Consider the following 51,681-nt stretch of genomic DNA (forward strand, 5'->3'; position numbering starts at 1 on the left):
CCGCCCGTCGGGGGCCTCCATCGGAGCGGGTTAAAAATCCGCGATCCGAAGGCTTCCGGATAACGGCTCCACGCGAAGCGCCTGCACTTCGTCGAAACGGTACACAACATCAAAGCTATTCCGGGCGAGGCCCGGGCGCTTCGCACCCTTCCCACCCATCGCAGCGAAAGCGCGTGGCGGCCAGGCCGTGCGCGCGACCCCCTCAGTCGCTCCGCGACAGCTCCCCCAAAGGGGGAGCATCTGGCGCGGCGTCCATGGATCCTGCCCCTCTGGGGGAGGTGGCCCGGAGGGGGATCGCGGCGTCGGCGGTTCAACCGGCCTTTGTCGCGGTGTCGACCGGGGCGTGATGGTCGGTTTCGTCCGAGCCGTGCGACCACTTTTTGAGGATCGGCGCCAGGGCCAGGAAGCCCAGGCCCATCACCATGGCGATCCCGCCGATCCAGTTGAACACCACCAGCGACCGAGCCAGGGCCGCGCTCGGGTCCAGCACCTGGCCGCCGACCGTCTCGGTGGCCGTCAGGCCGGCGATGAAGCCCCCGACCTTGCCGGCGATCGACACGGCCATGAACCAGACGGCCATGACGAACGACACCATCGCCGCCGGCGACAGCTTGGTCATCTGCGACAGGCCGACCGGCGACAGGCACAGCTCGCCGGTGGTGTGCAGCATGTACATCAAGAGCAGGAAGATCAGCGGCATGCGGAAGGCGCCGTCGACCAGATGCGCGCCCAGCTGCAGCAGCAGGAAGCCGCCGCCGACCTGCAGCAGGGCCAGGCCGAACTTGACCACCGGGTTCGGATCCTTGCCGCGCTGGCCCAGCCAGGTCCACAGGAAGGCGAACACCGGGGCGAAGATCAGCAGCCAGCCGGACCCCAGGGCCTGGGTCTGGGCGGCGTTGAAGCTGGTGTTGATCCAGAAGGTCGAGGCCCTGTCGATCCCCGCGGCCGCCAGCTGTCCGGGCGCGGCCAGGGTGACGGCGCCGCCAAGCAGCCGCACCGGCTCGGCGACCAGGTCGAGGTCGACATTGGTGGCGGCGAACAGGTTCAGCGACGAGCCGGCCTGGTCGAACAGGGTCCAGAAGATCACCGCGCCAAAGATCAGGAACACCGCCAAGCCCAGGCGTTCGCGCTCGACCTTGTCGCACTTGGCGATCATGAACCACAGGATGTAGCCCAGCGAGGCCAGCATGCCGGCGATCAGGGTCCAGTTGACCATCACCGTGTAGCGCACCAGCAGGCACACCGCCGCGACGCCGGCCAGGGACAGGCCGTAGATCAGCCCTTCACGGTTCAGCGGTCCCAGCAGCGGCTGGGCCAGCAGCTTGGCCGCCGGCGGCTCGCCCTTGCCCCTCAGCAGCGGCCGGCCCAGCACGAAGACCACGAAGCCCGCGACCATGCCCAGGCCCGCCAGGCCGAAGCCCGCCCACCAGCCGACTGTCACCCCCAGGAAGCCGCACAGGATCGAGGCCCAGAACGAACCGAGATTGATGCCGTAATAATAGAGCGTGAAACCCGGATCGCGATGGCGATCGCCCGGCGGATAGAGCTGGCCGACGATGGTCGAGATGTTGGGCTTGAGGAAGCCGACGCCGACGATGATCAGGGCCAGGGCGAACCAGAAGACGTTCAGATAGGCCGGGTCCCGACCCGTGACGCCCAGCTGGTACTGGCCCTCGGGCAGCACGGCCGGGATCGGGGCGCCGGCCGGCAGGCCCTGGACGGCGAAGTCGCCGGTCTTGGACGCGGCCACGGCGTAGGGCTTGCCGCCGACGACCAGCCTCGAGACCCGGCCTTCGCCGCGGCCCTCGGACACGAACGCATAGGTGTGGCCGGCGTAGGTCAGGGTCTGGGTGGCTGGCGCGCCCTCGATCGCCATCGTCAGGTGGCCGGCGATCAGCAGGACCGCGCCGAAGATCACCGCCTTGCGGGCGCCCAGATAGCGGTCGGCCAGGAAGCCGCCGATCAGCGGCAGCAGATAGACCAGCGAGGTGTAGGACCCGTAGTGGGCGCTGGCCGTCTTCGGATCGAACAGGAAGTGCTGGGTCAGGTAGAAGATCAGGATGCTGCGCATGCCGTAATAGGAGAAGCGCTCCCACATCTCGGCGAAGAACAGGATCAGCAGCCCCCGGGGGTGGTCCCGCAGCAGCTGGATCAGCACGGGGACGCCGGTCAGCAGCGTGACCAGGGCGCCCATGACGATGACGATGTTCATGGGCGGCCCCCGTGGCGTTCGATCCTGGTCATGTCGGTCTGGCCTCGCGGATCAGTTCGGGGTCAGGTCGATCGTGGTCGGCGCATCCGTCAGGGGCAGGGTGTAGGCTCCCCGTTCCAGGACGCCGCCGGCCGGTCTATAGGGGCGGGCGCCCTTGGTGGTGGCCTTCACCCGCAGCCGGGCCGCCGGGGTGGCCGCGTCGCGCGCCGCCAGGGTCAGGGTCAGCTTGCCGGTGGCGGGGGTGTAAGCGGCGGCGTCGATCTTGCCGGCCTCCAGGGTCAGCCAGGCGCCGATCGGAGCCACGAACAGGCGGGTGCGCGCCCCGTCCTTGGGCTCGATCCGAACGACGCCGTCGCCCTGGCTGACATTGCCGCCGAAGCCCAGCCAGCCGAAGGTCGGATCGTTGACCAGATAGGTCGCCGCCGCATAGGCGTGGCCGAAGAAGCCCATGCCGTAGTCGCCGCTGTAGGGATCCCAGGACATCATGTCGGGCGCCGAGTGGAAGGCGGCCGACGAGAAGCCTTCCTGGTCGATGTTGGTGATCCCGCCCATCAAGCCGCCATAGGCGACGCGCAGCAGGTGCAGGTCGCCGGGATCGGCGCGGTAGGCGTCGAACAGCGGCACGGCGTTCAGGGTCGAGCCGTAGTGATGGATCTGCCGCTCGATGCGCGGAACCTTGCCGCCGTAGAGGAAGTCCCAATAGCGCCGGGCGTTGCCGTTATAGCCCCAGCTGGGGATGGTCGGATCGTAGGCGAGGATCACCTCGCGGGTCTCGTCGGCCTGCTTCTGGTGGCCGAAGAACCGCATCCAGGCATAGACCTCGGCCTGGCCGGTGGAGTCCCAGGCCATTTCGCTGCCGAACGGGTAGGGCAGGGTCTTCCAATGGTCGGCCCGGCTCTTCATCAGAGCCTCCAGCGCATCGGCCTTGTCAGTCAGGCCCTCGCGGCGCAGGTCCTCGAGGATGTCTACGAAGACGTCGCCCTCCATCTGACCGAACTGGGCGTAGTAGGGGGCGTCGCGCATCATCGCCACGGCGGTCATCTGGGCGTGGTCGAGATACCAGCGCCAGTCGTGGGCCTTGACCAGGCCGTCGTGGTTGCGGGCCAGGCGGTAGAGCACCCAGTGGCCGATCGCCACGTGCGGATAGTTGTAGGATCGGCCCAGGTCGTCCGCATCCTTCTTCGACCACGAGGTCCAGGTCTTCCAGTTGGTCTTGGGATCGTAATAGGTCGGCAGCGCGTCGGGGGCGTAGTAGAACAGGCTCTTCTTTACCGCCCCGGCGTGCTCGCCCTCGGCGACCTGCAGCCCGCCGACGATGGTCTCGTCGACCACCCGCTCCAGCCTGGCCACCTCGCCGGCGTCGGGATTGTCCAACTGCTTCATCATCGCCGCGACCCAGCTGCCCGCGCCGCCTTCGTCGCTCATGCCGGAGATCCAGACCCGCGGATCCTGGGTGACGATCCTGTCGGCCTGGCGGTCGTAGGTGAGGATGCCTGGCGAGCGGTGGAACGGATCGGACGGGTCCTCAAACCACTGCCGGGTCGTCGAGAACCGGCCCAGGTCGGCCATGGCCTGCTCGAGCGGCTTGGTGATGAAGTAGGAGACGGTCTGGACGCTGTCGTCGGCATAGGTGATCGACAAGGTCGCCCGGCCCCATCCCGTCGCCCGGACGGCGTAGCGCGACCAGCCGGTCCCCGACTTCACCGGCGTGGCGGTCAACGCTCCGGCCGGATAGCTCTCGATCCGGGCCACCGGCTTGGGCGACTTCAGGAACAGCGTGGCGTCCTGGTCGGTGGGCACGACATAGCCGGGGATGCCGACGGCGACCGGACGGCCGTTGGCGGTCAAGGTGTCCTCAATGGCTCGGATCGACGGCGCGGTGACCAGGCGAACGCCGATCGTGCGGCTGGCTCCGGGAGCCAGGGAGAAACTGGTGGGCGTGTTCCACTGTTCGCCGGCGGTCTTCCAGTCCTGCTCGGCGAAGCCCTTGCTGGCGATCGTCCAGTCGTAGAAGCCCTCCGAGGTCTGGCCGCGCGCGCTGCGGTCGGTGAAGATGTCGCCGGGCCTGGCGCCGTGGCCGGCCTGCTGGATCGGCCGATAGGCCTCCAGCGGCGTCGCCTTCTCGGGCAGCACCAGCAGGGCGGGACCCTTGCCGTTCAGGCGGGTCACCTGCAGGTAGCCGGCGTCGCGGCCGATATAGGGATCCACGAAGCTGGCCTGGGCGTGGGCCTCCTCCAGCGAGCGGTCGGTGATGATGTTGTCGAACACCATCGGCAGGCCCAGTCCGCCGACCTCGACGGCCTGCCTGGACGTGTTGGTCAGGACGAAACGCAGGGCCAGCGCCCCGCCCTCGGCGACCCAGCGGCGCTCGACGCGAAGCGGCGAATCCGGATCCAGGGACGCGGTGATGTCGGCCGCCGCCAGGGTCGCGCCGCCGGCCGCCAGCCGGCGGATGGGCTTGCGCTGGCGGGCCGAACTGAAGTCGCGCCAGGCGCCGCCCTCGGTGCGCAGGCGCAGGTGGATGTCGCCGACATGGACATAGCCGTCGCCCTGGCGCTCGGCCTCCCGCGCGCCGGGGACGAAGTCGAAGCCGGCGTCGGCCGTCGGCGACAACCGGGCCAGGGTCTGGGTGTCGGCGCGCAATTCCAGCCGGAACTGGGCGGTGCGATAGCCGGTCCTGGCGATCGGCTTGAAGACCTTCTTGGCCGGCGCCGCGGGCTCCTGTGCGTGCGCCCTGCTGCTGGCGGCCAGGTCCAGCGGCGTGGCCGCCAGCAGCAGGGCCGCCAGGGCCGCCAGGCGACGGTTCGTCATCGGAGCCTCGTCATTTTCCGCCGTTCGTGTTCGCACAAACCGGTTCATCGATGCGAGGTCAAGGAAATTATACGGTATATGATCTTGTGGGGCGAGCGCTCGATGCGCGTGGAGGCGGCTCCCTGGGGATCGCCGCCTTTTGTCCGCAGCCGGATTGACGAGCGAAAGGCGTAATCCTAAGATCGTATACGGTATCAAATGTTGGGGAATGACCGATGGCGACGCGCCGTGATCTGATGCTGACGGCCGCGGCGTTCGCTGGAATGGCCCAGCCGATCAGCGCCCTGGCCAAGGCCCGCGACGCTGCGCTTCCGGCCAAGGCTGCGCCCCTGCCGCTGTCGTCGGTCCGCCTGCTGCCGTCGGAATATGCCACCGCGGTCGAGGTCAATCGGGCTTACCTGCTGCGGCTGAGCCCCGACCGCTTCCTGCACAACTTCATGACCTTCGCCGGCCTGCCCGCCAAGGGCGAGATCTATGGCGGCTGGGAGTCCGATACGATCGCCGGTCATACCCTTGGCCACTACATATCGGCCCTGGTTATGATGTACGAGCAGACCGGCGACGCCGAATGCCGGCGGCGCGCCGACTACATCGTGAGCGAGCTGGCCAGGGCTCAGGCCAAGCGCGGCACGGGCTACGTCGGCGCCCTGCAGCGCAAGCGCAAGGACGGCAAGGTCGTCGATGGCGAGGAGATCTTCGGCGAGGTGATGAAGGGCGACATCCGCTCCGGCGGCTTCGACCTAAACGGCTCGTGGTCGCCGCTCTACACCGTGCACAAGACCTTCGCGGGCCTGCTCGACGTTCATCGCGCCTGGGGAAACAGGCAGGCGCTCGACGTGGCGGTGGGGCTGGGCGGCTATTTCGAGCGCGTCTTCGCCGCGCTGAGCGACGAGCAGATGCAGACCTTGCTGGGCTGCGAATATGGCGGACTCAATGAGAGCTATGCCGAACTCTACGCCCGCACCGGCGATCGTCGCTGGCTGGTGGTCGCCGAGCGGCTCTATGACCGTAAGGTGCTGGATCCGCTGGTCGCCCAGCAGGACCAACTGGCCAACCTGCACGCCAACACCCAGGTGCCCAAGCTGATCGGGCTGGGGCGGCTCTACGAGCTGACGGACAAGCCGCAGGATGCTGCGGCGGCCCGGTTCTTCTGGAGCACGGTCACCGACCACCACAGCTACGTGATCGGCGGCAACGCCGACCGCGAGTACTTCGCCGCGCCCGACACCATCGCCGCCCACATCAGCGAACAGACCTGCGAGCACTGCAACACCTACAACATGCTCAAGCTGACCCGGCAGCTCTACAGCTGGCGGCCGGAAGGCGGGCTGTTCGACTATTACGAGCGCGCCCACCTGAACCATGTGATGGCGGCGCAGAACCCCAAGACCGGCGGCTTCACCTATATGACGCCACTGCTGACAGGCGCGGAGCGGGGCTATTCGACCAATGACGACGACGCGTTCTGGTGCTGCGTCGGCACCGGCATGGAGAGCCACGCCAAGCATGGCGAGTCGATCTTCTGGGAAGGCGAGGGGACGCTGCTGGTCAACCTCTACATCCCGGCCGAGGCCCAGTGGACGACGCGCGGCGCGAGCCTGAAGCTCGAGACCCGCTATCCCTACGAACGGGAATCGCGCCTGACCCTGACCAAGCTAGCCAAGCCGGGGCGCTTCACCATCGCCCTGCGCGTGCCGGCCTGGGCGAAGGGCCAGGCCAAGGTCAGCGTCAACGGCCAGGCCGTCACGCCCGAGACGGCTGGCGGCTACGCCCTGGTCGATCGTCGCTGGCGGGCGGGTGACGTGGTGGCCATCGCCATGCCGCTGGACCTGCGGCTGGAGGCGACGCCGGGTGACGACACCACGGTGGCTGTGCTCCGGGGACCGATGGTGCTGGCGGCCGACCTGGGACCTAACAGCGAGCCCTGGAAGGACGTCGATCCGGCCCTGGTCGGCGAGGCGGTGTTGACGGGCTTCCAGGCCACGGCGCCGGAGAAGGCCCTCTATGTCGCCCGAGGCGTCAGCCGGCCCGGCGACCTGACCTTCGTGCCGTTCTACAGCCAGTACGAGCGCCGCAGCGCGGTCTATTTCAGGCGCTTCACCGAGGACGCCTGGAAGACCGAGGAAGCCGCGTTCCTGGCAGAGCAGGCCAGGGCCAAGGACATCAGCGCGCGCTCGGTCGACATCATGCACCTGGGCGAGATGCAGCCCGAACGCGACCACAACCTGACCTCCGAGCTGTCCTATCCGGTGGCCTACCGAAACCGCAACGGCCGCGACGCCCGCTCGGGCGGGTTCTTCGAGTTCGACATGAAGCTGCGGCCCGGCCCGCTGGTCCTGCAGGCGACCTACTGGGGCGACGAGCGTAAGCGTGACTTCGACATCCTGGTCGACAACGTGAAGGTCGCCTCTCAACACCTTGAGGCCGACCATCCCGGTAAGTTCTTCGACGTCGAGTATCCGCTGCCCGAGGCGCTGACCAAGGGCAAGACCAAGGTCAGGGTGCGGTTCGCGCCGCGCGAGCGCAGCACGGCGGGTCCGGTCTTCGGCGTGCAACTGTTCGCCGCCAAGCCCGCGTCCACGGCGTGAGGCCGGGAGGCATCCCGGGGCTCCATCGGGACATCATGATGTTGCTTGAGCGGAAGGGCTAAACATGCGGCGAACCGGGTTTTCGGATACGGCGGTGCTGTGTCTGGCGGCGACCGCGCCGATGCTGGCCATTTCGCCGGCCCTGGCCAATCCCCCGGCCGTGCGGGCCAGCTCGGCCGACAAGCGGTTCGAGACGATCTCCACCGAGGAATACGCCTGGCGCCTGGCGCAGAGCGGGCCCAGCGAGGACGGTCCCAAGGGAGGGACGTTCAAGCTTCCCGACGTCGGCCCGTCGACGCAGGCCGCGCGGCTGGCGCGCTGGACCACGGTGGCCCAGCAGTTGGCGGACCTGCCGGTCGCCAGGCTGTCGACGAAGAACCAGGTCAACTACGCCGTCTACAAGGGCCAGATCGACGCGCTGCTCGCCGAGCAGCACTACCGCGAATACGAAAAGCCGCTGAATGCCGACAGCAGCTTCTGGGGCGACGTCGCGGAAACGGCGCGGGGAAGCTTCCGGACCGAGGCGGACTATCGCAGCTATATCGCGATGATGCGGGACATCCCGCGCTACTATGACCAGCAGATCGTCAACATGCGCGCCGGGCTGGCGCGAGGCTTCACGCCGGCTCAGGTGACCCTGCTGGGACGCGACGCCGGCGTGGCCCTGGTCGCCGACGCCGCCACGCTGGAGGCTTCGCCCTTCTATGCGCCGTTCAAGACCTTGCCGGCCAACATTCCGCCGGCAGGACAGGCGGCGCTGCGCCGCGAGGCCGTCGAGGCCATCGCCCAGGCGGTGGTCCCCGCCCATGCGCGCCTGCGCACCTTCCTGCGCGACGAATACATCCCCGGCGCGCGGCGGAGCCTGGCGGCCTACGACCTGCCGGATGGCAAGGCCTATTACCGGTCCAAGATCCGCGAGTTCACCACCACCGGCCTGACGCCGGACCAGATCCACCAGATCGGCCTGACCGAGGTCGCCAAGATCCGCGGCCGGATGCTGGACGTGATGAAGGAGGTGAAGTTCGAGGGCGACCTTCCGGCCTTCCTGACCTATCTGCGGACCGACCCGCGCTTCTACGCCAAGACGCCCCAGGATCTGCTGGATCGCGCGGCCTGGGACGCCAAGCGCTTCGACGGCAAGGCGTCCCAGTGGTTCGGCCATCTGCCGCGCAGCCGCTTCGCCATCCGCCCGGTGCCCGATGAGATCGCGCCCTTCTACACCGGCGGTCGCGGCGGCCCGGGCATCTATCTGGTCAACACCTACAACCTGCCGTCCCGTCCGCTGTACTCACTGATGGCCCTGACCCTGCACGAGAGCGCGCCGGGCCACGCCTTCCAGATGCCGCTGGCCGCCGAGAACAAGGACCTGCCGGCCTATCGCCGCGACACCTACCTGTCGGCCTACGGCGAGGGGTGGGCGCTGTATTCCGAGGCGCTGGGCGAGGACATGGGCCTCTACGAGACGCCCTACGACCGGTTCGGCATGCTGAGCTACCAGATGTGGCGCGCGGCGCGGCTGGTCGTCGACACGGGAATCCACACCCAGGGCTGGAGCCGCGAGCAGGCTCAGGCGTACCTGCACGACAACACCGCCATGGCCGACCATGAGATCCAGACCGAGGTCGATCGCTACATCGCTTGGCCGGGGCAGGCCCTGTCCTACTACATGGGCATGCTAGCCTTCATCGACGCGCGCAAGCGGGCCGAGCAGGCCCTGGGTCCCAAGTTCAACATCCGCGCCTTCCACGACGCCGTGCTGGAGCTGGGCTCGGTCCCGCTGCCCGTGATCGACGCTCGCGTCGACCAGCTGATCGCCGAGGGCGGCAAAGGCCCCTATCCCGATGAGGAATGAGATATCCCTCGCCGGCGATACTTTCGACCGGCCTCGTCAGGCCGACAGTTGCTGTTTCAGGTCCGACAGCGTGCCGAGGATGTGATTGGCGGTCAGCGCCTCGACCTCCGCCGCGTCGCCTCGCGTCCAGGCGGCCAGGATCTCGCGGTGCTCCTGGCTGGCCCGCTCGTCGCGTCCCAAGGGCTCGAGATGCACCCGCACATAGCGTTCGGCGAGGATCTGCAGCCGTTCCATCAGCTGGAAGGTGATGTGGCCGCCGGGGCGCACCAGCGCCAGGTGGAAGGCGCGATTGAAGCTGACATGGTCGCCGTCGGGCTTGGCCAACTCGGCTTCCAGCGCCAGGAGGGCTTTTTCGGCGGCGGCGTGGTCGGCCGGCGTGGCCCGCAGGCAGGCCTCGGCGACCGCGCCGGGCTCGAGTTTCAGGCGCAGGGCGAAGACCTCGCTGGCTTCGTCGGTCGACAGGTCGCGAACCACGTAGCCGCGGTTGGGATAGGAACTGAGCAGGCCGTCCTGCTCCAGGCGGCCCAGGGCTTCGCGCAGCGGAATCTTGCTGACGCCCAGCTCGGCCGCGATGACGTCCTGGCGTACGGCGGTTCCGGGCTGCATCGCGCCGACCAATATGCGGCGCCTGACGATCTCATAGGTCTGGTCGGACAGCGTGCGGACGACGATGTTCATAGGCGCAGGCTGAACCTCTTGGCGGACCGCTCCAGCGCGGTGCGAGCACGATCGTATACTGGATTCCGCCCGTTGGCGGGAGTCTAGATCACCTGAAAGCCCGCCCAGAACGGATCGGCGCGGTCGATCCAGAGGATATTGTGGCCGGTGGCGATCGCCGATCCCTGAATCGAGGGAATGATCGCGTCCCGCCCGCCGAGTTCGACCTGGGCCTCGACGCGCCCGATGAAGCGGCTGCCGATGATGCTCTCGTGTACGAAGGCGTCGCCGACCTTCAGCCGGCCCTTGGCCGCCAGGTGGGCCAGGCGTGCCGAGGTGCCCGTGCCGCAGGGGCTGCGGTCGATGGCGCGGTCGCCGTAGAACACCGCGTTGCGGCCATCGGCGTCCGGGGCCCGGGGCGCGTCGGCCCACAGCACGTGGCTGACGCCGCGGATGGTCGGGTCCAGCGGATGCACCGGCTCGACCTTGTCGCGAACCAGGGTGCGGACGATCGGGCTGAGCCGCAGGATCTCGGCGGCGCCCAGGGCGTCGATGCCGGTGTAGGCGCCCTGGGGTTCGATGATGGCGTAAAAATTGCCGCCATAGGCCACGTCGATCGTCAGCGGGCCAAAGCCCGGCACGTCGATCGCGATCCCTTCCTCGGCCAGATAGGCCGGGACGTTGCGGATCTTCACGGCCGTGACCCTGTCGCCCGCTGTTTCATAGGCGATGTCGATGACGCCCGCTGGCACCTCCAGCTTCAGCTTGCCGGGCTCGCGCGGGCTGATCAGGCCGTTCTCCAGGGCGAAGGTGACGATGCCGATCGTGCCGTGGCCGCACATCGGCAGGCAGCCGCTGGTCTCGACGAACAGGATCCCGGCGTCGCAGTCGGGCAGGGTGGGCGGGTAGAGGAAACCGCCCGACATCATGTCGTGGCCGCGCGGCTCGAACATCAGGCCGGTGCGGATCCAGTCGAAGCGAGCGAGAAAGTCCTGCCGCCGCGCGCTCATCGTGTCGCCATGCAGCAGCGGCGCGCCGCCGGCCGCCAGGCGCACCGGATTGCCCGCCGTGTGGCCGTCGATGCAAAAGAACGTGTGGCGCATGGACTTCCTCTTGCGCTCTAGAGCGTTTCCCGACCTGATTGCATCAGGTGGACGCCCTAAATATTTGTTTTAAAGCACTTTCTTCATGCGAACCGGTTTCCGCTTCGCTCGAAAATGCTCTAGCTTCAGGCTGCGGCCTGGGCCAGGAGCGGTCGGTTGGCGGCGGCTTCCTCGACCATGGCGGTCACCTCCGCGCGGCGAGCGCCGGCCAGGGGCAGGCGGGGCATGCGCACCCGTTCCGACCCGCGGCCCATGATCTGCTCGGCCAGTTTGATCGACTGCACCAGGTCGTGTTCGGCGTCGAGGTGCAGGAGCGGCATGAACCAGCGATAGATGCGGCGGGCTTCCTCCAGGTCGCCGCGGTCGACGGCCGCGACCAGGGCCACCGATTCCTGCGGGAAGGCGCTGGTCAGGCCCGAGACCCAGCCTCGGGCGCCCATCAGCAGGCCTTCCAGGGCGACGTCGTCGAGGCCGGCCATCAGGATGAAGCGCTCTCCGAACGCGCGCGCCAGGTCGGTGAAGCGGCGCGTGTCGGGCGCGCTTTCCTTGACCGCCACGATAGTCGGCTCGTCGGCCAGGCTGGCCAGCACGTCCAGGGTGATCGCCGCGCGATAGGCCGGCGGATTATTATAGAGCATGATCGGCAGGGCGGAGGCCCGGGCGACGGTGCGGAAATGGGTTTCGAGTTCGGCCTCGGTGGGCACGTAGACCATGGCGGGCAGGACCATCAGCGCATCGGCGCCGAGCGACTCCGCGTCCTTGGCGAAGACGGCGGCGCGGGAGGTGGTCAATTCCGAGACCCCGACGACGATCGGAACCCGGCCGGCCACCACCTCGACGGCGGCCCGCAGCATCTGGCGCTTTTCGTCGGCTTCGAGTGAATTATTTTCGCCACAGGTGCCCAGCACCACAAGGCCGTGCACGCCGTCCCGGACCAGGGCGTCGAGCACCTGCTGGCTGGCGTCGATGTCGATCGACAGATCGGTCTTGAACTGGGTCGTGGCGGCCGGGAACACGCCCGACCAATTCATGGAGCTCATACGACTTGCACCTCTAACTGCTTCGTCTACGGTATACGAAATGGTGATACGGAGGTAAAGCCCAGGTGGAGCAGGCGGCGGGAACATTGGTGATCGGCGGCGGGGTGGTCGGCATGGCCTGCGCCCTGGCCTTGCGCCGCGCCGGCGAGACGGTGCTGGTGCTCGATCCGCAAAACCTGTCACGACCCGCCTCCTACGGCAACGCTGGCCACATCGCGGTGGAGCAGGTCGAGCCGCTGGCCTCGCCCGCCGCCCTGGCCTCGGCCTTAGGCCGCCTGTTCCCGCTGGGCGGTGCGCTGGATTTCCGCCTGGCGGACATCGCCGCCTGGGGACCCTGGGCGGCGCGCTTTATAAAAGCCGCGACCCCCGAGGGCGCGGCCCATGGCAGGCGGGCGCTGAACAGCCTGCTGGAGGACGCCCTGCCGGCCTGGCGGCGCCTGGCCGGCAGCCTGAACCGTCCCGACCTGCTGGTCGAGCACGGCCATGTCGTCGTCTGGGAGAGCCAGGAAACCGCGCGCGCGGGCTTCGCGGCCTGGCGCGCCGCCGATATCGGCCAGGCCCGACTCAGCGTGTTGTCCGATCCGCTGGCGCGGCGACTGCGGGAATCGATCAAGACGCCGATCGCCGGCGGCGCGCGGTTCGAGAACACAGGCCAGGTGCGCGATCCCGCCCTGGTCCTGAGGTTGCTGGACGAGGCCTTTACGGCCTCGGGCGGGCGGCGGCGGACCGGTCGCGCCACAGGGCTGCGAACCTTCGGCGGTCGCGTCGAGGTCCTGCTTGAGGATGGCGAGCGGTTGGCGCCGGAGCGAGTGTTGGTCGCGGGCGGCGTGGGGTCGGGCGCGCTGCTGCGCGACCTGGGCCATGTGGCGCCGGTGATCGCCGAGCGCGGCTATCACCTGGAAGGCGGCGCGAAGCATTGGGGCGACCTGCCGCCCGTGGTGTTCGAGGACCGCTCGCTGATCCTCACCCGTTTCGGCGACCGGCTGCGGGCCGCCAGCTTCATCGAGTTCGGCCGCGAATCCTCGCCGCCCGATCCCCGCAAGTGGGCGCGCCTGCGTCGCCACCTTGCCGAGCTGGGGGTGCGGATGGAGGGGCCGGTCGCCGAATGGATGGGCGCCCGGCCGACCCTGCCTGACTATCTTCCGGCCATCGGCGTCGGTCGGCGGGCCGACAATCTTTACTACGCCTTCGGCCACCAGCACCTGGGCCTGACCCTGGCGGCGGTGACCGGGGAGCTGGTCGCGGACCTGATGGGGGGAGCGACCCCTGCGGTCGACCTAGCCCCCTTTGACCTGGACCGGTTCGCGCGACCGCGCGACCTACGCAAGAGGAACACGGCATGACCCTGGGCGTCGGCGGCTCGACCATGGATCTGCAACTGGCGGGCTTGTCGCCCCGGCCCGGACGGCCCCCGGCCATCGCCGTCGTCGAATACGAGGCGCGGCTGGAGCGGGCGCGGGTCCTGACCGCGGCGCTGGGCGCCGACGCGCTCCTGGTCGGGGCGGGGGCCAGTCTGCGCTATTTCACCGGCGTGCCGTGGGGCGCGACCGAGCGGCTGGTGGCCCTGCTGCTGCCGCGCAAGGGGCGGCCGATCATGATCTGTCCGGCCTTCGAGCTGGGCTCGCTGCAGGCCGACCTGAAGATCGAGGCCGACATCCGCCTCTGGCAAGAGCACCATAGTCCGGCGGCCCTGGTGGCCCAGGCGCTGTCCGAGATCGGGGCCGACCTCCTGGCCCTGGATCCTGCCGCGCCGTTCTCGCTGTTCAGCGCCCTGGACAAGGCCGCGCCATCCCTGCGGGCGGTGGACGCCGCCTCCGTCATCGACGGTTGCCGCGGCCTCAAGTCGCCGGCGGAACTGGCCTTGATGCGCTACGCCAAGGCCATCACCCTGGACGTCCACTGTCGCGCCGCCGCCATGCTGGCGTCGGGGATCGCCGCCAGCGCCGTCAAGCGGTTCATCGACACGGCCCACCGCGCCGCCGGCGCCGATGGCGGCTCGACCTTCTGCGCCGTGCAGTTCGGCCGCGCCACCGCCTACCCGCACGGCCTGCCGGGCGACCAGATCCTGGGGGAGGGCGAACTGGTGCTGATCGACACCGGCTGCCAGGTCGAGGGCTACAACGCCGACATCACCCGCACCTATGTGTTTGGCGAGCCGGGCGACGAGCATCGGCGGATCTGGGACATCGAGCACGAGGCCCAGGCCGCCGCGTTCGCCGCCGTGCGGCCGGGCGTTCCTTGCGAAGTCATCGACGAGACGGCGCGTCGGGTGCTTCAGCGCTACGGCCTGGGACCCGACTACGCACTGCCGGGCCTGCCGCACCGGACCGGCCACGGCATCGGCCTGTCGATTCACGAGGGGCCCTATCTGGTGCGCGGCGACGCCACGCCGCTGGCGCCGGGCATGTGCTTTTCCAACGAGCCGATGATCGTCATTCCCGATCGGTTCGGCGTGCGGCTGGAGGACCATTTTCACGTCACCGAGGACGGCGCGGCCTGGTTCACCGAGCCCTCGCCCTCGATCGATGCGCCGTTCGGTGCGTCGTGAGGCCGATGAGTCCCGGTTTGCACGCGCTTGTTTTCACATCCCGGCCGGTCGTCCTCGGCCCGTCAAAGACCACCCTGGGGGTAATCGCATGAACTTCTGGACCCGCCGCAAGGCGCTCGACGCGATCGTCTCGGTGGAGGCCGACCGTCGACTGAAGCCGACCCTGTCCTGGCCGCACCTGCTGGCCCTGGGCATCGGGGCCATCATCGGCACAGGGATCTACACCCTGACCGGCATCGGCGCCGAGCGGGCCGGGCCGGCGGTGATCCTGGCCTTCGCCGCCTGCGGGGTGCTGTGCGTGTTCGCCGCCCTGGCCTATGCCGAGGTGGCGACCCTGATCCCGGCCGCAGGCAGCGCCTACACCTACGCCTATGCGGTGCTCGGCGAGGGCCTGGCCTGGATCGTCGGCTGGAGCCTGGTGCTGGAGTACGCCGTCACCTGCGCGGCCGTGGCCGTCGGCTGGTCGGGCTACATGGTCGGCCTGCTCAAGAGCGTCGGGATCAACCTGCCGTCCGAGATCCTGGCCGGACCGCACGCCGGAGGGATCATCAACCTGCCGGCCGTGCTGATCACCGTCGCCGTCACCGCCCTGCTGGCCAAGGGAGCGCGCGAGAGCGCGACGCTGAACATCGGGCTGGTGCTGATCAAGATCGTCGCCCTGGCGGTGTTCATCGGTCTGACCTTCACGGTCATCAAGGGCCATAACTTCACGCCGTTCATGCCCTATGGTTTCGCCGCCCACACCGAGGCGGGCCATCCGCGCGGCGTGATGGCCGCCGCCGCCATCGTGTTCTTCGCCTTCTTCGGCTTCGACGCGGTCTCGACCTCGGCCGAGGAGGTCAAGAACCCCAAGCGCGACCTGACGATCGGCATCATCGGCTCGATGGTCATCTGCACCCTGATCTACATGCTGGTCGCCGCCTGCGCGGTCGGGGCCTGGCCCTATGCCGAGTTCGCCCGTTCCAGCGAGCCGCTGGCCTTCATCCTGCGCGGCCTGGGCCACCCCGCCGCCGCCTTCGGCATCGCCGCCGCCGCCATCATCGCCCTGCCCAGCGTCATCCTGGTGATGATGTTCGGCCAGACCCGGGTGTTCTTCGTCATGGCGCGCGACGGCCTGCTGCCGCGCGGCATGGGTCGTCTGAACCCCAAGAGCGGCGCTCCGGTCACCCTGACCCTGATCACCGGGGCGGTCGTGGCCCTGGTCGGCGGGTTCCTGCCGCTGGACCAGATCGCCGAGCTGTCCAACGCCGGCACCCTGCTGGCCTTTATCTGCGTGGCCGTGTGCCTGATGGTGCTGCGCGTGCGCCGGCCCGACCTGCCGCGGCTGTTCCGCTGTCCGGCGGCGTGGGTGGTCGGCCCGCTGGCGGTGGTCGGCTGTCTCTATTTCATGATCAGCCTGCCGTCGGCGACGCTGATCCGGTTCGTGGCCTGGAACCTCCTCGGCCTAGTAGTTTATCTGGCCTATAGCCGCCGGACGAGCCTGCTGGCGCGCGGCGTCGATGCTCCTCCGGTGCGCGAAGCCAGCGCCATGGCGGAATAGCGACGCCCTCAGACCTGCTGGACGTCACGTCCGGCGCGCACGTCGAGCAGGTCTGGGAGCCGTTCCGGAGAAGGGGTATCTTCCGATTTCATCGGATCCGATTTATATTCAGGTCAACCGCTTCAGTCGCCTGTTCGAAAGGCCGCAATGACCGCCCCCGACGCTTCTGCTACGACCCCGAAACTGGCCGACTTCCTGTGTTTCGCGGTCTATTCCGCCAACCTGGCCTATGGCCGGGCCTACAAGCCGATCCTGGACGAGCTGGGGCTGACCTACACCCAGTGGATTATCATCGTGGCGCTTTGGGAGCAGGACGGCCAGAGCGTCAAGAGCCTGGGCGAGAAGCTGTTCCTCGAATCCAACACCCTGACCCCGATCCTCAAGAAGCTGGAGGCCGAGGGCTACCTGCAGCGGCGGCGCGACCCGGCCGACGAGCGCCAGGTCATCGTCAGCCTGACGCCGTCCGGCCGGGCGCTGCGTGAGAAGGGCGGGCAGAAGACGCTGCTCAAGGCCACGGGTCTGGAGCCGGAGGAGTTCGCGCTGGTCCAGAAGACGGTTTCGCGGGTGCGCGACAACCTGATCCGGCATGTGAACGACAACTAGGGGCGTTTTCCCGTCGAGCGGACGACTCTTCTTATCCGTCTTGAAGCGGCGACCTTGATCGCGCCGCCGTCCGCCGCCTATGCAGGTGTTTTCGGCGTGGTTGCTTCATGAGTCTTTCTCGTCCTCCGATCCGGCCAGCGGCCGAGCGCAATATCGCCTCGTACGCGGTGGACTTGGCCGCGGCGCTGGGCGCCCGCGCGGCCTTCACCCTGACCGGCGGGATGGCGATGTACCTGAACCGGGCGGTCTCGACCCATCCCGGGCTCAAGGCGGTCTACAACCAGCACGAACAAGCCTGCGCCGCCGGCGCCGAAGGCTACGCCAAGGCTTCAGACTACCGGGTCGCGGGTTTGGCGGTGGTCACGGCCGGGCCGGGGGTGACCAACACCATCACCAGCCTGTGCTCGGCCTATGGCGACAGCGCCCCGGTCATCGTCCTGGCCGGCCAGGTCAAGACCGCCGACATCGACAGTTTCGGCACCCGCACCCACGGCGCCCAGGAGGTCCGTTCGCGCGAGCTGGTCAGCCCCTGCGTCAAGCGCTTCGTCCGCATCACCGCGGAAGGGTTTCGCGACGAGCTGATCGAGACCTTCGCCGAGGCCTTCACCGGCCGACCGGGGCCGGTGTTCGTCGAACTGCCGCTCGACGTCCAGAACCTGGTGATCGACTACGCGCCCGAGGAGGTGCTGGCGGCGGTCCAAGCCGTGCGCGATCGGATCGCCGGTGACGCCGCCCCATCCGACGCCGCCTCGCTGACCCAGGCTCTGACCTGGCTGCTGGGCGGCCGGCGGCCGCTGGTCTATGTCGGCAACGGCTGCCGCGTAGCTGGGGCCGGCAAGGCGGTGCGGACCTTCCTGGAGGCGCACGGCGTGCCGGCGGTGTTCTCCTGGTTGTCGACCGACCAGTTGCCGGCGGCCCATCCGCTGAACTTCGGCGCGCCCGGCGGCCTGGCGCCGCTGTCTGCCAACCAGATCCTCTACCAGGCCGATCGCGTGCTGTTCTTGGGCGCGCGGCTGGACCTGGGCACCACGGCCTTCCAGCGTCACGACTTCGGAGCCCAGGCCGAGCGGCTGATGGTCGATGTCGACGCCGGCGAACTGGCCAAGTTCGCCGGCCTGGCCGACACCCGCACGCTGCGGGCCGACCTTTCCGCGCTGGCGGCCGCCGTCCAGTCGACTGGGGCTGTCTCCAATGTCATGGCCGCCGACTGGCGCGCCTGGTGCGAGGCCCGCCGAGCCGAGTACCTGGCCGACGAGCGCCAGCGCCTGACGGTCGACAGCCTGAACGTCTTCGGCGTGGCCCAGCGCCTCTCGGCCTGGTCGGCTGGCAAGGTGTTCGTGCCCACTGGTTCGGGCTCGGCGATCGAGGCCTTCATCCGCTTCTTCGCCCCGGGCGAAGACAGCCGTTGCTTCTTCGGCGCCTCGCTGGGCGCCATGGGCCTGGGTCTGCCGCAAGCGGTCGGCGCGGCCTTCGCCACCGACCGCCGAGTGATCTGCGTCGAGGCCGACGGCGGGCTGATGCTGAACGTCCAGGAACTGGCGACCCTCAGCCACTACGCGCCAAAGGGGTTCGTGCTCTTCGTCTTGAACAACGACGGCTACACTTCGATCCACGCCTCGCAGAACCGCCACTTCGGCGCGGTGGGCGGGGCGGGACGGGAGTCCGGCGTGTTCATCCCCGACTACGGCCAGGTCGCCCCGGCCTTTGGCCTGCGCTACGCTCGCGTCGATAGCCTAGCGGCCCTGGACGACTTGCTGCCGACCCTGGACGCCGAAGCCCCGCCGATCTTCGTGGACCTGATCATCGATCGCGCCGAGTCCCTGGGGCCGACCGTCAAGACGGTGATCTCACCCGAGGGCAAGCTGTCCTCGACGCCGCTGTCCGACATCCAATGGTAGACGCCGCCCTGGCCCGGCTGTTTTCGCTGGAGGGCAAGGTCGCCCTGGTCACCGGCGCGTCGCGGGGCATCGGCGCCGCCCTGGCGGAGGGCCTGGCGGGGGCGGGGGCCAGGGTCGTCGGTGTGGCCCGCTCGCCGGTGCCGCGCGACGCGTTCCGCCAGCCGGTGCGCTATGTCGCCGCCGACGTGGCCGTGGGGCTGGACGCGCTGGTCGCCGAGATCGTCGCCGAGCACGGGCGCATCGACGTGCTGGTCAACGCCGCCGGGGTCAGCGTCTCGGCGTCGTCGGATCAGGCCCTGGCCGCGTTCGACGCGACGCTCGACGTCAACCTGCGCGCCGCCTATGCGGCCTGCCTGGCGGCCGCGCCGCACATGACGTCAGGCGGCTCGATCATCAACGTCACCAGCATCAACAGCCTGGTCGGCTTTCCCGGCAATCCGGGCTATGTGGCGGCCAAGGGCGGCCTGCGGCTGCTGACCAAAGCCCTGGCGGTCGACCTGGGGCCGCGCGACATCCGGGTCAACGCACTGGCCCCGGGCTACATCCGCACCGACATGACCGCCGCCAGCTTCGCCGATCCCGAACGCCACGCCGCCCGGGCGCGCCACACCTGCCTGGGCCGCTGGGGCGAGGTCGGGGACCTGATCGGGGCGGCGATCTTCCTGGCCTCGGACGCATCGCGCTACATGACCGGCCAGGACCTGGTGATCGACGGCGGCTGGACCGCCAAGGGGCTGACATGAGCGACCTGGCTCGCCGCATCGGTTTCATGCAGGGCCGGCTGTCGCCGCAGATCGACGGCAAGATCCAGGCCTTCCCCTGGCCCTATTGGCGAGACGAGTTCCCGCGGGCCAAGGACCTGGGTTTCGCGCGGCTGGAGTGGACGCTGGACCATGACGACCTGGCCACCAATCCGCTGATGACCGCCGAAGGCCAGGCCGAGATTCGGGCCTTGTCGGCCACGCACAGGGTCGTTGTCTCGTCGATCACCGGCGACTGCTTCATGCAGGCGCCGTTCTGGAAAGCGGAGGGTGTGGCCCGAACGGCCCTGATCGAGGAGATGGCGGCGGTGATCCGGGCCGGAGCGGCGGTCGGGGCGTCGATCGTGGTCGTTCCGCTGGTCGACAATGGCTCGGTGGCGACGCCGGCCGAGGAAGCGGCCCTGGCCGAGGGCCTGGCGCAGCTGACCCCGCTGTTGCGCGAGACGGGGGTGCGGATCGCGTTCGAATGCGACTATCCGCCGGCCCAGTTGGTCCGGTTCATTGCGGCCTTTCCCGCCGACGTCTTCGGGATCAATTTCGACATCGGCAACAGCGCCAGCCTGGGCTGGGCGCCGGCCGAGGAGATCCCGCTGATCGCGCCGCGCTTGGTCAACGTCCACGTCAAGGACCGGGTGCTGGGCGGCGCGACCGTGCCGCTTGGCCAGGGCGACGCCGATCTGCCGGCCGTATTCGAGCTGCTGGCCGAGGTCGGCTACGACGGATTCCTCATCCTGCAGACCGCCCGGGCCGCCGACGGCGACCATCTCGGCGCGGCGCGCGCCTATCGCGACCTTGTTTTGGACCTGGCGGGCGGATCATGAACCTGGAGCTCGACGGCAAGGTCGCCCTGGTCGGTGGCGCCAGTCGCGGCATCGGCCTGGCGATCGCCAAGACCCTGGCGGCTGAAGGCTGCGCCGTGGTCCTGTCGGCGCGGGGCCGCGAGGGCTTGGACGCGGCGATGGCCGAGGTCGGCGGCGCGGCCTGGGGGCAGGTCGCTGATCTCGCAGAACCGGCGGACTGTGAACGCCTGGTGGCGGCCGTCGAGGCCCGGTTCGGCCGGCTGGACATTCTGGTCGCCAACGCCGGCTCGGGCGCCTCGGTCGCGCCGGGTCGCGAGACGCCGGATGAGTGGCGGCGGGTGATCGCGCTGAACCTGTTCACAGCCACCAACCTGATCGGTGCGGCGCGGCCGCTGCTGGCTCGCGCCAAGGACCGGGACGGCGGCGGGGCGATCGTCTGCGTCTCGTCAATCTGCGGCCGCGAGGCGCTCGGCGCGCCGGTGACCTATTCGGCCGCCAAGGCCGCGCTGGACGCCACGATCAACGGCCTGTCGCGCCCGTTCGCCGCCGAGGGGATCCGCATCAACGGCGTCGCCCCGGGCAACATCCTGTTCCCGGGCGGGACCTGGGACCGCAAGCAGGCCGAAAATCCCGAGGCGGTCGCCGCCATGCTGGCCCGCGACGTGCCGCAGGGCGTTCTAGGCCGTCCGGAGGACGTGGCCGACGCGGTGGCCTTCCTGGCCTCGCCGCGCGCCGCCTTCGTAACCGGCGCGGTGCTGGTGGTCGATGGCGGCCAAACACGGACGTGAGGAGCCTCCGATGACGCAGCCCGTCGGCCTCGCCGCCTTCGACCTGACAGGCCGGACCGCCCTGGTCACCGGCGCGGGCGGCCTGCTGGGCCGCGAACACGCCGCCGCCCTGGCCGAGATCGGCGCCAGGGTGATCCTGACCGACCTCGACCTGGATGCGGCGCAAGCCGCCATCGGGTCGCTGGGCGAGGTTCACGGCGACCGCCTCGTGGCCGCCCCTCTGGACGTCACCTCCGAGGCTTCGATCCGCGCGGTTCTCAAGGCGCATGGCCCGATCGACGTGCTGGTCAACAACGCCGCCGTCGATCCCAAGGTCACCGCCACCGGCGGTCCGGAATTGAGCCGCCTGGAGCACTTCCCGCTGGAAAGCTGGGACTTCCAGATCGCCGTCGGCCTGACCGGCGCCTTCCTGTGCGCCCGGTTGCTGGGCGCGGAGATGGCGCGGCGAGGGGATGGGGTGATCCTCAACATCGCTTCGGACCTGTCGGTGATCGCGCCCGATCAGCGCCTGTACCGCAAGGACGGCGTCGCGGAAGACGAGCAGCCGGTCAAGCCGGTGACCTATTCGGTGGTCAAGGCCGGGCTGGTGGGCCTGACCCGCTATCTCGCCGGTTACTGGGCGGGGCAGGGGGTGCGGGTCAACGCCCTGTCGCCGGGCGGGGTGTTCAACGATCATCCCGAGGACTTCGTCGGCCGGCTGAGCCAACTGATCCCGATGGGCCGCATGGCCGGAGTCTCGGAGTACCGTTCGGCGGTGCAGTTCCTCTGCTCGCCCGCCTCCAGCTACATGACCGGCCAGAACATCCTGATCGACGGCGGGCGGACCGTGCTGTGACGATCCAATGGAGCGCTTCATCCATGTCTGTTTCCGACACCACGCTGTCCCTCGCCCAGTTCCGCGAAGCCCTCCTGGCCGGCCGGACAGGGCTGGAGGCGAGGCTCCCGCGCATGACTCGGCTCGAAGGCGCGCGGAAAGTGCTGGTCTACACCTATGGCACGCGGGGCAAGGACCTGGCGCTGCAGTTGCGGGCGGCGGGGATCGGCTGCGTGATCTACGACAACGGCGCCGCCGCGAGGGCCAACGCAGAAGCCGACGGCTTCGAGGTCACGCGGGATCTAAGCCTGGACCTGCCGCTGATCGTCGCCGCCGGTCAGAACCAGATCGAGATCCTCGGCGAGCTGACGCGCGAGGCCTATTCGTTAGCCGAGGGGCTTTATGCGCTGAACCTGCGCAACTCGTACGGTCCGGCGCGGGCCTTCAGCGACTCCGTCGTCGACGACGCCGAAGACCTGTTCGCGGTCTATCACGGCCTCGACGCCGGCTGCCGTCGTGCTTTTCTGGGGGTGTTGCAGTATCGCGCCTCGCTGGACGTCCATTACCTGGCCCATCGCCGACCGGTGGGCGAGATGTGGCGGCCGCCGGTCGCCGGCCTGCGGATCGAGTCGTTCTGCGACATCGGCGCCTATGACGGCGACAGCCTGACGGCCACCAAGGCGGTGTTCCCGGAGCTGTCGCGCAGTCTCACCATCGAACCCAGCGCGGCCATGGCGCCGGTCATCGCCGCGGCCGCCGAGCGGCTGGGCGTGGCCAACCGCAACTTCATCGGCGCGGCCTGGAGCCATCCCACCCGGCTGGACGCGCGGCTGATCTTCAACGGCATGCTGGTGATAGAGGAAAACACCGCCGGCGACATCCAGACCGAAACGCTGGACGCCCTGGTGGGCGAAGAGACCTATGATTACGTCAAGATGGACGTGGAAGGCTCGGAGGCGGCGGTGATGGCGGGCGGCGCCGAGGCGCTGCAGCGGGCCCGCTGCATCGCCGTGGCTTCATACCATCTGCCCCATGACCTGACCGCCGTGCCGGCTCAGCTGCGCCGCCTGGTCGGCGATGAGGTCGGCGAGACCTGGCGGCTAGCCTTCGCCCACTATTCGCAGTCTTTCGACGACTCGATCTTCTACCTTCACCGCGCCTAGGAATGGGTGGGGTTCATGAAGATCTGCGATGTCTCCAGCGCCGCGTGCTGCGCCTGCTTCAAGGTCTGATCGGCGGCCTTGGCGGCGCGTTCCAAATCGATCAGGCGCTGATTGTAGGCCCAGAGCTCGGCGAACTGCGCCAGTCGGTCTGACCGGCAGTGGACCAGCGCCGCTTCCAGCACGCGCTGGTGGCCGACGTTGAGATACTTGCCTGCGCTCAGGCCCCGCAGGATATTTTCGAAGATGGTGTCGACGAAGGTCACCTGGGGCGGTTCGTAGCTGGTGACTTGGCGATAGCCGGACGCTCTTTCGAACAGATCCTTGGGTGCGCCCACCTTCTGGCAAATCTCGAGCAGCAGGCGGGGGAAGGTGGCCGCATAGTCGAAGAAATTGCCCGCGTTGTAGTCGAGCATCGGAGAGTTCTCGACCCGGTGCACCAGATGGTTTGCGGCGCTGTAGTAGGCCGGCGCATGGGCATGCTTCTCGAGGTAGGCGGCTACGTGGGGGTGGCGGCTGTCGGTACGAAGATAGGGCTCGGCATCGAGCTTGCGGGCAGCCTCGGTGCTTTCGATCTGAGCGCTGATGAAGGCCAGCTGGTTCATGCCGAAGGCGCAGAAAAGGTCGATGAAGCTGTCGAAGCGTTTGTCCGGCACCGAATTCAGCTGGGCGTAGAAGACTTGGGACAGGTCCGCGTTGGCGGCGCGCTTGTTCATCGTCATGAAGCCTGGCGCTTCGCGTTCCAGAATGTTGACGACGTTGGCCACGCCGCCTTCCAGCAGTACATCGTCCGATCCGAACACCCAGGTATAGCGCCCGCGGGCGCGCCAGGGCGCGGCGAAGAAATTGAAGAAGCCGCCCTCGTCGCGGGCGTTGATCATGTAGCTCAGACGCGGGTAGTGCGCCGCCAGGGCCCGGATGATGTCGACCGTGTCGGCGTTCGAGGCGTTGTCGCTGATCAGCACTTCGACCTTATCTTCCAGGCCGTCCTTCAATTGGTCCACGATGCTCTGAACGGTAAGCTGCAATTCCGCGGGCCGATGAAAGCTGGGAATCACGATGCTGAGCGTCGGCTCATGCGCGAACTGCCGGATCTGGCTGTCGGCGAGGGCGCATTCGAGTTTGGGCATGAGCTCTCTCGCTTGGGGATCAGGCGGACGCCGCGACGCGGGTGCGGCAGAAGGCGTGGAGGGTGTCGAGCATGTAGGCGATGTGGTCGGCGCCGAGGCCGGGATAGACCCCGATCCAGAACGTCCGCTCCATGATCGTGTCGGCGACCGTCAGCTCGCCGGCGATCCGGAAGTTGCGGCCGGCCATGTAGGGCTGGCGCACCAGATTGCCGCCAAACAACAGGCGCGTGCCGATGCGGGCGTCCTCCAGCCAGCGTGTCAGCTCGTTGCGGGTGAAGGGGGCGTCCGGCCTGACGGTGATCGGGAAGCCGAACCAGGCCGGGTCGCTGTTCGGCGTCGCCTCGGGCAGAACCAGGAATTCCTGCAGGTCGGCCAGACCCGTCTTCAGGGCCGCGAAATTGCGCTTTCGCGCCGCGATGAAGCCGTCGAGATGGTCCAACTGGGCCAGGCCCACCGAGGCCTGCATGTCGGTCATCTTCAGGTTATAGCCGAGGTGGCCGTAGGTGTATTTGTGGTCGTAGCCGCGTGGCAGGTCGCCCATCTTCCAGCCGAATCGCTTGCCGCAAGTGTTGTCCTGACCTGGCGCGCAGAAGCAGTCGCGGCCCCAGTCGCGGAACGACTCCGCCAGGCGGCGCAGGAATTCGTCATTGGTGAACACCGCCCCGCCTTCGCCGGTGGTGATGTGGTGGGCGGGATAGAAGCTGAGGGTGGCGATGTCGCCGAACAGCCCGACCTGTTTGCCGTCATAGGTCGAGCCCAGGGCGTCGCAGCAGTCCTCGACCAGCCACAGGCCGTGGTCGTCGCAGAGCCGGCGGATGGCGGCCAGGTCGAACGGGTTGCCCAGGGTGTGAGCGGCCATGATCGCCTTGGTCTTCGGGCCGATGGCGGCGGCGACCTTGTCGGGATCGAAGTTGTAGGTGGTCGGCAGCATGTCGACGAACACCGGGACCAGGCCGGCGCCGAGCAGCGGATTGACCGTGGTCGGAAAGCCGGTGGCGGCGGTGATCACCTCGTCGCCGGGCTTGAGCTGGCGAGCCTTCAGCTTGGGCGAGGTCAGGGCCGAGAGGGCCACCAGGTTGGCGGACGAGCCGGAATTGACGGTCATGGCGAACCGGGCGCCCAGGCGCTGGGCCAGCTTGGCCTCGAAGGCGTCGTTGAAACGGCCCGTGGTCAGCCAGAAGTCCAGGGCGGAGTCGACGAGGCTGCGCATGTCCGAAGCGTCGTAGATTCGGCCTGACACCGGGACGGGCGACGCACCCGCCTCGAACGCCTTCGGCCCATGGGCCAGCGCGTGATACTCCTCGACCAGGGCGAGAATCCTGCCGCGGAGCGCCGCGGTTTCCTCCGAAGGTTCCTGAAACGATATGACGCGCTCTCCGATGCGCCGGCGATCGACGACCTTGCTGCTCCGCTCAAGCGGAGACGATGATTATCGCCGATTCGGTCCAGGGGCGGCGCGTCAAACTGCCGTGCGCGCTCGGTGGGAATCCCGGTCGGCTTTGGGGACGTCATGACCATCGGCATCGACGAGGACTTCTGGCGCGGGCGGCGAGTGCTGTTGACCGGCCATACCGGCTTCAAGGGCGGCTGGATGAGCCTATGGCTGGAGCGGCTGGGCGCGACCGTGCGCGGCGTGGCGCTGCTCCCCGACAGCCAGCCAAGCCTGTTCGAGGCGGCGCGCCTCGCCGAGGGGCTGGACAGCGTGATCGCCGACGTGCGCGATCCCGATGCGATGGACGCCGCCGTTCTGGATTTCGCGCCCTCGGTGGTGATCCACATGGCCGCCCAGCCTCTGGTGCGTCGCGGCTACGAGGCGCCTCGGGAGACCTTCGCCACCAATCTGATGGGCACGGTCAACCTGCTGGACGCCGTGCGTCGCCAGCCGCGTCCGGCCGTGACCCTGATCGTCACCACCGACAAGGTCTATGAGAACCTCGAGCATGGCCAAGCCTATCGGGAGGGTGACCGTCTCGGCGGCCGAGATCCCTACAGCGCCAGCAAGGCCTGCGCCGAACTGGCGGTAAGGGCCTATTTCGCCTCCTTCCTGGAAGGTGTCGGCGCGGCGGCGGGCGTCGCGCGGGCGGGAAATGTGATCGGCGGCGGCGACTGGTCGCGCGACCGGCTGCTGCCGGACGTACTATCGGCCTTTGCGCGCGGCGAGGCGGCGGTGCTGCGCAATCCTGCGGCCGTGCGCCCCTGGCAGCACGTGCTGGAGCCATTGCAAGGCTATCTCCTGGCGGTCCAGGCCCTGGCCGCCTCGCCGGCGAGCGGGCTGCGGGCCTGGAACTTCGGTCCCGACGCGGATGGCGCCCGTCCGGTCGACGACGTGGCGCGGATCGCCGCGGAAATGTGGGGGAGTGACGCGCGGTTGGTCGAGCGGATCGACTCTTCCGCGCCCCACGAGGCGGGCCTGCTGACCTTGAATTCCGACCTGGCCAAGGCCGAGCTGGGCTGGAGGCCGCGCCTGGACCTTGAGCAATCCGTCGCCCTGACGATCGACTGGTGGCGGGCGGCCCTGGCCGGTGGCGACCTGCGCTCGACGACCCTGGCGCAGATCGATCGCTACGTTTCGTCCAGCGCGCCCGTCGCCGCCAGGTAAGCGACCGTGTCGGCCACGGTCCGCGCCAGTGGCGTCGGATGCTCGCCGCGACGGAAGAGGGCGCCTTGATAGCGTCGGCCGTCGCCGACGTACCAGTCGCCTGGACCGTCACCAGGCTCCTGGCGTTCGATAGGCGGATCATTTCGACCCAGGGCCTGGCCGACCGCCCTCGCCAGCGCGCCCAATTCGACGACCTCGGCGCCGCCGACATCGAACGGCTCGGCCGACTGCGTCTCGTCCACCGCCATGTCTAGGATCACCCTCGCCATTTCCGAGACGTGGACGAAGCTCCTGAACACCGGATCGGCGGCGCCTATGGTGATCCGGCCGCGCCGTGCGAGGGCCAGGATGAACGTCCCCAGAGCATAAGCTTCGGTGTGGTTGATGAAGGGGCCGCCGAGGTTGAACACGCGTGGAATCAGGATGGGCTTGCCGGTCCGGTGGGCCCACTCCGCAACGACCGCCTCATGCTCGCGTTTCATGACGGTATAGGCCACGCGATCTGGCGGACCCACGTCGGGGCGGCCGACGGCGCCCGACGAGACTGTGACCAGTCGTCGCGTGTCGGCCATATCAGCCAGGGCCAGAACCCGGCCCAGCAGGGCGTCGTTGCGACGTCGCATTTCCTGTAGATCGCCGCCGTCGACCCGGTCGCCGCCGACGATGGCGGCGTGGAGGATCAGCCATTCGCCGTTTCCAAGGCCAGTCAAGGCGTCCAGCGGTTCGATCAGGGGCCGCTGGTCGCGAAGTTGCAGGGGGCGACGGGAAGAGCCGAAAAGGCGCAGGCGCTCGGGCGGCAGGTCGGGGGCGGCGGCCAGGATTTGGTCGACCAGCGCCATCCCGACCCAGCCGGAGGCCCCCACCACGGCCACGCAACTGGAGGATCGCGCTAACCATGCGGCGAACTTGCACCTAGGCATTATCGCCGACTCCATTCTAGACAAGGGAACGCAAATCACGGCCCCAACAGGATGGGCCGCGATAGATATACCAGCCCTCGCTGGAGCCAAGAGCCCTCGCGGCGGCTTCCGCGCCTCGAAAGGCGATGTCCCGGACATCGCTCGCCGTGCAACAGGACCCGGACCATGCAGACCGTCGACGCCCCGATCACCAAGGCGCTTTCCGTGGAGAACATGGCCACCGAGCGCCTGGCTTCGATCCCCTGGCCGCTGGCCGACCGTCCCTTCGTGATCGCCGAGATCGGCATCAATCACAACGGCGACCTTGAGACCGCCAAGTCGCTGATCCGGGTCGCCAGCGAAGCGGGTTGCGACGCCGTGAAGTTTCAGAAGCGGACTATCGACATCGTCTACACGCCTGAGGTGCTGGCCGCCCCCCGTCAGAGCCCCTGGGGCGAGACCCAGCGCGCCCAGAAGGAGGGCCTGGAGTTCGGCGAGGCCGAGTACGACGCCATCGACGCCTATTGCCGCGAGCTGGGCCTGGCTTGGTTCGCCTCGGCGTGGGATGTGCCCAGCCAATCGTTCCTAGCCAAGTACGACCTGCCCTACAACAAGCTGGCCTCGGCGATGCTGACTCATCGCCCGCTGGTCGAGGCGGTCGCCGCCGAGGGCAAGCTGGTGTTCGCCTCCACCGGCATGTGCACGTTCGAGCAGATCGACGCGGCGGTCGAGATCCTGCGCGCGGCGGCTTGTCCGTTCGTGCTGATGCACACGGTCTCGACCTATCCGACCCCGTCCGCCGATCTGAACCTGATGACGATCGACACGCTGCGCCGCCGCTATGGCGCGCCGGTCGGCTACAGTGGTCACGAGGCCTCGGTGGAGCCCAGTCTGGTGGCCGCCATGCTCGGGGCCGTGGCGATCGAACGTCACATCACCTTGGACCGAACGATGTACGGCTCGGACCAGTCGGCTTCGCTGGAGCCGAATGAACTGAAGGGGCTGGTCTCGCGCTTGCGCGACCTCCGCGAATGGCTGGGCGACGGCGAAAAGCGCGTCACGCCCGGCGAGGCCTCGGTCGCGGAGAAGCTGCGTTACTGGTCCGGCGACCCGACCTAGGGCCTGATTGAAAACCTACCAGGACTTCCAGGGCGCGCCACTGGCCCACAGGTCTTCGAGATGGAGCTTCTCGCGCAGCGTATCCATCGGCTGCCAGAATCCGTCGTGGCGGTAGGCCCGCAGTTGCCCGCTCTTGGCCAGGCGCTCCAGCGGGGCCTGTTCGAACACGGTCTCGTCGCCTTCGATCAGGTCCAGGACCCGGGGCGAGAGCACGAAAAATCCGCCGTTGATCCGCCCGCCCTCAGCCGTGGGCTTCTCGACGAACCGCTCGACCGTGTCGCCCTTGATCTTCAGGGCGCCGAAGCGGGCGAGGGGGCTGACCGCCGTGATCGTCGCCTGGGCGCCATGGGCCTCGTGGAAGCGGACCAGCGCGCCGATGTCGACGTCGGACAGGCCGTCACCATAGGTCAGGCAAAAATACGGGTCGTCGGCGACATAGCGGCCCACCCGCTTTATCCGCCCCCCGGTCATGGTCTCGTCGCCGGTGTCGACCAGGGTGATGGTCCAGGGTTCGGCATGACGCTGGTGAACCTCGACCTGCCCGTTCGGTGAAATCGTCAGATCGGCGTTCTGGTAGGCGTAGTTGAGGAAATATTCGCGGACCTTGTCGCCCAGATAGCCGCAGCAGATGACGAAGTCGTTCAGGCCGTGGGCGCTGTAGGACTTCATGATGTGCCAGATGATCGGTCGTCCGCCGATCTCGACCATCGGCTTGGGGCGGACCTGGGTCTCCTCGGCGATGCGCGTGCCCTTGCCGCCGGCGAGGATGACGACCTTGGTCTTGTTGTTCTGCGCCATGCGATCGCTTCCGACGGGAATCTCCGGGGGACTCTAGCGAAATCGAGAGCCGGGAACATCACCGTTCGCGGACGATCGCCTGCGCCCCCGCCCAGAGAAATGGCGTCTGGACGGATCGCGAGGGCCTGCTAAATTCCACCTATGGGTTCAGTTTGCGATATGATCTCTCAATACGCGCAACCTTGACTGTAGGCGGCTCCGTTTCGAGAGATCGCGCGCGGGGGCCAAGGCGCCTCGCGAACGCCCCCGCGGGGCGAGATGCTGTCGCTTTGGATTCCGGCCGGCGCCGACCGTCCGTTGACCTGCGTACCCGAACTGTCCGGGAAGAGTTCCGCGTCCATCTGAGTAATCGAGGAGGGGCCATGAGCGCTTATCGCGGTTTCATCGTGTTGGGGGCCGGGATCGTCTTGGTCCTGCTGCCGTTCCTGATCTTCGTCGCCGCCGGCTGGCCGGGCAGTCCCGACAGCTGCATGAACACGACGCCCAACACCTGTTTCTGCGAGGCCTTCGACCCGGCCGACGTCATCGCGCACGCCCGGGGAGTTCGGCAGCCTGTCAACACCTGGTTCAATCTCTATTCGATCCTGACCGCCGGCCTCGTGGCCCTGATGCTCTATTGCGATCGAAAGGACGGACCGCGCGGCGAAAACGTTATGCGGTCCGACAACTTCATCGCCGACCTGTATGTCTTCGCGGTGCTGTTCCTGGGCCTGGGCAGCATGTGGTTCCACGCCTCGATCGTCGGCTGGGCGGGAAACTTCGACGGCCTGTCGATGTACATCTACGCGGCCTTCCTGGTGTTCTACACCTTGCGCCGCCTGGTCCCCGCCGACTGGGTGTTCTGGGTCTTCTATCCAATCACGGTCGTGGTGTTCGTGATCATCCACGCCCTTTGGCAGTGGGAGTTCAAGTCGCTGATCCTGATCGTCACCCTGGTGGCGGCCTATCTGGCGCTTGAGATCGTCGCCTGTGTGCGGGAGGGCAAGCCCTGGCAGGGCAAGTGGCTGACGATCCTACTCTGGTGGCTCGCGGTGGGCTGCATCATCGCCGCGACCGTGTTCTGGGCGCTTTCGCAGACCGGTAAGCCGATGTGCCACCCCAACGACTTCTTCCAGCCGCACGGCATCCTCTGGCACCCGCTGGCCGGGGCCATGGCGGTGCTGCTCTACTTCTATTGGCGAGAGGAGAACCGAACCTGACGGGCGGCTCCGATCATGAGCGTGTCGGGACCCGCTCGCGGCCTTCGCGCGGAAGGGGCGTCTTTGAAGCCGGGGCCGGGTGTTTTGCACGACCGGGCGGTTCTGAAGCGCGGCGTCTCCATCCCCCGCGTATCGGCGCTCGGATGTGGTCCTGATGCAGCTAATACGTTCATTTTTGGTTTCAAGAATGCAATGAGGAGAATTTCAAGAATTACAACTCAACACGCTTCGTGCGGTAAAAAATCGCTATATATATTCTAAATATTGAACATATTTGTAGTTTTTAGTTGAGTGAAAATGTCCATATATGGCAAAAACGCCAAGTAATATATGTCTATGTCGGTGTAGTATATTATGTAACCTTCCAATAATTATATTGGAAGTGTGAATATCTGTGCCTAAAAATTTTGTATTGAAGATATAAATCTCATAAGCGAGTGAAATACAAGCTTTCCATTTGCGAGAAATTCGGCATTAGTGCGCCTTGACGTCTTTGGGTTGTACCTGGGGAGTGATCAGAACATGCCCGAGGGGCTGGAGGAAACAACGCGGGACTTGATTGGGTGGACCCAGGAGGTCCTGCCGGGGCGGGCCGTCGTCGCCCGATCCCTGAGTGATCGTGACTGCGGAGAGGGGGTCGATCTCCGCCTGATCGGCCTGGCCCCCTGCGCGACGCCTCGGGCGGCCTCGCCGCCGCTGACCCTGACCGTCGACTATCTGGTTACGGTCCGCGCCGCGGATCCCATCGTCGAGCAGACGGGCGCCATGGCGCTGATGTTCGCGGCCATGGAGCACGACGAGGTCGAGGTGGTTCTGGATCGTGAGGCGCTGAGGCTGTGCGCCGACCTAGACCTGCCGCCGGGGCCCGGCTTCGTGCTGCGGGCCACGGTCGCGATCGCGCGGCGTCGCGCGGCGGTCCGGGCCGCCCTGGTTCGCTTTCCGCTCAAGATCGACTCGGGCGAGCTCGGCGTGCTGCAGGGCTCGGTCCTGGGACCCGGCGACACGCCGGTCGCCGGCGCCGTCGTGCGCGTCGAGGGCGTGGACCGCACCGCCCAGACCGATGCATTCGGCCGCTTTCGCCTCCATGGCCCGGTTGGCGGCAAGAACAGGCCCGTCCGTCTCAACGTCCGCGCCCGCGGGGTCGAGATCGACCGTGAGGTCGAGACCGGAAGCCCCGTGATCCTTCGTCTACCGCTGGAGATTTGACATGCCGTCCTATTTGAGCCCCGGCGTCTACGTCGAGGAGATCGACTCCGGAACCCGTCCGATCGAGGCGGTGGGAACATCGACGGCCGGTTTCGTGGGGACCGCGCCGAACCCCGACGCCTTCGTCGACGAGGCGGTGGCGATCAACAATTGGAGCGAGTTCCGGCGACGATACGTGCGCGACGGCGACAAGGGCACCGACCTCGCCAACGCCGTCTACGGCTTCTTCCTGAACGGCGGTTCGCGCTGCTACGTCGTCAACACCAGGGCCGACGGCGCGATCGCCGGCAAGGGGCGAGGGCTGGACGCCCTGGCGGCCATCGACGAGATCGCCATCATCGCCGCTCCGGGCCGCACCGACGCGGCCTCGCACGGGGCTCTGCTGGACGCGGCGGAGTCGCTGAAGGATCGCGTGGCGATCCTGGACGCCCCGCCGCGCGTCGATGACGTCGAGGTTCTGACCCGCGCCGCCGACGGCGGCGCGACCACACCTGCGGCGCCCGCCGCCGAGGGCCAGACGCCCTCGCAGCCGGCTCGCGGCAAGAGTCCCAAGCCCGGCCTTCGTCCCCGCGATTCCGACGGCGGCTACGGCGCCTGCTACTTCCCGTGGCTGAAGGGGCGCGACGCCGTCGATCCGGACGCCCTGGCCCAGATTCCGCCCTCGGGCCACATGGCCGGCATCTATGCCCGCACCGACAGCGAGCGGGGCGTCCACAAGGCTCCGGCCAATGTCACGATCCGAGGCGCCGAAGGCCTGACCCAGATGTTGTCGCGCGCCGAGCAGGACGTGCTCAACCCCGTCGGCGTCAACTGCATCCGCTTCTTCACCCGCGAGGGCGTGCGGGTCTGGGGCGCCCGAACCCTGGCGCCCAGCGCCAGCAACTGGCGCTACCTGAATGTCCGCCGGCTGTTCAACATGATCGAGGAGTCGATCGCCATCAGCACACGTTGGGTGGTGTTCGAGCCCAACGCCGGCCCGTTGTGGAAGGACATCCAACGCGACGTCGGCGCCTTCCTGACCCTGCTCTGGCGCCAGGGCGCCCTGGCCGGGGCGCGGCCCGAGGACGCCTTCTTCGTCAAGTGCGACGCCGAGACCAACCCGCCCGAGGTGGTCGACGCCGGCCAGGTGGTGGTGGTCATCGGCATCGCGCCCGTGAAGCCCGCCGAATTCGTCATCTTCCGCATCGGCCAGACGGCGGTCGGATCCACCGTCGAGACCGCTTGACCCCCCACCCTTGAAGAGGATCCGTCATGGCCACCAAGCCCGAAGAAGCAGCGGCGGCGCCCAAGGTCGGCGCTCTCCCCGACGTCTATCGTAACTACAATTTCATGCTCTCGTCCCGCGAGATGGGCGATGTCCGCTTCACCGAGTGCTTCGGCCTGGGCGTGCGGATCCATCCGATCCGCTACCGCGAGTCCGGCAGCGGCCAGATTGTCCGGACCCTGCCCGGACCGGTCGAATACGCCGAGGTCACGCTGCGCTACGGCCTCACCAAAACCCCGGCGCTGTGGGATTGGCTCAAGGAGGTCCTGGCGGGCGGAACGCCCCGGCGCAACATCTCGATCGCGATGATGGACGTGAAGGGCACGGCCGAGGTCCTACGCTGGAACCTCGACAACGCCTGGCCCTGCGAGTGGAGCGGCGTGTCGTTCGACGCCCTCGGCCGCGAGGTGGCGATCGAGGAACTGAAGCTGTCCTTCGACACCTTGACCCGAGCGTAAGCCATGGCTCTCCGCCGCCTGTTGTCGGGTTGGCTGATCGCCGTGGCCGCCCTGGCCCGCTCCGTGGCCCAGGCCCTGCAGCGCGCCTCCGAGGATCGATCCGCGTCGGCGCCGGCCTCGGTCATGGCCGCCCTGGCCGAACGGTATCCGGGCGCGCCCGCCCACTGGTTGGCTCACGTCGCCCAGCGGACGTCCCAACTGGCGGAGACGGGCGAGGTCCCGACGTCCCTGAACAGCGACCCGGCCGCGTGGACGCCGCTGCGACCGGAGGCTTCGCCACCGGCTGAGGTGATGGAGCGCGCGCCGCTCGCGCAGCGCGACGGGGCTCGGGCCCGGCCGACGCCCCGTCGCGAGGCGGCCGTTCCTTCCCTGGCAGCGCTGCGTGAGCGGCCGTCCGAGGTATGGCGGCGGCCCGACGGCGCGCCGAAACGACGATCGAGGCCGGTGTTCGCGTCCCCGACTCCGGCGCTCGCACCCGAACCTCCGTCTCCTGCTGCGTCCGCGCCCAGCCCCGGCGCTTCGGCGCGTCGTCCGCGGTCGCCGTTGTCGGTCAAGGCCGCCCCGCCGTCCCTGACATCTTCGGAAACGCTGGCGACGTCGCCTTCCGAAAGGGGCGCAGGCCCCGAAGCAGCCGCGCCAAGGGCGGCCTGGTCAGATGCGCCACGACCGCGCACCGAGGCGCCAGACGCGACGGAGCCCCTGTCCATCCGACGGTCGCCAGCGGCGCGCGAACGGGAAGCCTCGTCGGAGAGGATCGAGGCTGAGCCCGCGCCTCGCGACCGCAAGTCCTGGTTTGTCGAAGCGTTTGCCGAAGCGCCGGCGCGCATCACACGGTTCTTCTCGCCTCGAACGGAAGCGGCGCCGCGCATCGGGCGAACAAGGGACGCTTGGGCGGTCATGGAGGGGGACGACGCTGCCGAACGCGCACCCATGGCTCTTGCCGCCAGCCCGTCCGAGATGGTCCCGCCCGCCAGACTGGATTGGTCGGCCAATACGCAGGTCCAGGCGGCGCCCGCACCGTGGCGGGCGATCTACCGGGCGTTCGTCGCCCTGCGGACGCGATCCCGCTGGGCAGGCCGTTCCGTCGCCGATCCGGCCGCCGCGAAGGCGACGGCGTCGACCAACTGGGCAGCGACGGATGTGTGCGCGCCCAAACCCTCCAGCGGTTTCGAACCGTCGAAGACGATTTTCCCGACGCGCGCGCCGTCGACCGCTTCGCTCGACCCCGATCGAGCCTTGACCCCTCCAGGGATCCGCCCGACCGAACCTTTGGCGTGGCGGACGGTTCGCGACGGTCCGCCCACCGGGCGGACCGCGCCTACGACGGGCAGCGAAGGTTCTGGCCAGGTCAAGCAACCGCGCTTCATGGCTTCCGGCCCTTTCCCGTCGCGGGAGGCCGCGCGCCAGTTCGCCGGTCCGCCGGACAACCGCTGGCCCGCGTTGCCGCCCGCGACCTTCACGCCGCCGCATGGCGTCGCGGCGTCGCCGCCGCGTTGGGACGAGCTGGCCCGTGAGCAGGAGGATGGGCGATGGAGCGTGTAGCCTTCCTGCTGGAACGGTCCGGCGAGCGGATCTCATGCCTGCTCAATCCGGAGAATCTCGAGGCGCGCCGCACCGCCGGGCTGCGGACGCGCTTGGCCGGCGGCGGTTTCCTGGCCGGTGTGGCTCGCTCCGAGGATCCGCTGATCGCCACCGGCGGCGGGGTCACCGAATACGATCTGAACCTGCTGTTCGACGTCGAGGTCGCCCGCGAGGGCCGCTCGCCGACGACGCCGGAAGACGGCCGGGGAGGACCGGCCGAGGACGACGACGTCCGCGTCCTGACCCGTCCATTCTGGGACCTGACCGAGAACGCCGTGGCGGCCGACGGCTTCGCCGCCCCGCCCACGGTCCGGTTCATCTGGGGCAAGTCCTGGAATATCCCCGGCGTCGTACTACACGTGTCCGAGCGCCTCGAGCGATTCAACGCCGACGGCGCGCCCCGGCGCTCGTGGCTCAGCCTGCGCCTGCGCCGCGTCGAGGATTCCGAGCCGCGTCCGGTCCCCGGCCGGCCGGTCACGCCGCAGTTCGAGGCGCCGTCCGGCCTCGACGGCGGATCCGTCGACCAGGCCCCGGCCGTCGATGTGCCGGTCGACAACGAAGGCCTGCCGTTGAAGCGCTTCGACCAGATCGCCGACGACGGCTACGGCGACCCGACGCTGTGGGCCGACATCGCCGCCTACAATGACGTCGATGATCCCCTGAGCCTCCCGGAAGGCACGACCATCGTGTTGCCCTCCCTGGCGATCTTGCAGGAGGCGCGGGCGTGACCTCCATCTTCGCCAATCGCCCGCTGAGGGCTCGTCTCGATGGGGCGCCGCTGGATCCCGACCTGGGGCGTCACGCCGTCTCGGCCTTCGTGCGCCAGGCTCTCAACGCCCCGGCCATGGCCGAGCTGGTCTTCGCCGATCCGCCGGCCGCCGCCCTGGCCAGCCTGCGCCTTGGCGCCGGCCTGGCCTTCTCGGTCGACGGTTCGGGCGATCTGTTCGACGGCGAGATCACGGCGGTCGAATATCAGCGAGACGCCGCCCAGGGACGGGTCGTGCGCCTGCGGGCGCTAGACAGGCTGCACAGGGCGCGGCTGCGCCAGCGAGCCCGGGCCCTGATCGACATGACGGTCGCCGATGTCGCGGGACAGATGGCGGGCGACCTGGGCCTGACCTTCAGTTGCGCCGAGCATCCGCCGACCCGGGCCTTGATCGTCCAGCACGATCAGAGCGACTTCGACCTGGTGGTCGACCTGGCGCGCGACGCGGGTCTCTATCTGCTGCTGGAAGCCGGCCAGCTGCGGCTGGTCAGCCTGGCGGGCGAAGGCGAGCCGATCCCGCTGCGGATGCGCCGCGAGATCATCCAGGCCCGCGCCACGGCGGGCGCCGACTCCCTGCGGCCCTGGACCGGCGCCCAGTCGTGGAATCCCTCCCGCGCCGTGGCGGCCAACGCCCGCGCCGGCCTGGCCCGCCAGGACGCCGAGGAACTGCGGGACGGCGGGCTGACGGCCTTTCCCGATCTGGGCGGCCGGACCCTATTCAACCGCCTGGCCGCCGACGCCGCCGAGGCCGAGAGTCTGGCCCAGGCCGATCTCGACCGGGCCGCGGCTCGCGCCGTCCTGCTGGAGGCGGTGATCGAGGGCGACACCCATCTGCGCCCCGGGCGGCCGGTGAACCTGGAGGGTGTCGGCGATCTGGTCGACGGCCGCTGCGTGGTGACGCGCGCCCTGCATCGCTTCGAGGAGGCCCGCGGCTACGTGGTCGAGATTTCGACCGAGCCGCCGGCCCGGCCTGATCGCCCCCGGGTTCCGGCCTTCACACTGGGCAAGGTGACGGACGCCGACGATCCCGACGGCATGGCGCGGGTGCGGGCCCGCCTGCCGGTGCTGGGCGACGTCGAGACCGGCTGGATGCCGGTGCTGCTGTTGGGCGCCGGCGCCGACAAGGGCGTGGCCATCCTGCCGGAGCCGGAGGACGACGTGCTGGTGCTGTTTCCGGACGGCGACCCGGCGCGGGGCATGGTCCTGGGCGGTCTCTATGGCGAGCGCGCCGCCCCGGGGCCGCGCGGGGCCGGGACGGCCGGCGCCCGGGCCTTCACAGTGCGGACACCGGGCGGCCAGGTTCTGACCCTGGACAGCGTCGACGCCCTGGCGCGGCTGGAGACCCGCGCCGGCGGGCTGTTCGAGTTCGGCCCCAACGGCTCGCGCCTGCGGGCCAGCGGCGACCTGGTCATTGAGGCCCCGGGGCGCCGGCTGACGATCCGGGCCGCCGCCGTTGCGTTCGAGGAGGGCTGAGCATGCTGTGGCTGACCCAGGACGCGACGCTGGTCTGCGATCACGGCGGCCGGGTGGGCGTCGCCCCGACCCAGACCCTGGTGCGGATCAAGAACCGGTTGGCGCTGGTGAACCCCAATCCCCAGTCGCGGCCGATCTCGGCCTGTCCGAACGCCAATCCGGTCATCGGCCTGCGGCCCTGCCTGACGACGCTGGCCGTCAAGCAGGGCTACTCGACCTTCGTCACCATCGGCGGCCGGGCGGTGTGCCTGGACACGGTGACGGGGCTCACCGACGGGTCGCCGCCGGGCACGGTCAATTATCGCGTGGTCGATCCCGGCCAGCGTCTCGTGGCGGCCGGGAGTTGAGCATGAAGACCGTTCGGGGCATCCGGTTCGAAGGCGCGGAGCTGGGCGGGGCGACGTCCGAGCTGCGGCGGCCGGCGGGGCTGATCCTGTCGCCGGCGGGACGGCTGGCCGAGGTCAGCGGCTACGACGCCGTGCGCCAGGCCATCATCCTGCTGCTGACCACCATCCCCGGCGAGCGGGTCATGCGGCCCGGTTATGGCTGCCCGCTGCATCGGCTGATGTTCGCGCCCAACGACGCCACGACCGCGGGCCTCGCCATCCACTACGTGCGCCAGTCGCTCAAGCGCTGGGAGCCGAGGATCGAGATCGTGCGGCTGGACGCCGGCGTCGATCCCGCAGCGCCCAGCCAGCTGACGGTCTCGCTGGACTACCGGGTGCGCGCCAGCAACCAGCCAGGCCAGCTGGAATTCGCCCTCGACCTGCGCGGGGAGGCCGCCTGATGCCGCTGCCCACCCCCAAGCTGGACGACCGCGCCTTCGCCGACCTGATGGCCGACGCCATCAAGGTCATCGACCGCTCGTGCCCGGAATGGACCGACCGCAATCCCAGCGATCCCGGCATCACTCTGCTGGAGACCTTCGCCTACCTGACCGACACCATGCTGTACCGGCTCAACCGCGTGCCGGAGAAGCTGTATGTCAGCCTGCTGAACCTGGTCGGCGCCCAGGTCCGGCCGCCCGCCGCAGCGGCGGCGACCCTGACCTTCACCCGGACGACCGGCAATGCGCGGATCACCATCCCCGCCGGCGCGCGCATCGCGACCAGCGACGGCTCGGTGACGTTCGTGGTCACCCAGGCCGCGGTCCTGGCCGCCGACCAGAAAAGCGTCGAAGCGCCGGCCCTGCATTGCGACATGACCGAGGCCGAGTCGGTCGGCGCGGGGACTGGCGCGCCTGGCCAGAGCGTGCAGGTCAAACGCCCGCCGATCATCGCGCCGTCCGGCGACGGACTGGACCTGATCGTCGGCGTCGAGGCCGACAACGCCGAACTGGCCGACGGGGCGGTGTCGCGCACCCTCGGCGACAAGAGCTACCGGATCTGGCGGGAGGTCGTCAGCTTCGCCGACGCCGCGCCGACCGACTGCGTCTATCGCGTCGACCGCGCCATGGGCCGCATCCAGTTCGCCCCCGCCGTGGCCGGCGAGGGATCGACGCCGTTGTCAGCCGTTCCAGCGCTGGGGCGCGACATCCGGGTCTGGTATCGCGGCGGCGGAGGACGGGCCGGCAACGTGGTCCCTGGCGCCTTGACGGTGTTCAAGACCCCGATCCCCAACCTGGCGGTGACCAATCTGGCGCGGGCCGCCGGCGGCGCCGATGCCGAGACCGTGCAGGCGGCGATGCGGCGCGGGCCGCTGGAGCTGACCTCCATGCGCTGTGCGGTCACCGCCCGCGACTTCGAGCGGGTGGCCTTGAGCGTCGGCGCGGTGGCGCGAGCCAAGGCCTACGCCCAGTCCCAGGTCTGGGCCCATGCCGCTCCGGGGGTGGTCGAGATTCTGCTGGTGCCGGCGGTCGACGCCGAAAAGCTGCCGGACGCGGGGGTCACCGCTCAGGCCGTGATCGAGCGGAGGAGCGAGGAGTTGCGGGCGCGGGTCCAGAAGGCGGTCGACCAGCGCCGGCCGCTGGGCGTGCAGACCTCGGTCGGCTGGGCCAGGGTGCGTCCAGTTTCGGTGGCGGCGCGGGTGGTGGTCAGCCGCGAGGAAGACGCCCCGGCCGTCGAGGCGCGCCTTCGCATCCGGCTCAACAAGCTGTTCTCGCCGCTGCGCGACGAGCCGTTCGGCCAGGTCGTGCGGGCGTCGGACGTTTATGAGGCCATGCTGGCCGACTCCGGCGTCCGCTATGCCGATCAGCTTCGCTTGACCATCGGCGAGGCGCCCGACCGCGACGTGTCGGACCTGCTGCGCGACCCGCACCAGGCTCGAACCTGGTTCGCCGCCACCAACCAGGGCCTGCACCGCAGTCTCGACGACGGCAATACCTGGTCGGTGGTGTTCAAGGCCGACGGCGATCGCCCGCTGTTCGTACGCCGCCACCGCGATCGGCCGGGCCTGATGGCCCTGGGCGTGGTCCGCAAGGCTGGCGGAGCCATCCACGTGTCGCGCGACTGCGGTGAGACCTGGAAGACCGAGGCGGCGGTGTTCAACAGCGAGGTGTCCGACGCCGACTGGGTCGATCGGGAAGGCTCACCGCTGTTGTTGATCGCCACCGCCGAGGGCCTGCGCCAGCTCAAACCGTTCGGTGACGCCGGTCCGGCCCCCGTGGTCGTCGACAAGGCCCGCGACACCAAGGGCTTCTACGCCGTGACGGCCTCGGTCTCCTCGGCAGGGGTGGTCCAGGTCGCCGTGGCCGCCCGGATGAAAGGCGGGGTCTATCTGTCGGCCCTCGGCGGGGTGTCCGACAGTTTCCATTCGATCGGCCTGGTGGGCCAGGACATCCGCAGCCTGACGGTGCAACGCTTCAATGCTCGCGACTTCCTCTGGGCGGCGGCCGCGGCCGAGGCCGGCCAGCAGGGGTCCGGCGCCTTCCGGGTGGAGCTGCGCTCGGGCGGCGCCGACGATCCAGAGGGCTTCAAGCCGTTCAATGTCGGCTGGCAGGGCGGGTCCTGCGAGGGCCTCGCCTTCGCGGACCAGTGGGCGTTCGCCGGCTCGAACCGCGGCGGCGTGCTGGCGCTGGACACGACCGTCGCCGCGCCGGCCTGGCGCGCCGCGCCCCTCGACGCCGGGCTGCCGATCCGCGACACCGAACGGTTGCTGCATGTGGTGTCCTGCGTGGCGGCCGCCCCCGTGCCGGGAGGCGCGCCGCAGGTGTTCGCCGGCGGCCCCATGGGCGTCTATCGCAGCCTCGATGGGGCCCTGCATTTCGCCACGGCCTCGGCCACGGTGTTCACCGACCGCATCCCGCTGCCGCCCAACTGGCTCTACTGCGCCGACCAGCACCATCTCTCGGTGGTGATCGATGACGATACAGGGGGCTGATCATGGATCGCGCTCGCATCGCCCGCCTGCTGCCGGAAACCTACCAGGCCGCCATCCCGGTGGAGAAGCCGCCGGGCGACCCTGACGCCGCCGCGCCGAAAAAGCCCCTGGCCGCGGTGCTGGAAGTGATGGAGGTGCTGCAGGCCCCGGCCGAGAGCGCCCTGACGACTCTCGACGCCCACATCGATCCGCTGCGGGCGCCGCCCAGCTTCGCCCTGATGCTGGCGCGCTGGCTGGACCTGGACCGATATCTGGACTGGACCGGCGGACGGCCGGGCGAGGGCGCGCCGCGCTACGCCGCGGGCTTGGGCCGGCTGCGACTGCTGTGCCTGGAAGCGGCCGAACTCGCGCGCTGGCGCGGCACCCGCCGGACCCTCGAACGCATCCTGACCGTGGCCACGGGCCTGTCCGGCTATGCGGTGGAGGAGAACCCGCCGGGGCCGAAGGGCGTCGCCCGAAGCTTCCACCTCCGCGTCGTCGCCCCGGCGGCCGCCAAGCCCCTGGCCGATCTGGTGCGTCGCATCGTCGACGAGGAGCGACCCGCCTACACGACCTACGAAATCGAGTTTTCCGCAGCCTGATCGCGAGCACGAGGACCAACGCCCATGCCGAGTTTCGAGATTCCGGACGGCCCCACCACCGTGGCCCTGAAGACGGAGGCCGGATTCCACAAGGGAAACGCCGTGTTCGGCGTCACCAACAAGACCGGAGAGGGGCTGACCGCCCGGTTCAGCGTGCAGATCCAGGGCGGCGGCAAGGCCGAATGGTATTCGATCCAGGGCGAACCGGAGCGGCCTGTCGCGGCCGGTGAGACCCAGACGGTGACTGTGGTGGCGAAGATTCCCGCCGCGACGCCGGCGGGTCAGCATCGGATCAAGCTGCGGGCGACCAATGTCAACGACCCCGACAACGACAGCACTGACAGCGCGGTGGCGACCGTTACGATCCCGGCCGTCGTCAAGCCGCCGGTCCAGAAGAAGCCGTTCCCCTGGTGGATCATCGCGGTGGCCGCCGGCGTCCTGGTGCTGGTGATCGGCGTCATCGTCGCGGTGGTGTTGATGAGCGGACCGAAAGGGACCGCGGTTCCCAAGGTCACAGGGCTGGACTACCCCGCCGCCGTCGCCGAACTGAAGAAGAGCGGCTTCGCGGCGGCGCCGGCGATCAACGAAATCTCCAAGGACCAGCCGCTGGGCCTGGTGTTCAAGCAGGAGCCGACGGCCGACACCAAGGCCGACCCCGCCAAGACCGAGGTGAAGCTGACCGTGGCCGTCGGCGAAACGGTGGCCGTGCCGACGGTGACCGACAAGCCCTATGTCGGTGCTCAGGCGCTGCTAGAGGATCGCGGCTTCACGGTTGGACCGCGGGTCGTGGGCGAGGCGACGGGCAAGGAGCCCGACACCGTGGTGGCCCAGGATCCAACCGGCGAGACCTCGGCGCCCAAGGGCAGCCCGGTGAATCTCACCGTCGATCCCGGCGTCGTCGTGCCGGATTTGGTCACGCCCCAGTTCGACGGCATCGCCGGGATCAAGACCTTGCAGTCAGCCGGGCTCGACATCGGCACGATCGGCTCGGCCTGCCGAGGAACGGTGGACAAGATCATCGAGCAGAGCGTCGAGGCCAAGTCCAAGGTCGCCAAGGGGACCAAGGTCAACATCGTCCTCGGCGCGCCGTCGGTCTTCGTCAACGGCCGTCAGACCTGCCGGCTGTTCATCCGGCAGGACGTCCTGGTGTTCGCCAACCGGGCCAAGCTGGCGGCCCCGACGACCATCCCGACCCAGAAGCTTCAGGTCCAATGACCGGTCGGAAATCTGGAGCTTTCTAGAACGCAAGGATCGACCCATGCCGAGTTTCGAGATTCCGGACGGACCGACGACCGTCGCCCTCAAAAAGGAGGGGGGCTTCCACAAGGGCAGCGCCGTCTTCGGCGTCACCAACAAGACCGGGGAGGGCCTGACCGCGCGTTTCAGCGTTCAGGTCCAGGGTGACGGCAAGGCCGAGTGGTATCAGGTCCAGGGGGAGCCGGAACGACCGGTCGCGGCGGGCGAGACCCAGACCGTGACCGTGGTCGGCAAGATCCCCGCCGCGACGCCGCCGGGCCAGCACCGGATCAAGCTGAGGGCGATCAATGTCAACGATCCCGACAACGACAGCACCGACAGCGCGGCGGCGACGGTCACGGTTCCCGCCGCCGCAGCGCCGCCGCCGAAGAAGCCGTTCCCTTGGTGGATCCTGGCGGTGGTCGGCGGGGTGCTGGTGCTGGTGATCGGCGCGATCATCGCCATCGTGGCGATGAGCGGCGGATCCAAGATCCCGAACGTGGTGGGCCAGCCCTATGCCGAGGCGGTCAAGGCGTTGGACAAGGCCGGCTACAAGATCGTCAAGCGCGCCAACAAGCAGACCGGCGACAAGCCGCCGGAGACCGTGCTCGATCAGGCTCCGGCCGCCGAGGCCAAGACCAAGAAGACCGAGACGGTCCTGCTGACCGTCGCCATGCCGATGCCGGTGGTCGTGCCTGACGAGCCCAAGGAAGAGCCGCCGATCGAGCAGCCTGCCGAGGCCAATTGCGATCCAGCGATCGGCGCCTGCGTCGAGGGCTTCGTCTGGCGCGAGGCCTGGCCCGGCGATCGGGTCTGCGTCACGCCGGAGTCCCGCTACCTGGCCGCCCAGGAAAACGCCCAGGCGGCCGCCCGCCGCAGCCCGTACGGCGGCGCCTACGGCCCGGACACCTGCCTGCAGGGCTATGTCTGGCGTGACGGCTTCGTCGGCGACCATGTCTGCGTGAGCGGCGAAAGACGCTCGGTCGTGGCGCAGGAGAACGCCGCCGGGCCATCCCGCTACCGGGCCTGCCGGCCGAAGATCGTGATCCCGCGGCCAAGGATCCCGGGACGCCTGTAGTTCGAACCCAGGGGCCGTCGGACGGCGGGCCCGACATGGAGTGAAGAATCATGGAACGGATTTTCTCTCTGGAAGCTATCCTCGGGTCGCTGGCGTTCGGCGTTCTCGGGGCGGTGCTGGCCCTGATCGTCCGACTGGCGAAGGGCGACGGCTCATCCTCGCTCTGGCGGGCGCTCGAGACCTTTCTGACCGCGACCTTCGGGGCCTTCCTGGCGCGAACCTTCATCAGCATCATGCTGAGCGTCGGCGGGGACTCGGATGCGGCGGTCACGGTGACCAGCCTGCTGTTCTTCATCTGGCCGGGCGTGGTGAACCTGATCTCGCTAGGGTTCGGTCACCCGGTGATCGGCGTCGAGGCCCTGCTGTGGATCGCCCTGGTGGTCGGCGGGCTGGTCGGCTTGTTCGACGGCCTGTGGGCCACCCACAAGTGGCTGGGCCTGGGCGTGCCCGCGTTTCTGCTGGACGTGACCTGGGGCCTGGGCGGCAACACCAATGGCGTGTTGATGCATCTGATCAACTTCGCCTGGGGCGACCACGGCGACGGCCCCGACGAGAACCGCCACGACGCCCACCGCTATGTACAGGGCTTCGCCGTACGCTCGGGCTTCGCCTTCACCCAGGGCGCGGTGATGAGCAACACCGGCAGTTGGAATCCAACCTCCGACCTGTTCAAGCACGAGACGATCCACATCTGGCAAAATCGGGTGCTGGGGCCGTTCTTCTGGTTCTCCTATATCGGCTGGATGGCGCTGACCATCATCCCGGCCCTGATCGCCGGCCTGATCGATTCCGGTCGCCGGATCGGCGACGCCATCACCTGGTGGACCTATTTCGACAATCCCTGGGAGGTGATGGCCTATGGCATCGCCAATCCGTCGGATCGGACGGGCCAGGTGTTCATGAGCGGCGGCGGCACGGTGACGGGCTGGGTCTGCTGGCCCTGGCCCCTGGCCATCGTCCTCTCGGCGGTCGGGGTGGTGGGCCTGGGGGCGGCGTTCGTAGCGATCATGGTGGCCGGCTATGGTTGAGCCGCGTCAATGAAGGTCGTCATCATCATCCTGGTCCTGATCGTCATCGGCTTTGTCGTGGCGATCGGCGCGGCTGTCTATCGCGCCTCCACGCCGCCCGCGCCCCCGTCGGCCCATGGACCGCCCACGACGAGCGGCGGCGAGATCGACGAGGATGCGCTCGAAACCTGGGAGCCTCCGCCAATGGCCGAGGTCATGGGCAGACTGTCGCGCCCGTTCGCGCCGAAACTGCTGAAGAAGACCGTCGAACTCACGGGCCAGCCCGGCTCCGGCCTGGCCGGCGACACGCCCGGTGAACTGTCGATCGCTCCGTCCAGCAAGAAGATGCGCCTCGCCCGTCTTCGTCTGATCGAGGGGCGGGGGGCGGTCGCGACCTATGTGTGCGAGCCCACGGGGAAGGGGGAGACCTGCAATCAGGTCGTATGCCTCTGTCACGAGAACGCCGTGCTGGAGGGCGACGACGTCAAGGCCTGCAAGGACCCGTGGCGAAACGCCCGGACGATCGGCGACGACAGGTTCCGCTGCCACGAGAACGACGACGACGTCTCGGCCGTCATCTATCAACGGGGCGGCGTGATCCAGGTCACGCCGATGGGCGAAAACGCCGCCACTGTGTCGATCCGGTGATCAGACCCTGACGGTCCGGATCGCCGAGATCATCGCCAAGAGCGACCCGATGAGCAGGATCAGCAGCCAGATCGCGCCGACAATGGCGATGATCAGCGCGCCTATGGCGTCGGTGATGCTGGCCAGAAAGCCCGGCGGAAAGTCGATCAGGAACGCCAGCAGCAGGGTCGCGCCCACCGAGACCGCGCTGAGAACGACGATGCCCTTGTTCTGCAGGAAACGCTCGTGGGCGAGGATCAGCAGGATGCAGAAGACGATCTTCAGGATCAGGATCAGGCCCAGGGTGGCGGTCGCCGCCCCGGTCGGGAAATCGGCGAAGGCGGCGAAGTAGGCGATCGTGCCGAACGGCACGGCCACCAGCAGCGTGATCATCAGGATCAGCAGGCCTAAGGCCGCCAGGGCCATGACAATGGCGCCCAGCAGGCCGAAGAAGGCGATCACCAGGGTGACGATCCCCTGCACGCGCCCGATCACGCTGCGCGAGAGCAGGATGCCCAGGCCCATCAGCAGGATGGTGTAGAGCAGCAGGCCGTCGAGCACCGGCAGATAGCGGATGCCCAGGCCGGGCGTCGAAGCTTCGAAGCCGACCTCGCGCACGGCGTTCAGAACGAAGGCCGAAGCGCATTCGACGAGCAGGGCCACCAGCAGGACGAAGCCGGCCAGCCAGAAGAACGGCGCGCGCAAACGGTCCATGGGACGGCCCCGTGTTGAAACCTGAAGTCTGCCTGATCTCTACCTGGGCGACAAGAAAGGTTGATCTGTCCCATACGGTTGTGTGCGAGGGATGACGTTGGAAGCGTCCGATTTGTTGTTTTTCAGGGCGGCGATGGGGCGCGCGTTCGGCCGCCGATCGGCCTTCGAAACCCCAGCGCCAGGGAGTTGACGAAAAGCGCTCCGATTTGAACCGGTGGGACGCTTCCGTACCCGGATGACATCCAATAGGTGTTCCAGACCTTGCTTAGCTATCGCAGGCGCCTACATGCCTGACGCCGGGATCCGGCAGGAGGCTGGAATGAACGGCGCGCCAAGCAGAACTTCGACGAATACGCCGCGCGTGCGCGCGGGAGCCGCGGCCCTGATCGCCGCCGGCGGTCTGGCGGTGAGCGCGGTGAGCGCTCACGCTCAGAACGCCGCCGTCCAACCACCGCTGGTGGCCGCGCCGGTCGCGAACGGCGATTCGGTCGATACGGTCCACGACCCGCTGCAAGGCTTCAATCGCGGCAGCTTCGGGTTCAGCATGGGGCTGGACCACGCCGTGCTCCGTCCCGTCGCTCACGGCTACATGGCGGTGACGCCCAGCCCGCTGCGCCGTCGCGTCAGCGCGGTGGTCTACAATCTGGGCGAGCCCAGCACGACGGTGAACGACATCCTCCAGGGCAAGCCCAAGCGGGCCGGCCGCTCGTCGGCGCGCTTCCTGATCAATTCCACGGTCGGCGTCCTGGGGCTCTGGGACGTGGCCACCGGCATGGGGCTGAAGGCCCACGACGCCGATTTCGGCCAGACCTTCGGCCGCTATGGCGTCCGGCCCGGTCCCTATCTCTACGTGCCGGTCATCGGCCCTTCGAGCTTCCGTGACGGCGTCGGCCGGGTGCTGGATTTCTTCACCGATCCGGTCGGCATCGTCGGCGGCGGCTATACGACCACCTTCGGCGCCACTCGTCTGGGCGTGCAGACGGTCGACACTCGTGCCCGGGCCGACACCGCCTTCCGCGCGTTGGACGACGCCACCGATCCCTATGTGACGGCCCGTTCGGCGTACGGCCAGTACCGCGAGGCCTTCGTCCGGGAAGCCACCGGCGAGGTGCAGGCCTTGCCCGACTTCGACAACGACACCTCGGTCGCTCCCGCCGCCGCATCGACCCAACCTGCCCCCGCGTCGCCGGAGACGGCGCCCGCCCCAAGCACAACCCAATGATTTCGCCGGAAACGCTTATGATCGACGCCCGCCCCACTCGCCGTTTCGCACAGCTGGCCCTGGTCGCCCTGGTGGGCGTCGGCGCTCTGAGCCAAGCCCATCCCGCCTTTGCGCAGGCGGCGCGCGATCCTCAGGCCGAACAGTTTGTGCAGACCCGCGCCCAGCGGGTAATCACCGTTCTGGCCGACAAGAACCAGAGCGTCGCCCAGAAGAAGGCGACCTTCCACCAGGCGATCGACGAACTGGCCGACGTGCCGAAGGTCACCAATTTCGTGCTCGGCAAGTACGCCCGCTCCATCACGCCCGACCAGCGGCAGCGATTCGCGGCGGCCTTCCGCGTCTACGCCGAAAGCGTGTACCAGAATCGCATCAACGACTATCACGGCGAAGTCCTGAAGGTGACGGGCTCGACCGTTCGCAAGCCGGGCGACGTCATCGTCAACACCACGATCTCGGGCGGCCAGGTCGGCCAGCCGCTGCCGCTGGCGTGGCGGGTGATGGGCGGCGGAACCTCGTGGAAGGTCGTCGATGTCCAGTTCAAGGGCGTGTGGCTGGCGATCACCCAGCAGCAGGACTTCGTTTCGACGATCGACAACGCCGGCGGCAATATCGACGTGCTGATCGGCCAATTGCAGCGAGACGCCCAGCGTTCCGCCTCGCGGTAAACCATTGAGAACGAGGCGGCCGTTCGGGCGGTCGGTCTCGCAGGACTTCGAAAGGATAAGGGGTTGCGCGAACAATGGGCCGAGACCTTGATGGGTCTCCTCGTTCTCGTCCTAGCGGCGGGTTTCCTGGTCTATTCGCTGACCGTCGGCGGCGTCGGCAGCAAGCCGGGCGGCTACGACGTCACGGCCAAGTTCGGACAGGTGGGATCGCTGGCGCCGGGCGCGGCGGTCAGCGTCGCGGGCGTGAAGATCGGCACCGTTTCGGAAATCAAACTGGATCCCAAAACCTTTCTGGCGGTGGCCCGGCTGAGCCTCGACCCTGAGGTCAAGCTGCCCTCCGACTCCACGGCCAAGATCACCAGCGACAGCCTGCTGGGCGGCGTCCATGTGGCCATTGCGCCAGGCGGCGCGGCGGACGACATCAAGCCTGGCGGCGAGATCGACAACACCCAGGGCGCGGTCGACCTGTTCGGCCTGATCGGTTCGGTGATGCGGCCGCAGGGCGACCCCGCCGCCACGCCGCCGGCGACGGCGCCGGCGCCCGCGGCGAACCCCGCCGCCACGGCTCCGGACAGCTACTGAGATGGCTGCGGCGGACGCGGCGATCCCCGCGGTCTTCAAGCCGTTGCGCTCCATCGGCCGTTCGACCCTGGGCGCCTTGCGCATGGTGGGCGGGGTCGGGATGTTCACCCTGCGCGGCGTGGCCTCCGTGTTCACCCCGCCCTGGTTCCCGAACCAGCTGCTGCGCCAGCTGGTCGCCATCGGCTTTTTCTCGCTGCCGGTTGTCGGCCTGACGGCGATCTTCACCGGCGCGGCCCTGGGCCTGAACATCTATACCGGCGGCGGACGGTTCAACGCCGAGCAGGTGATGCCCCAGATCGTCGCCCTGGGAATCACGCGTGAGCTTGGGCCCGTGCTGGCGGCCCTGATGCTGGCGGGCCGGGTGTCGGCCGCCATCGCCGCCGAGATCGGGGCCATGCGCGCCACCGAGCAGATCGACGCCATGCGCACGCTGTCGACCGACCCGTTCCGCTACCTGGTCGCGCCGCGCCTGCTGGCCGCGACCCTGGTGCTGCCGCTGCTGACCCTGATCGCCGACATCATCGGCGTGGCCGGTGGTTGGCTGGTGGCGGTGCGGATCCTGGACTTCAACGCGACGATCTACATGCGCAACACGATGAACTTCATTCAGGGCTGGGACGTCGGCTCGGGCCTGATCAAGGCGGCGGTGTTCGGCTTCATCGTCGCCCTGATGGGCTGCTACCACGGCTACAACGCCAAGGGCGGCGCGCGGGGCGTGGGCCGGGCGACCACCCATGCCGTGGTGTCCTCGGCGATCCTGATTTTCGCCTCCGACTACTTCCTCACAACGCTGTTCACCCACGCATGACCGCCATACCGAAACTCGAATGGAAGGGCGTCCGCAAGCGCTTCGATGGACCGGTCCTGGACGGGCTGGACCTCAGCGTCGCGGCGGGCCGCTCGCTGGTGATCATCGGCGGGTCCGGCCAGGGCAAGTCGGTGACCATCAAGGTGGCCATGGGCCTGGTGCGCCCCGACGCCGGCCAAGTGCTGGTCGACGGCGAGAACCTGATCGGCATGGGAGGCGGCGCTCGGCGCAAGCTGTTCGAGCGCATCGGCGTGCTGTTCCAGGGCGCGGCGCTGTTCGACAGCCTCAGTGTCTGGGAGAACGTCGCTTTCCGCCTGATCAACGCCGACGGCGTGCCCCGCAAGGAGGCCAAGGCGCGGGCGATCGAAGCTCTGGGCCGGGTCCACCTGGGCGCCCATGTCGCCGACTCCTATCCGTCCGAGCTGTCGGGCGGCATGCAGAAGCGGGTCGGCCTGGCCCGGGCGGTGGTGGCCAATCCCGAGATCATCTTCTTCGACGAGCCGACCACGGGCCTGGACCCGATCACCTCGGCGGCGATCAACGAGCTGATCGTCGACCAGGTGAAGGGGCTGGGCTGCACCGCCGTGTCGATCACCCACGACCTGGCTTCGGCCCGGACGATCGGCGACGAGATCGCCATGCTGCACGCCGGCAAGATCGTCTGGCGCGGCGCCCCGACCGAACTGGATCGTACGGACAATCCCTATGTGCGACAGTTCGTCGACGGGCGGGCGGACGGGCCGATGGCCAGCGCGGTCTGAGACGTGACGGCGAGGGGGGCGAGAACGGCGCTGCTGGCGCTGGTGCTGGGCTGTGGCCTGGCCGGGGCGGCTCAAGCGCAAGACTATGTCCGCGCCGACTGTCGGGCCCAGCTCGATCCGACCGTTTCGCGGTTCGATACGCCGCTGCACCAGCGCTGGTACAGGCGATTCTGGACCGGTGATTGCGATCACCTGCCGCTCTGTTTTTCGGGCTCGCCGAACTGGAATGACATCGTCGGCAAGCTGCTGGTCCGTGGCGGTCCCGCCGAGCGGGCGGCCCTGCTGCCCAAGGCTTGCCGGCTGGGCCAGGCGATCGGGCTGGAATGGGCGCGCGACAAGAGGGTCCGCCGCATCGACACCGGAGACCTGCACGCCTTCAAGGGCCAGTTGGATGCCTCCGGCGACGCTCTGCGCGGCGTTGAACAGGTCGAGGCGTCGGCTCGTGCGAAGATGGCGCGATAGGGACCGAAACCAGCGTCGGTGAAGAGCTTCACCGTAAAAGCGGAACTAAAGATTTTTCCCCGCGTTGGACCCGTTCCGGGAGGGGCAAGGGGACTCGGTTGCAGGACGTCGAGCGCCAGAGAGCGCTTCCAACGCCGGATCGGCTTCCCGATGAGCGCCGCCCACGTAGATCGAGCGATTTCGACGTGGAGTATTCCTATGCCGGCGGCACAGGCCAAGGCGCAGCAGCGCGGGCTCGACAACCACCAGCTCCTGGCGGCCTTGCGCGCCTTCCGACGCGGCGACTTCTCGGTGCGGCTGCCGACCGACCTGTCCGGCCTGGACGGCGAATTGGCCGAGGCGTTCAACGACGCCGTCAATCTGAACGATCAGATGTCGAAGGAGTTCGAACGTCTCGGCGACGTGGTCGGCAAACAGGGCAAGATCAACCATCGCGCCCGTTTGCCGGGCGCCACCGGCTCGTGGGCCGCCAGCGTCGATGCGGTCAACAACCTGATCACGGACATGGTCCACCCGACGGCCGAAATGGCCCGGGTGATCGGCGCCACCGCCAAGGGCGACCTTAGCCAGACGATGGACCTGGAGAACGAGGAGCGCCCGCTACGGGGCGAGTTCCTGCGCATCGGCAAGGTCGTCAACACCATGGTGGGCCAGCTGGGCTCGTTCGCCTCGGAAGTGACGCGGGTGGCCCGCGAGGTGGGCACCGAGGGCAAGCTGGGCGGCCAGGCCCAGGTGAAGGGCGTGGCCGGGACCTGGAAGGATCTGACCGACAACGTCAATCTGATGGCCGCCAACCTGACGGGCCAGGTCCGCAACATCGCCGAGGTGACGACCGCCGTCGCCAACGGGGATTTGAGCCGCAAGATCACCGTCGACGTGAAGGGCGAGGTGCTGGAGCTGAAGAACACCATCAACACCATGGTGGACCAGCTCAACAGCTTCGCCTCGGAAGT

46 protein-coding genes are annotated in these 51,681 nt (G+C 68.6%); 36 read left to right on the plus strand and 10 right to left on the minus strand.

Annotation, left to right across the window (positions count from 1 at the left end):
- Window positions 1-310 precede the first annotated feature (310 nt).
- Window positions 311-2,212, minus strand: coding sequence for a peptide MFS transporter (locus tag BM066_RS20040; protein WP_018062609.1), 1,902 nt, complete (start codon window positions 2,210-2,212; stop codon window positions 311-313).
- 51 nt (window positions 2,213-2,263) lie between these two features.
- Entirely contained in the window at window positions 2,264-5,023 is a 2,760-nt protein-coding gene (locus BM066_RS20045; protein WP_018062608.1) for a DUF5695 domain-containing protein, read from the minus strand.
- A 215-nt stretch (window positions 5,024-5,238) separates the two neighbouring features.
- On the opposite strand from BM066_RS20045, the gene BM066_RS20050 reads away from it, so the two are divergent.
- Complete coding sequence (locus tag BM066_RS20050; RefSeq protein ID WP_018062607.1) at window positions 5,239-7,611, plus strand: glycoside hydrolase family 127 protein; 2,373 nt, start codon at window positions 5,239-5,241, stop codon at window positions 7,609-7,611.
- 64 nt (window positions 7,612-7,675) lie between these two features.
- On the plus strand, window positions 7,676-9,463 hold the full coding sequence (locus tag BM066_RS20055; RefSeq protein WP_018062606.1) for a DUF885 domain-containing protein: 1,788 nt from the start codon (window positions 7,676-7,678) through the stop codon (window positions 9,461-9,463).
- Window positions 9,464-9,499: 36 nt separating this feature from the next.
- On the opposite strand, the gene BM066_RS20060 is transcribed toward BM066_RS20055, so the two are convergent.
- The 3 genes from BM066_RS20060 to BM066_RS20070 all read right to left on the minus strand — a co-directional run bounded on the left by BM066_RS20060 (window position 9,500) and on the right by BM066_RS20070 (window position 12,263).
- Window positions 9,500-10,141 (minus strand): GntR family transcriptional regulator, encoded by a 642-nt coding sequence (locus tag BM066_RS20060; protein ID WP_018062605.1) that lies wholly within the window; start codon window positions 10,139-10,141, stop codon window positions 9,500-9,502.
- An 83-nt stretch (window positions 10,142-10,224) separates the two neighbouring features.
- The gene (locus BM066_RS20065) at window positions 10,225-11,223 is read right to left on the minus strand and encodes a 4-hydroxyproline epimerase (protein ID WP_018062604.1); all 999 of its coding nucleotides are present in this window, start codon (window positions 11,221-11,223) and stop codon (window positions 10,225-10,227) included.
- Window positions 11,224-11,348: 125 nt separating this feature from the next.
- On the minus strand, window positions 11,349-12,263 hold the full coding sequence (locus tag BM066_RS20070; RefSeq protein ID WP_018062603.1) for a dihydrodipicolinate synthase family protein: 915 nt from the start codon (window positions 12,261-12,263) through the stop codon (window positions 11,349-11,351).
- Between the two features lie 65 nt (window positions 12,264-12,328).
- On the opposite strand from BM066_RS20070, the gene BM066_RS20075 reads away from it, so the two are divergent.
- The 10 genes from BM066_RS20075 to BM066_RS20120 all read left to right on the plus strand — a co-directional run bounded on the left by BM066_RS20075 (window position 12,329) and on the right by BM066_RS20120 (window position 23,178).
- Window positions 12,329-13,606 (plus strand): NAD(P)/FAD-dependent oxidoreductase, encoded by a 1,278-nt coding sequence (locus BM066_RS20075; RefSeq protein ID WP_029589499.1) that lies wholly within the window; start codon window positions 12,329-12,331, stop codon window positions 13,604-13,606.
- Entirely contained in the window at window positions 13,603-14,811 is a 1,209-nt protein-coding gene (locus BM066_RS20080; RefSeq protein WP_018062601.1) for a M24 family metallopeptidase, read from the plus strand. Before BM066_RS20075 ends, BM066_RS20080 begins: the two co-directional genes overlap by 4 nt.
- 88 nt (window positions 14,812-14,899) lie before the next feature.
- Window positions 14,900-16,351 (plus strand): amino acid permease, encoded by a 1,452-nt coding sequence (locus tag BM066_RS20085; RefSeq protein WP_018062600.1) that lies wholly within the window; start codon window positions 14,900-14,902, stop codon window positions 16,349-16,351.
- Window positions 16,352-16,498: 147 nt separating this feature from the next.
- The gene (locus BM066_RS20090; RefSeq protein WP_018062599.1) at window positions 16,499-16,954 is read left to right on the plus strand and encodes a MarR family winged helix-turn-helix transcriptional regulator; all 456 of its coding nucleotides are present in this window, start codon (window positions 16,499-16,501) and stop codon (window positions 16,952-16,954) included.
- Window positions 16,955-17,061: 107 nt separating this feature from the next.
- Window positions 17,062-18,852, plus strand: coding sequence for a thiamine pyrophosphate-binding protein (locus tag BM066_RS20095; protein ID WP_089930103.1), 1,791 nt, complete (start codon window positions 17,062-17,064; stop codon window positions 18,850-18,852).
- The gene (locus BM066_RS20100) at window positions 18,846-19,595 is read left to right on the plus strand and encodes an SDR family oxidoreductase (protein ID WP_018062597.1); all 750 of its coding nucleotides are present in this window, start codon (window positions 18,846-18,848) and stop codon (window positions 19,593-19,595) included. The genes BM066_RS20095 and BM066_RS20100 overlap by 7 nt, the downstream gene beginning before the upstream one ends.
- Entirely contained in the window at window positions 19,592-20,434 is an 843-nt protein-coding gene (locus BM066_RS20105; protein ID WP_018062596.1) for a sugar phosphate isomerase/epimerase family protein, read from the plus strand. The genes BM066_RS20100 and BM066_RS20105 overlap by 4 nt, the downstream gene beginning before the upstream one ends.
- On the plus strand, window positions 20,431-21,201 hold the full coding sequence (locus BM066_RS20110) for an SDR family NAD(P)-dependent oxidoreductase (protein WP_018062595.1): 771 nt from the start codon (window positions 20,431-20,433) through the stop codon (window positions 21,199-21,201). The genes BM066_RS20105 and BM066_RS20110 overlap by 4 nt, the downstream gene beginning before the upstream one ends.
- 10 nt (window positions 21,202-21,211) lie before the next feature.
- On the plus strand, window positions 21,212-22,036 hold the full coding sequence (locus tag BM066_RS20115) for an SDR family oxidoreductase (protein WP_018062594.1): 825 nt from the start codon (window positions 21,212-21,214) through the stop codon (window positions 22,034-22,036).
- 23 nt (window positions 22,037-22,059) lie between these two features.
- Complete coding sequence (locus BM066_RS20120; protein ID WP_018062593.1) at window positions 22,060-23,178, plus strand: FkbM family methyltransferase; 1,119 nt, start codon at window positions 22,060-22,062, stop codon at window positions 23,176-23,178.
- Here BM066_RS20120 and BM066_RS20125 read toward each other — a convergent pair.
- A complete protein-coding gene (locus BM066_RS20125; RefSeq protein ID WP_018062592.1) occupies window positions 23,175-24,305 on the minus strand; it encodes a glycosyltransferase family 2 protein in 1,131 nt (376 codons plus the stop codon). The genes BM066_RS20120 and BM066_RS20125 overlap by 4 nt on opposite strands.
- 19 nt (window positions 24,306-24,324) lie before the next feature.
- Window positions 24,325-25,686: a lipopolysaccharide biosynthesis protein RfbH gene (gene rfbH, locus BM066_RS20130; RefSeq protein ID WP_049801165.1), complete on the minus strand. Its 1,362-nt coding sequence runs from the start codon at window positions 25,684-25,686 to the stop codon at window positions 24,325-24,327.
- A gap of 129 nt (window positions 25,687-25,815) precedes the next feature.
- Between rfbH and rfbG the strand changes: the two genes are divergently transcribed.
- A complete protein-coding gene (gene rfbG / locus BM066_RS20135) occupies window positions 25,816-26,904 on the plus strand; it encodes a CDP-glucose 4,6-dehydratase (protein WP_018062590.1) in 1,089 nt (362 codons plus the stop codon).
- Here rfbG and BM066_RS20140 read toward each other — a convergent pair.
- Window positions 26,868-27,824 carry an NAD-dependent epimerase/dehydratase family protein gene (locus tag BM066_RS20140; RefSeq protein ID WP_255367664.1) on the minus strand — a complete coding sequence of 319 codons (957 nt, stop codon included), beginning with the start codon at window positions 27,822-27,824 and terminating at the stop codon, window positions 26,868-26,870. The genes rfbG and BM066_RS20140 overlap by 37 nt on opposite strands.
- 165 nt (window positions 27,825-27,989) lie before the next feature.
- Here BM066_RS20140 and BM066_RS20145 point away from each other — a divergent pair, with 165 nt between their 5' ends.
- Window positions 27,990-28,922 (plus strand): N-acetylneuraminate synthase family protein, encoded by a 933-nt coding sequence (locus tag BM066_RS20145; RefSeq protein ID WP_018062588.1) that lies wholly within the window; start codon window positions 27,990-27,992, stop codon window positions 28,920-28,922.
- 15 nt (window positions 28,923-28,937) lie between these two features.
- Here the strand turns inward: BM066_RS20145 and rfbF are convergent, their stop codons facing one another.
- Window positions 28,938-29,720 (minus strand): glucose-1-phosphate cytidylyltransferase, encoded by a 783-nt coding sequence (rfbF, locus tag BM066_RS20150; RefSeq protein WP_018062587.1) that lies wholly within the window; start codon window positions 29,718-29,720, stop codon window positions 28,938-28,940.
- A 362-nt stretch (window positions 29,721-30,082) separates the two neighbouring features.
- On the opposite strand from rfbF, the gene BM066_RS20155 reads away from it, so the two are divergent.
- The 15 genes from BM066_RS20155 (at window position 30,083) to BM066_RS20225 (ending at window position 45,535) form a co-directional block, all read left to right on the plus strand.
- Window positions 30,083-30,919, plus strand: a complete 837-nt coding sequence (locus tag BM066_RS20155; protein ID WP_018062586.1) for a ceramidase domain-containing protein — start codon at window positions 30,083-30,085, stop codon at window positions 30,917-30,919.
- A 555-nt stretch (window positions 30,920-31,474) separates the two neighbouring features.
- Entirely contained in the window at window positions 31,475-32,125 is a 651-nt protein-coding gene (locus tag BM066_RS20160; protein WP_255367665.1) for a carboxypeptidase-like regulatory domain-containing protein, read from the plus strand.
- A gap of 1 nt (window position 32,126) precedes the next feature.
- Window positions 32,127-33,350: a phage tail sheath family protein gene (locus tag BM066_RS20165; RefSeq protein ID WP_018062584.1), complete on the plus strand. Its 1,224-nt coding sequence runs from the start codon at window positions 32,127-32,129 to the stop codon at window positions 33,348-33,350.
- A 26-nt stretch (window positions 33,351-33,376) separates the two neighbouring features.
- Complete coding sequence (locus BM066_RS20170; protein WP_018062583.1) at window positions 33,377-33,847, plus strand: phage tail protein; 471 nt, start codon at window positions 33,377-33,379, stop codon at window positions 33,845-33,847.
- Window positions 33,848-33,850: 3 nt separating this feature from the next.
- The gene (locus tag BM066_RS27125; protein ID WP_255367666.1) at window positions 33,851-35,389 is read left to right on the plus strand and encodes a hypothetical protein; all 1,539 of its coding nucleotides are present in this window, start codon (window positions 33,851-33,853) and stop codon (window positions 35,387-35,389) included.
- On the plus strand, window positions 35,377-36,156 hold the full coding sequence (locus tag BM066_RS20180; RefSeq protein WP_018062581.1) for a CIS tube protein: 780 nt from the start codon (window positions 35,377-35,379) through the stop codon (window positions 36,154-36,156). The genes BM066_RS27125 and BM066_RS20180 overlap by 13 nt, the downstream gene beginning before the upstream one ends.
- Window positions 36,153-37,667: a phage baseplate assembly protein V gene (locus BM066_RS20185; RefSeq protein WP_018062580.1), complete on the plus strand. Its 1,515-nt coding sequence runs from the start codon at window positions 36,153-36,155 to the stop codon at window positions 37,665-37,667. The genes BM066_RS20180 and BM066_RS20185 overlap by 4 nt, the downstream gene beginning before the upstream one ends.
- Window positions 37,668-37,669: 2 nt before the next feature.
- Entirely contained in the window at window positions 37,670-38,014 is a 345-nt protein-coding gene (locus BM066_RS20190; protein WP_018062579.1) for a hypothetical protein, read from the plus strand.
- 2 nt (window positions 38,015-38,016) lie between these two features.
- A complete protein-coding gene (locus BM066_RS20195; RefSeq protein ID WP_018062578.1) occupies window positions 38,017-38,454 on the plus strand; it encodes a GPW/gp25 family protein in 438 nt (145 codons plus the stop codon).
- Window positions 38,454-40,985 carry a baseplate J/gp47 family protein gene (locus BM066_RS20200; protein ID WP_018062577.1) on the plus strand — a complete coding sequence of 844 codons (2,532 nt, stop codon included), beginning with the start codon at window positions 38,454-38,456 and terminating at the stop codon, window positions 40,983-40,985. The genes BM066_RS20195 and BM066_RS20200 overlap by 1 nt, the downstream gene beginning before the upstream one ends.
- Before the next feature lie 2 nt (window positions 40,986-40,987).
- Entirely contained in the window at window positions 40,988-41,566 is a 579-nt protein-coding gene (locus BM066_RS20205) for a hypothetical protein (RefSeq protein WP_018062576.1), read from the plus strand.
- Between the two features lie 24 nt (window positions 41,567-41,590).
- A complete protein-coding gene (locus tag BM066_RS20210) occupies window positions 41,591-42,781 on the plus strand; it encodes a PASTA domain-containing protein (RefSeq protein ID WP_018062575.1) in 1,191 nt (396 codons plus the stop codon).
- 43 nt (window positions 42,782-42,824) lie between these two features.
- A complete protein-coding gene (locus BM066_RS20215; RefSeq protein WP_018062574.1) occupies window positions 42,825-43,880 on the plus strand; it encodes a PASTA domain-containing protein in 1,056 nt (351 codons plus the stop codon).
- Between the two features lie 50 nt (window positions 43,881-43,930).
- On the plus strand, window positions 43,931-44,908 hold the full coding sequence (locus BM066_RS20220) for a hypothetical protein (protein WP_018062573.1): 978 nt from the start codon (window positions 43,931-43,933) through the stop codon (window positions 44,906-44,908).
- 9 nt (window positions 44,909-44,917) lie between these two features.
- Window positions 44,918-45,535, plus strand: a complete 618-nt coding sequence (locus BM066_RS20225; RefSeq protein ID WP_018062572.1) for a hypothetical protein — start codon at window positions 44,918-44,920, stop codon at window positions 45,533-45,535.
- On the opposite strand, the gene BM066_RS20230 is transcribed toward BM066_RS20225, so the two are convergent.
- Window positions 45,536-46,228 carry a hypothetical protein gene (locus tag BM066_RS20230; RefSeq protein WP_018062571.1) on the minus strand — a complete coding sequence of 231 codons (693 nt, stop codon included), beginning with the start codon at window positions 46,226-46,228 and terminating at the stop codon, window positions 45,536-45,538.
- Window positions 46,229-46,589: 361 nt separating this feature from the next.
- Between BM066_RS20230 and BM066_RS20235 the strand changes: the two genes are divergently transcribed.
- The 7 genes from BM066_RS20235 to BM066_RS20265 form a co-directional block, all read left to right on the plus strand.
- Window positions 46,590-47,450: an MlaA family lipoprotein gene (locus tag BM066_RS20235; RefSeq protein WP_018062570.1), complete on the plus strand. Its 861-nt coding sequence runs from the start codon at window positions 46,590-46,592 to the stop codon at window positions 47,448-47,450.
- Window positions 47,451-47,467: 17 nt separating this feature from the next.
- Window positions 47,468-48,115, plus strand: coding sequence for an MlaC/ttg2D family ABC transporter substrate-binding protein (locus BM066_RS20240; protein ID WP_018062569.1), 648 nt, complete (start codon window positions 47,468-47,470; stop codon window positions 48,113-48,115).
- 63 nt (window positions 48,116-48,178) lie between these two features.
- Complete coding sequence (gene mlaD, locus BM066_RS20245) at window positions 48,179-48,697, plus strand: outer membrane lipid asymmetry maintenance protein MlaD (protein WP_018062568.1); 519 nt, start codon at window positions 48,179-48,181, stop codon at window positions 48,695-48,697.
- A gap of 1 nt (window position 48,698) precedes the next feature.
- Window positions 48,699-49,505: an MlaE family ABC transporter permease gene (locus BM066_RS20250; protein ID WP_018062567.1), complete on the plus strand. Its 807-nt coding sequence runs from the start codon at window positions 48,699-48,701 to the stop codon at window positions 49,503-49,505.
- On the plus strand, window positions 49,502-50,266 hold the full coding sequence (locus BM066_RS20255; RefSeq protein WP_018062566.1) for an ABC transporter ATP-binding protein: 765 nt from the start codon (window positions 49,502-49,504) through the stop codon (window positions 50,264-50,266). The genes BM066_RS20250 and BM066_RS20255 overlap by 4 nt, the downstream gene beginning before the upstream one ends.
- 3 nt (window positions 50,267-50,269) lie before the next feature.
- On the plus strand, window positions 50,270-50,728 hold the full coding sequence (locus BM066_RS20260; RefSeq protein ID WP_018113042.1) for a hypothetical protein: 459 nt from the start codon (window positions 50,270-50,272) through the stop codon (window positions 50,726-50,728).
- Between the two features lie 198 nt (window positions 50,729-50,926).
- Window positions 50,927-51,681: HAMP domain-containing protein (locus tag BM066_RS20265; protein WP_177218516.1), on the plus strand; the 755-nt coding region annotated here is incomplete at its 3' end.

Source organism: Caulobacter sp. UNC279MFTsu5.1 (assembly GCF_900114015.1).
Taxonomy (GTDB): Bacteria; Pseudomonadota; Alphaproteobacteria; order Caulobacterales; family Caulobacteraceae; genus Caulobacter.

Coding starts and splice junctions, on each gene's coding strand:
- BM066_RS20040 (WP_018062609.1), bottom strand. CDS start 2,212: ATGAACATCGTCATCGTCATGGGCGCCCTGGTCACGCTGCTGACCGGC.
- BM066_RS20045 (WP_018062608.1), bottom strand. CDS start 5,023: ATGACGAACCGTCGCCTGGCGGCCCTGGCGGCCCTGCTGCTGGCGGCC.
- BM066_RS20050 (WP_018062607.1), top strand. CDS start 5,239: ATGGCGACGCGCCGTGATCTGATGCTGACGGCCGCGGCGTTCGCTGGA.
- BM066_RS20055 (WP_018062606.1), top strand. CDS start 7,676: ATGCGGCGAACCGGGTTTTCGGATACGGCGGTGCTGTGTCTGGCGGCG.
- BM066_RS20060 (WP_018062605.1), bottom strand. CDS start 10,141: ATGAACATCGTCGTCCGCACGCTGTCCGACCAGACCTATGAGATCGTC.
- BM066_RS20065 (WP_018062604.1), bottom strand. CDS start 11,223: ATGCGCCACACGTTCTTTTGCATCGACGGCCACACGGCGGGCAATCCG.
- BM066_RS20070 (WP_018062603.1), bottom strand. CDS start 12,263: ATGAGCTCCATGAATTGGTCGGGCGTGTTCCCGGCCGCCACGACCCAG.
- BM066_RS20080 (WP_018062601.1), top strand. CDS start 13,603: ATGACCCTGGGCGTCGGCGGCTCGACCATGGATCTGCAACTGGCGGGC.
- BM066_RS20085 (WP_018062600.1), top strand. CDS start 14,900: ATGAACTTCTGGACCCGCCGCAAGGCGCTCGACGCGATCGTCTCGGTG.
- BM066_RS20090 (WP_018062599.1), top strand. CDS start 16,499: ATGACCGCCCCCGACGCTTCTGCTACGACCCCGAAACTGGCCGACTTC.
- BM066_RS20095 (WP_089930103.1), top strand. CDS start 17,062: ATGAGTCTTTCTCGTCCTCCGATCCGGCCAGCGGCCGAGCGCAATATC.
- BM066_RS20100 (WP_018062597.1), top strand. CDS start 18,846: ATGGTAGACGCCGCCCTGGCCCGGCTGTTTTCGCTGGAGGGCAAGGTC.
- BM066_RS20105 (WP_018062596.1), top strand. CDS start 19,592: ATGAGCGACCTGGCTCGCCGCATCGGTTTCATGCAGGGCCGGCTGTCG.
- BM066_RS20110 (WP_018062595.1), top strand. CDS start 20,431: ATGAACCTGGAGCTCGACGGCAAGGTCGCCCTGGTCGGTGGCGCCAGT.
- BM066_RS20115 (WP_018062594.1), top strand. CDS start 21,212: ATGACGCAGCCCGTCGGCCTCGCCGCCTTCGACCTGACAGGCCGGACC.
- BM066_RS20120 (WP_018062593.1), top strand. CDS start 22,060: ATGTCTGTTTCCGACACCACGCTGTCCCTCGCCCAGTTCCGCGAAGCC.
- BM066_RS20125 (WP_018062592.1), bottom strand. CDS start 24,305: ATGCCCAAACTCGAATGCGCCCTCGCCGACAGCCAGATCCGGCAGTTC.
- rfbG (WP_018062590.1), top strand. CDS start 25,816: ATGACCATCGGCATCGACGAGGACTTCTGGCGCGGGCGGCGAGTGCTG.
- BM066_RS20140 (WP_255367664.1), bottom strand. CDS start 27,824: ATGCCTAGGTGCAAGTTCGCCGCATGGTTAGCGCGATCCTCCAGTTGC.
- BM066_RS20145 (WP_018062588.1), top strand. CDS start 27,990: ATGCAGACCGTCGACGCCCCGATCACCAAGGCGCTTTCCGTGGAGAAC.
- rfbF (WP_018062587.1), bottom strand. CDS start 29,720: ATGGCGCAGAACAACAAGACCAAGGTCGTCATCCTCGCCGGCGGCAAG.
- BM066_RS20155 (WP_018062586.1), top strand. CDS start 30,083: ATGAGCGCTTATCGCGGTTTCATCGTGTTGGGGGCCGGGATCGTCTTG.
- BM066_RS20165 (WP_018062584.1), top strand. CDS start 32,127: ATGCCGTCCTATTTGAGCCCCGGCGTCTACGTCGAGGAGATCGACTCC.
- BM066_RS20170 (WP_018062583.1), top strand. CDS start 33,377: ATGGCCACCAAGCCCGAAGAAGCAGCGGCGGCGCCCAAGGTCGGCGCT.
- BM066_RS27125 (WP_255367666.1), top strand. CDS start 33,851: ATGGCTCTCCGCCGCCTGTTGTCGGGTTGGCTGATCGCCGTGGCCGCC.
- BM066_RS20180 (WP_018062581.1), top strand. CDS start 35,377: ATGGAGCGTGTAGCCTTCCTGCTGGAACGGTCCGGCGAGCGGATCTCA.
- BM066_RS20190 (WP_018062579.1), top strand. CDS start 37,670: ATGCTGTGGCTGACCCAGGACGCGACGCTGGTCTGCGATCACGGCGGC.
- BM066_RS20195 (WP_018062578.1), top strand. CDS start 38,017: ATGAAGACCGTTCGGGGCATCCGGTTCGAAGGCGCGGAGCTGGGCGGG.
- BM066_RS20200 (WP_018062577.1), top strand. CDS start 38,454: ATGCCGCTGCCCACCCCCAAGCTGGACGACCGCGCCTTCGCCGACCTG.
- BM066_RS20205 (WP_018062576.1), top strand. CDS start 40,988: ATGGATCGCGCTCGCATCGCCCGCCTGCTGCCGGAAACCTACCAGGCC.
- BM066_RS20210 (WP_018062575.1), top strand. CDS start 41,591: ATGCCGAGTTTCGAGATTCCGGACGGCCCCACCACCGTGGCCCTGAAG.
- BM066_RS20215 (WP_018062574.1), top strand. CDS start 42,825: ATGCCGAGTTTCGAGATTCCGGACGGACCGACGACCGTCGCCCTCAAA.
- BM066_RS20220 (WP_018062573.1), top strand. CDS start 43,931: ATGGAACGGATTTTCTCTCTGGAAGCTATCCTCGGGTCGCTGGCGTTC.
- BM066_RS20225 (WP_018062572.1), top strand. CDS start 44,918: ATGAAGGTCGTCATCATCATCCTGGTCCTGATCGTCATCGGCTTTGTC.
- BM066_RS20230 (WP_018062571.1), bottom strand. CDS start 46,228: ATGGACCGTTTGCGCGCGCCGTTCTTCTGGCTGGCCGGCTTCGTCCTG.
- BM066_RS20240 (WP_018062569.1), top strand. CDS start 47,468: ATGATCGACGCCCGCCCCACTCGCCGTTTCGCACAGCTGGCCCTGGTC.
- BM066_RS20250 (WP_018062567.1), top strand. CDS start 48,699: ATGGCTGCGGCGGACGCGGCGATCCCCGCGGTCTTCAAGCCGTTGCGC.
- BM066_RS20255 (WP_018062566.1), top strand. CDS start 49,502: ATGACCGCCATACCGAAACTCGAATGGAAGGGCGTCCGCAAGCGCTTC.